Origin of the sequence: Actinomadura sp. NPDC047616, assembly GCF_040642915.1 — a bacterium.
GTDB classification, from domain to species: domain Bacteria; phylum Actinomycetota; class Actinomycetes; order Streptosporangiales; family Streptosporangiaceae; genus Spirillospora; species Spirillospora miaoliensis.
Genome location: NZ_JBEYTB010000002.1, coordinates 613279 through 669734 on the forward strand (window position 1 = coordinate 613279; position 56456 = coordinate 669734).

Annotated in this window: 54 protein-coding genes and 1 riboswitch (1 of these 55 running past the window's edge); of the genes, 19 read left to right on the plus strand and 35 right to left on the minus strand. The window is 73.3% G+C overall.

From position 1 onward, the window contains the following. Positions 1 to 14 precede the first annotated feature (14 nt). Positions 15 to 905: a hypothetical protein gene (locus tag ABZ801_RS07050; protein ID WP_360693902.1), complete on the plus strand. Its 891-nt coding sequence runs from the start codon at positions 15 to 17 to the stop codon at positions 903 to 905. 45 nt (positions 906 to 950) lie between these two features. Here ABZ801_RS07050 and ABZ801_RS07055 read toward each other — a convergent pair whose 3' ends face one another. The 6 genes from ABZ801_RS07055 to ABZ801_RS07080 all read right to left on the minus strand — a co-directional run bounded on the left by ABZ801_RS07055 (position 951) and on the right by ABZ801_RS07080 (position 5229). Next, positions 951 to 1661, minus strand: coding sequence for an endonuclease/exonuclease/phosphatase family protein (locus ABZ801_RS07055; protein WP_360693905.1), 711 nt, complete (start codon positions 1659 to 1661; stop codon positions 951 to 953). Then, positions 1658 to 2611 (minus strand): ROK family glucokinase, encoded by a 954-nt coding sequence (locus ABZ801_RS07060; protein ID WP_344955311.1) that lies wholly within the window; start codon positions 2609 to 2611, stop codon positions 1658 to 1660. Before ABZ801_RS07060 ends, ABZ801_RS07055 begins: the two co-directional genes overlap by 4 nt. Positions 2612 to 2661: 50 nt before the next feature. Further along, on the minus strand, positions 2662 to 3129 hold the full coding sequence (locus tag ABZ801_RS07065; protein WP_360693909.1) for a hypothetical protein: 468 nt from the start codon (positions 3127 to 3129) through the stop codon (positions 2662 to 2664). A gap of 72 nt (positions 3130 to 3201) precedes the next feature. Then, on the minus strand, positions 3202 to 3636 hold the full coding sequence (locus tag ABZ801_RS07070; RefSeq protein WP_344955307.1) for an SRPBCC family protein: 435 nt from the start codon (positions 3634 to 3636) through the stop codon (positions 3202 to 3204). A 63-nt stretch (positions 3637 to 3699) separates the two neighbouring features. After that, a complete protein-coding gene (locus ABZ801_RS07075; RefSeq protein WP_360693913.1) occupies positions 3700 to 4467 on the minus strand; it encodes a metallophosphoesterase in 768 nt (255 codons plus the stop codon). A gap of 57 nt (positions 4468 to 4524) precedes the next feature. Next, complete coding sequence (locus tag ABZ801_RS07080) at positions 4525 to 5229, minus strand: copper homeostasis protein CutC (RefSeq protein ID WP_360693916.1); 705 nt, start codon at positions 5227 to 5229, stop codon at positions 4525 to 4527. 325 nt (positions 5230 to 5554) lie between these two features. Between ABZ801_RS07080 and ABZ801_RS07085 the strand changes: the two genes are divergently transcribed. Further along, the gene (locus ABZ801_RS07085) at positions 5555 to 7348 is read left to right on the plus strand and encodes a long-chain fatty acid--CoA ligase (protein WP_344955301.1); all 1794 of its coding nucleotides are present in this window, start codon (positions 5555 to 5557) and stop codon (positions 7346 to 7348) included. Positions 7349 to 7357: 9 nt separating this feature from the next. Here the strand turns inward: ABZ801_RS07085 and ABZ801_RS07090 are convergent, their stop codons facing one another. The 8 genes from ABZ801_RS07090 to ABZ801_RS07125 form a co-directional block, all read right to left on the minus strand. Next, positions 7358 to 7972 carry a GNAT family N-acetyltransferase gene (locus ABZ801_RS07090; RefSeq protein WP_360693919.1) on the minus strand — a complete coding sequence of 205 codons (615 nt, stop codon included), beginning with the start codon at positions 7970 to 7972 and terminating at the stop codon, positions 7358 to 7360. A gap of 53 nt (positions 7973 to 8025) precedes the next feature. Further along, positions 8026 to 8679, minus strand: a complete 654-nt coding sequence (locus tag ABZ801_RS07095; protein WP_344955297.1) for an SDR family oxidoreductase — start codon at positions 8677 to 8679, stop codon at positions 8026 to 8028. 150 nt (positions 8680 to 8829) lie between these two features. Then, entirely contained in the window at positions 8830 to 10155 is a 1326-nt protein-coding gene (locus ABZ801_RS07100; RefSeq protein WP_360693923.1) for a DUF1996 domain-containing protein, read from the minus strand. 32 nt (positions 10156 to 10187) lie between these two features. Next, positions 10188 to 10838 carry a DUF4142 domain-containing protein gene (locus ABZ801_RS07105; protein ID WP_344955293.1) on the minus strand — a complete coding sequence of 217 codons (651 nt, stop codon included), beginning with the start codon at positions 10836 to 10838 and terminating at the stop codon, positions 10188 to 10190. A 237-nt stretch (positions 10839 to 11075) separates the two neighbouring features. Beyond that, on the minus strand, positions 11076 to 12569 hold the full coding sequence (locus tag ABZ801_RS07110; protein WP_360693926.1) for a ferredoxin: 1494 nt from the start codon (positions 12567 to 12569) through the stop codon (positions 11076 to 11078). Then, positions 12566 to 13357 (minus strand): hypothetical protein, encoded by a 792-nt coding sequence (locus ABZ801_RS07115; protein WP_344955289.1) that lies wholly within the window; start codon positions 13355 to 13357, stop codon positions 12566 to 12568. The genes ABZ801_RS07110 and ABZ801_RS07115 overlap by 4 nt, the downstream gene beginning before the upstream one ends. Continuing rightward, complete coding sequence (locus tag ABZ801_RS07120; RefSeq protein ID WP_360693929.1) at positions 13341 to 15380, minus strand: hypothetical protein; 2040 nt, start codon at positions 15378 to 15380, stop codon at positions 13341 to 13343. The genes ABZ801_RS07115 and ABZ801_RS07120 overlap by 17 nt, the downstream gene beginning before the upstream one ends. Before the next feature lie 219 nt (positions 15381 to 15599). Further along, a complete protein-coding gene (locus ABZ801_RS07125; RefSeq protein WP_344955285.1) occupies positions 15600 to 16232 on the minus strand; it encodes a TetR family transcriptional regulator in 633 nt (210 codons plus the stop codon). A 76-nt stretch (positions 16233 to 16308) separates the two neighbouring features. Here ABZ801_RS07125 and ABZ801_RS07130 point away from each other — a divergent pair, with 76 nt between their 5' ends. Continuing rightward, positions 16309 to 17511 (plus strand): MFS transporter, encoded by a 1203-nt coding sequence (locus tag ABZ801_RS07130; protein WP_360693932.1) that lies wholly within the window; start codon positions 16309 to 16311, stop codon positions 17509 to 17511. 574 nt (positions 17512 to 18085) lie between these two features. On the opposite strand, the gene ABZ801_RS07135 is transcribed toward ABZ801_RS07130, so the two are convergent. The 5 genes from ABZ801_RS07135 to ABZ801_RS07155 all read right to left on the minus strand — a co-directional run bounded on the left by ABZ801_RS07135 (position 18086) and on the right by ABZ801_RS07155 (position 23682). Beyond that, a complete protein-coding gene (locus ABZ801_RS07135; RefSeq protein ID WP_360693935.1) occupies positions 18086 to 19219 on the minus strand; it encodes a glycosyltransferase family 4 protein in 1134 nt (377 codons plus the stop codon). Positions 19220 to 19300: 81 nt separating this feature from the next. Further along, the gene (locus ABZ801_RS07140) at positions 19301 to 20959 is read right to left on the minus strand and encodes a ubiquinol-cytochrome c reductase cytochrome b subunit (RefSeq protein WP_360693938.1); all 1659 of its coding nucleotides are present in this window, start codon (positions 20957 to 20959) and stop codon (positions 19301 to 19303) included. Next, complete coding sequence (locus tag ABZ801_RS07145) at positions 20956 to 22068, minus strand: Rieske 2Fe-2S domain-containing protein (RefSeq protein ID WP_344955278.1); 1113 nt, start codon at positions 22066 to 22068, stop codon at positions 20956 to 20958. Before ABZ801_RS07145 ends, ABZ801_RS07140 begins: the two co-directional genes overlap by 4 nt. Beyond that, positions 22065 to 22976: a c-type cytochrome gene (locus ABZ801_RS07150; protein ID WP_344955276.1), complete on the minus strand. Its 912-nt coding sequence runs from the start codon at positions 22974 to 22976 to the stop codon at positions 22065 to 22067. The genes ABZ801_RS07145 and ABZ801_RS07150 overlap by 4 nt, the downstream gene beginning before the upstream one ends. Before the next feature lie 46 nt (positions 22977 to 23022). Beyond that, positions 23023 to 23682: a heme-copper oxidase subunit III gene (locus ABZ801_RS07155; RefSeq protein ID WP_344955274.1), complete on the minus strand. Its 660-nt coding sequence runs from the start codon at positions 23680 to 23682 to the stop codon at positions 23023 to 23025. A gap of 207 nt (positions 23683 to 23889) precedes the next feature. Between ABZ801_RS07155 and ABZ801_RS07160 the strand changes: the two genes are divergently transcribed. Together ABZ801_RS07160 and trpD are read left to right on the plus strand one after the other, a co-directional pair. Next, positions 23890 to 24312 (plus strand): hypothetical protein, encoded by a 423-nt coding sequence (locus tag ABZ801_RS07160; protein ID WP_344955272.1) that lies wholly within the window; start codon positions 23890 to 23892, stop codon positions 24310 to 24312. An 86-nt stretch (positions 24313 to 24398) separates the two neighbouring features. Next, positions 24399 to 25448: an anthranilate phosphoribosyltransferase gene (gene trpD / locus ABZ801_RS07165; RefSeq protein ID WP_360693943.1), complete on the plus strand. Its 1050-nt coding sequence runs from the start codon at positions 24399 to 24401 to the stop codon at positions 25446 to 25448. 89 nt (positions 25449 to 25537) lie between these two features. Here the strand turns inward: trpD and ABZ801_RS07170 are convergent, their stop codons facing one another. From ABZ801_RS07170 to ABZ801_RS07180, 3 genes are all read right to left on the minus strand, one after another. Next, positions 25538 to 25825, minus strand: coding sequence for an Lrp/AsnC ligand binding domain-containing protein (locus ABZ801_RS07170; RefSeq protein ID WP_344955269.1), 288 nt, complete (start codon positions 25823 to 25825; stop codon positions 25538 to 25540). Between the two features lie 41 nt (positions 25826 to 25866). Then, positions 25867 to 26613, minus strand: a complete 747-nt coding sequence (locus ABZ801_RS07175) for a rhomboid family intramembrane serine protease (protein WP_344955267.1) — start codon at positions 26611 to 26613, stop codon at positions 25867 to 25869. 72 nt (positions 26614 to 26685) lie between these two features. Then, a complete protein-coding gene (locus ABZ801_RS07180) occupies positions 26686 to 28476 on the minus strand; it encodes a DEDD exonuclease domain-containing protein (RefSeq protein WP_360693947.1) in 1791 nt (596 codons plus the stop codon). Between the two features lie 191 nt (positions 28477 to 28667). On the opposite strand from ABZ801_RS07180, the gene ABZ801_RS07185 reads away from it, so the two are divergent. The 4 genes from ABZ801_RS07185 (at position 28668) to ABZ801_RS07200 (ending at position 34840) form a co-directional block, all read left to right on the plus strand. Further along, a complete protein-coding gene (locus ABZ801_RS07185) occupies positions 28668 to 30062 on the plus strand; it encodes an NYN domain-containing protein (RefSeq protein WP_360693950.1) in 1395 nt (464 codons plus the stop codon). Between the two features lie 271 nt (positions 30063 to 30333). Then, positions 30334 to 31245 (plus strand): NlpC/P60 family protein, encoded by a 912-nt coding sequence (locus ABZ801_RS07190; RefSeq protein WP_344955261.1) that lies wholly within the window; start codon positions 30334 to 30336, stop codon positions 31243 to 31245. 406 nt (positions 31246 to 31651) lie between these two features. Next, positions 31652 to 31865, plus strand: a riboswitch (cyclic di-AMP (ydaO/yuaA leader). Positions 31866 to 32064: 199 nt separating this feature from the next. Then, a complete protein-coding gene (locus ABZ801_RS07195; RefSeq protein ID WP_360693953.1) occupies positions 32065 to 33333 on the plus strand; it encodes a hypothetical protein in 1269 nt (422 codons plus the stop codon). A gap of 100 nt (positions 33334 to 33433) precedes the next feature. Continuing rightward, a complete protein-coding gene (locus tag ABZ801_RS07200) occupies positions 33434 to 34840 on the plus strand; it encodes a M48 family metallopeptidase (RefSeq protein WP_360693956.1) in 1407 nt (468 codons plus the stop codon). Here the strand turns inward: ABZ801_RS07200 and ABZ801_RS07205 are convergent. The 4 genes from ABZ801_RS07205 to coxB form a co-directional block, all read right to left on the minus strand. Then, on the minus strand, positions 34827 to 36194 hold the full coding sequence (locus ABZ801_RS07205) for an Ig-like domain-containing protein (RefSeq protein WP_360693959.1): 1368 nt from the start codon (positions 36192 to 36194) through the stop codon (positions 34827 to 34829). The genes ABZ801_RS07200 and ABZ801_RS07205 overlap by 14 nt on opposite strands. 207 nt (positions 36195 to 36401) lie before the next feature. After that, entirely contained in the window at positions 36402 to 36812 is a 411-nt protein-coding gene (locus tag ABZ801_RS07210) for a cytochrome c oxidase subunit 4 (protein WP_344955255.1), read from the minus strand. Positions 36813 to 36818: 6 nt separating this feature from the next. Continuing rightward, complete coding sequence (ctaD, locus tag ABZ801_RS07215; RefSeq protein WP_360693962.1) at positions 36819 to 38483, minus strand: cytochrome c oxidase subunit I; 1665 nt, start codon at positions 38481 to 38483, stop codon at positions 36819 to 36821. Beyond that, a complete protein-coding gene (gene coxB, locus ABZ801_RS07220; RefSeq protein WP_344955251.1) occupies positions 38480 to 39265 on the minus strand; it encodes a cytochrome c oxidase subunit II in 786 nt (261 codons plus the stop codon). The genes ctaD and coxB overlap by 4 nt, the downstream gene beginning before the upstream one ends. A 207-nt stretch (positions 39266 to 39472) precedes the next feature. Here coxB and ABZ801_RS07225 point away from each other — a divergent pair, with 207 nt between their 5' ends. Both ABZ801_RS07225 and ABZ801_RS07230 read left to right on the plus strand, forming a co-directional pair. Beyond that, entirely contained in the window at positions 39473 to 40639 is a 1167-nt protein-coding gene (locus ABZ801_RS07225) for a cysteine desulfurase family protein (protein ID WP_360694170.1), read from the plus strand. Further along, positions 40636 to 41028, plus strand: a complete 393-nt coding sequence (locus tag ABZ801_RS07230) for a sulfurtransferase TusA family protein (protein WP_360693966.1) — start codon at positions 40636 to 40638, stop codon at positions 41026 to 41028. The genes ABZ801_RS07225 and ABZ801_RS07230 overlap by 4 nt, the downstream gene beginning before the upstream one ends. Before the next feature lie 110 nt (positions 41029 to 41138). Here ABZ801_RS07230 and ABZ801_RS07235 read toward each other — a convergent pair whose 3' ends face one another. Further along, complete coding sequence (locus ABZ801_RS07235; protein ID WP_360693969.1) at positions 41139 to 42125, minus strand: carbohydrate kinase family protein; 987 nt, start codon at positions 42123 to 42125, stop codon at positions 41139 to 41141. Positions 42126 to 42363: 238 nt separating this feature from the next. Further along, on the minus strand, positions 42364 to 42726 hold the full coding sequence (locus ABZ801_RS07240) for an iron-sulfur cluster assembly accessory protein (RefSeq protein WP_344955246.1): 363 nt from the start codon (positions 42724 to 42726) through the stop codon (positions 42364 to 42366). 273 nt (positions 42727 to 42999) lie between these two features. On the opposite strand from ABZ801_RS07240, the gene nadA reads away from it, so the two are divergent. After that, positions 43000 to 44154 (plus strand): quinolinate synthase NadA, encoded by a 1155-nt coding sequence (nadA, locus tag ABZ801_RS07245; RefSeq protein WP_360693972.1) that lies wholly within the window; start codon positions 43000 to 43002, stop codon positions 44152 to 44154. 57 nt (positions 44155 to 44211) lie between these two features. Here nadA and ABZ801_RS07250 read toward each other — a convergent pair whose 3' ends face one another. The 5 genes from ABZ801_RS07250 to ABZ801_RS07270 form a co-directional block, all read right to left on the minus strand. Beyond that, complete coding sequence (locus ABZ801_RS07250; protein WP_360693975.1) at positions 44212 to 44982, minus strand: maleylpyruvate isomerase family mycothiol-dependent enzyme; 771 nt, start codon at positions 44980 to 44982, stop codon at positions 44212 to 44214. 69 nt (positions 44983 to 45051) lie between these two features. Continuing rightward, complete coding sequence (locus ABZ801_RS07255; RefSeq protein WP_360693978.1) at positions 45052 to 45621, minus strand: hypothetical protein; 570 nt, start codon at positions 45619 to 45621, stop codon at positions 45052 to 45054. 2 nt (positions 45622 to 45623) lie between these two features. After that, positions 45624 to 46541: a zinc metalloprotease HtpX gene (gene htpX / locus ABZ801_RS07260; protein ID WP_360693981.1), complete on the minus strand. Its 918-nt coding sequence runs from the start codon at positions 46539 to 46541 to the stop codon at positions 45624 to 45626. Between the two features lie 174 nt (positions 46542 to 46715). After that, positions 46716 to 46994 (minus strand): hypothetical protein, encoded by a 279-nt coding sequence (locus ABZ801_RS07265; protein WP_360693984.1) that lies wholly within the window; start codon positions 46992 to 46994, stop codon positions 46716 to 46718. After that, positions 46991 to 47815 (minus strand): PspA/IM30 family protein, encoded by an 825-nt coding sequence (locus ABZ801_RS07270; RefSeq protein ID WP_344955234.1) that lies wholly within the window; start codon positions 47813 to 47815, stop codon positions 46991 to 46993. Before ABZ801_RS07270 ends, ABZ801_RS07265 begins: the two co-directional genes overlap by 4 nt. Before the next feature lie 133 nt (positions 47816 to 47948). Here ABZ801_RS07270 and ABZ801_RS07275 point away from each other — a divergent pair, with 133 nt between their 5' ends. Together ABZ801_RS07275 and ABZ801_RS07280 are read left to right on the plus strand one after the other, a co-directional pair. Further along, positions 47949 to 48521, plus strand: a complete 573-nt coding sequence (locus ABZ801_RS07275) for a DUF3043 domain-containing protein (RefSeq protein ID WP_344955232.1) — start codon at positions 47949 to 47951, stop codon at positions 48519 to 48521. 112 nt (positions 48522 to 48633) lie between these two features. Continuing rightward, a complete protein-coding gene (locus ABZ801_RS07280) occupies positions 48634 to 49635 on the plus strand; it encodes an aldo/keto reductase family protein (protein ID WP_360693988.1) in 1002 nt (333 codons plus the stop codon). A gap of 51 nt (positions 49636 to 49686) precedes the next feature. Here the strand turns inward: ABZ801_RS07280 and ABZ801_RS07285 are convergent, their stop codons facing one another. Continuing rightward, positions 49687 to 49887: a hypothetical protein gene (locus ABZ801_RS07285; protein ID WP_344955228.1), complete on the minus strand. Its 201-nt coding sequence runs from the start codon at positions 49885 to 49887 to the stop codon at positions 49687 to 49689. Positions 49888 to 49928: 41 nt separating this feature from the next. After that, positions 49929 to 50780, minus strand: coding sequence for a thioredoxin domain-containing protein (locus tag ABZ801_RS07290; RefSeq protein ID WP_360693991.1), 852 nt, complete (start codon positions 50778 to 50780; stop codon positions 49929 to 49931). 88 nt (positions 50781 to 50868) lie between these two features. Here ABZ801_RS07290 and ABZ801_RS07295 point away from each other — a divergent pair, with 88 nt between their 5' ends. From ABZ801_RS07295 to sucB, 5 genes are all read left to right on the plus strand, one after another. Next, positions 50869 to 51813 carry a bifunctional adenosylcobinamide kinase/adenosylcobinamide-phosphate guanylyltransferase gene (locus tag ABZ801_RS07295; RefSeq protein WP_360693994.1) on the plus strand — a complete coding sequence of 315 codons (945 nt, stop codon included), beginning with the start codon at positions 50869 to 50871 and terminating at the stop codon, positions 51811 to 51813. After that, complete coding sequence (locus tag ABZ801_RS07300; RefSeq protein ID WP_360693997.1) at positions 51810 to 52565, plus strand: adenosylcobinamide-GDP ribazoletransferase; 756 nt, start codon at positions 51810 to 51812, stop codon at positions 52563 to 52565. Before ABZ801_RS07295 ends, ABZ801_RS07300 begins: the two co-directional genes overlap by 4 nt. Before the next feature lie 232 nt (positions 52566 to 52797). Next, the gene (locus ABZ801_RS07305) at positions 52798 to 54288 is read left to right on the plus strand and encodes a leucyl aminopeptidase (protein ID WP_360694000.1); all 1491 of its coding nucleotides are present in this window, start codon (positions 52798 to 52800) and stop codon (positions 54286 to 54288) included. A gap of 197 nt (positions 54289 to 54485) precedes the next feature. Further along, positions 54486 to 55877, plus strand: coding sequence for a dihydrolipoyl dehydrogenase (gene lpdA / locus ABZ801_RS07310; protein ID WP_344958568.1), 1392 nt, complete (start codon positions 54486 to 54488; stop codon positions 55875 to 55877). A gap of 41 nt (positions 55878 to 55918) precedes the next feature. Next, on the plus strand, positions 55919 to 56456 hold the beginning of the coding sequence (gene sucB / locus ABZ801_RS07315) for a 2-oxoglutarate dehydrogenase, E2 component, dihydrolipoamide succinyltransferase (RefSeq protein WP_360694003.1). The gene runs 956 nt beyond the window's last position; 538 of the gene's 1494 nt are visible here — the first part of the coding sequence; the start codon lies at positions 55919 to 55921; its stop codon lies beyond the right edge, outside the window.

Here is a 56456-nt window from a genome sequence, read left to right on the forward strand (position 1 = left end):
AAGGAGCCTGCCCCGTGAATCGCCGTGGCAATGGACTGTCAGCGGACGCCTACGCTCCGCTGGTCGATCTGGCCCCGCATCTGGCCGACGCGATGCTGACGGCGCTGCGGGAGGCCGGCGTGGCGGCGTACGCGGCCTCGTCGGCCCCGCCCGTCGAGCCCGCGGCCGAGCCCGCCGACCTGGACGGCCGGCTCGACCGCGACGTGCTCGACCGGCTGTACGTGGACGTCGACATGAAGCCGACCGCCGAGACCGTGCTGCAGGCGCACCTGACCCGGCTGCGGGACGCGGGCGCCCGCGGCGACGGCGGCGACGGCCGTGAACCCGACGACCCGTCCCCCGGCGCGGCCCCGGGCGCCGCGGGCAAGGGCGGGGCGGGCGGCGGCACGCCGACCGCCACCGGCGACGCCCGCCCGGGCACGACCGCCGAACGCGACGAGGACGCCATCTGGGCCGAGATCGTCGCGGGCTTCGACACCGGTCCCGAGGACGGCACGACCCCCTGGCCCGAGCAGGAGGACATCCGCGACGAGCGCGCCGGCCCGCCCGCCGAGCCGGGCGAGGGCGACGACCGCACCGGACGGCTGCCGCGCGCCCGTGTGATCAAGGCCGCGGACGTGACCGAACCGGCGGCCGGCGGTTCCGCCGCCCCCAGCCCCGACGACGAGGGGCACTTCGTCCCGCCGCCCCCGCCGCCGCTGCCCAACCCCGACCCGCTCACCAAGGGCGCCTGGGCGGCGCTGGTCGGCGGCCCGCTCTACCTGCTGGTCACGGTGGTGATGGACTGGCAGGTGCCCGGCTGGGCGGCGTTCCTGGCGGTGGCGGCGTTCATCGGCGGGTTCGTGACCCTGGTGCTGCGCATGGGCGACGAGCCCCGCGACCCCGACGACGGCGCCGTTGTCTGAACGTCCCCCGCGGCCGCCGTCGCGGCGGTGGTCGCGGCGGCGGGTTCAGACGAGGCGTAGTTCGGCCAGGACGGGGCGGTGGTCGGTGGCCGCGGCGTAGTCGGCGGTGACCGCCGGGTCGTCCGGGACGCCGCACGACACGACCTCGACGCCCGGGTCGGTGAACACGCCGTCGATGCGCCTGCGGGGCGAGCGCGCCGAGAAGGTGAGCTCCTCCCCCTTGGGCGCGGCGGCGTAGGCGTCCTGGAACGCGCCGGTGAGCAGGCTCCAGGACGCGCCGCCGGGCTCCTCGTTGATGTCGCCGGCCAGCACCACGGGCGCGTCGTAGCGTCGCCGGGCACGTTCCAGCAGCGTCAGCACCTCGGCCGTGTGCGCGCGGCGCGGCTCGTCCGCCAGGTCCAGATGCGTGCTGGCGGCGATGAGCCGCCCGCCGGACCCGACCTCCAGCACCGCGACCGCCAGCCCGCGCCGGTGCAGGCCCGGCACGGGCGACAGCAGGTGGTGCTCCCCGCGCACGACCCGTGCGCGGGGCCCGGCCAGCACCGCCAGGCCGGCGGGACGCCGCCCCGCCGCGACGCTCAGCCCGCAGCCGCGGGCCAGGCGCCGCCGCTTGCCGCGCCACCCCCAGAACCGCGGCACCTCCTGCAGGCACGCCGCGTCCGGCTCCAGGGCGCGCACGACCCGCGTCACGGCGGCGGGGTCGTCGCGCAGCGAGCGGATGTTGTAGCTGAGGATCCGGACCGTTCCGACGCTCACAGGGGGTCGGTACGGGCGAGGTCGGCGGCGCCGACGATGCCCGCCGCCGACCCCAGCTCGGCGATGCGGATGTCGGGCAGCGGGCGGTGGCCGCGCCCGGTCAGCGCGTTCTGGAACGCCTCCCGGGTCGGGTCGAGCAGCAGGTCGCCCGCGTCCGACAGGCCGCCGCCGATGATGAACGCGCCCGGGTCGAGGATGGCGGACAGGTCGGCCAGGCCCTGACCCGCCCACCTGGCGACGGTGCGGAAGCACTCCAGCGCCGCCTTGTCGCCCTCCCGCGCCGCCTGGGTGATCTCCGGGCCGCTGATGCCCTCCGGGCTGCCCTCGCCGAGCTCCAGCAGCCGCCCGGCCATCGCCGGGGCGACCCGGGCCAGCTCGCGGGCCTCGTGCACCAGCGCGTTGCCGCTGGCGTACTGCTCCCAGCAGCCGCGGTTGCCGCAGCCGCAGCGGCGCCCGTCCGGCACCACCCGGAAGTGCCCGACCTCGGCGCCGATCCCGAAGCGGCCCCGGTACAGCTCGCCGTTGAAGATGATGCCGCCGCCGATGCCGGTGCCCAGCGTGATCAGGACGATGAAGTCGTGCCCGCGCCCGGCGCCGTACCGGGCCTCGCCCCAGGCGGTGGCGTTGCCGTCGTTCTCCACCACCACCGGCAGCCCGACCAGGTTCTCGACCTTGTCCTTGATGGGCTCGTCGCGCCAGGCCAGGTTGGGCGCGAACAGCACGGTCGAGCGGGTCTCGTCGACGAAGCCCGCCGTGCCGAGGCCCACCGCCCGGACGTCCTCGAACTTGCCCTTCAGCAGGTCGACGACCTCGGCGATGACGTCGGCGATCTCCTTGGGGTCGGTGGAGGGGGTGGGTCGCCGCACCTTCTCCAGGATCCGCCCCCCGTCGTCGACCACCCCGGCGGCGACCTTCGTCCCGCCCACATCCACGCCGATGGTCAGGGCCATCTACCCTTCCTCCTCCTCGCGGCGCCCCGGACGGGGAGCCCGTCCGCGCCCTAGCCGATGTCGATGGGGTCCGCGGCGGCGCCGCGCCCCGACCCGCGGGCGTCCGGGCCCGTCCGCCCGCCGCGGGTGCGTTCGAACGCCGCCAGCACGTCCAGCGCCGCGGCCATCAGGGAGCGGCCCGCCTCCCGCACGTGCTCGGCCACGTCCGGGCCGGATTCGCGGGCCAGCGCGATGGCGCGGCAGACCGGGCAATCCTGGCACTCCGGAGCGCCGGTGGCGATCCGCGGGGGCCGGTGCGGCGCGTGCCGCTCCTCCTCCCGCGCCTCGGCGGTGACGCGGGCCCACACGTCCCCGCCGTCACCGCTGTCGTCGCCGTGGTCGCTGTGATCGGGGCGGACGTCGCGGCGGTCGTCGCGGGGCGCGCCGCCGAACACGTCACCGAACCCGCCGACCCGCCTGCGCAGCGCGTCGAAGAGCCGCACCGCCTCGTCGAGGACGTCGCCTGGCTGCTCGTTCATGACTGACATTTTCCACGGTCGCCGGACGAGAACGCATCGCCGTCCCGTCCGGGACGGCGATGCGCCTCCGGGTCAGCCCTCCACGTGCCGCTTGAGGCCCTTGAGCGCCGAGTCGATGATCCGCTTCTCGGCCTTGCGCCGCACCATGCCGATCATCGGTACCCGCACGTCGACGGCCAGCTCGTAGGTGACCTCGGTGCCGCCGTCCTCCTCGGTGAGCAGGTACGAGCCGTGCAGCCCGGTGACCACACCGCCCTGCTCCACCAGCTCCCAGCGCACCCGCTCGTCGCCCTCCCACCGGTAGGACAGGCCGACGGTGTCGCTGAACGGGCCGCCGTCGAAGGTCAGCCGGGCCAGGCTCGCCCGCCCGTCCGGCCCGGTCTCCTGCACCGTGAACTCGCGGATGCCGCTCGCCCAGCGCGGATAGGACTCCAGATCGGCGATCACCGCCATGACCTCGGCCCGGTCGGCCTTGATCGTGATGGAAGAACTCGTCCGGTCCGCCATCGCTGTCTTCCTCCGCCTCGTCAGCCGCGGGGCCCCCGCCCGCGGGTCCACCGAAAGTATCCGTCACACCGACAGCGCGTAGGGCACCCCGCTGGCCCGGAAGTGACCGACGTTGACGCACTCGGTGCGGCCCACGCGGATGCGCCGCGCGAGCGGCTGGTGAACGTGCCCGAACAGAACGTAGCGCGGCTGGGTGTCCCTGATCAGCTGGAGGACCGCCTCGCTGCCGCGTTCGAACCGGCGGGCCACGGTGTCGTACAGCAGCTCCGGCACCGCCGGGGGGATGTGGCAGCACAGCACGTCCACCTGCCCCACCGCGGCGACCTTGGCGGCGTAGGCGTCGTCGTCCAGCTCGTAGGGGGTGCGGTACTCGGTGCGCAGCCCGCCCCCGACGAACCCGAACCGCAGCCCGCCGATCTCCACGGTCTCCCCGTCCAGCACCCGGTGCCCGTCGCGCGCGTACTCGGCCCACATGTGCGGCAGGTCGACGTTGCCGTAGGTGAGGTAGGCGGGCGTCGGCATGGCCGCGAACAGCTCGGCGTACTGCCTGCGGACGGCGCGTTCGATGTGCGGCCAGGCGCCGCCGTCCAGGGAGTCCCACATCGTCCGGGAGAACGCCCGCGCCTCCTCGAAGCGCTTCTGCGTGCGCAGCGCGATGAGGTGGTCGGCGTTGCGCCGGCCGAACAGCTCCGCGAAGATGCCCTGCGCGTGGTCGGAGTAGTCGACGAACAGGATCAGATCGCCGAGGCAGATGAGCGCGTCCGCGCCGTCCCCCGCGCGTCTGAGGGCGTCCGCGCGGCCGTGGACGTCGCTCACCACGTGGATCCGCATGAGCCGACTTTAGAGGCGCCGCCGTCCGCGCGCGAGACGGGATCATGCTCTCCCGGATCACGCGTCCCGGGGGCGCGCCGCGGACACCAGGGCGCGCCACTCGGCGACCAGGCCGGGGTCGACGGGACGGTCCCAGGACCCGTCGGGCCGCACCGCGGTGCCCACGTGGAAGGCGGTGACGCCCGCGGCGGCCAGCGGGGCGACGTGCCGGCGGCGCAGCCCGCCGCCCGCCATGATCAGGGACGCGGCGTCCGGGCCCTCGGCGGCCCGCCGCACCAGCACGTCCAGCCCGGCGTTCACGCCGCGGGGCGAGCCCGCGGTCAGCACCGTGTCCGGCCCGCCGTGCGCCTCCCGCAGCGTCCGCCAGGCCGCGGCCGGGTCGGCGGCATGGTCGATCGCGCGGTGGAACGTCCAGGGCAGCGGGCCCGCGGCCGCCGCCAGCTTGCCGGTCGATCCCAGGTCGAGGTGGCCGAACGGGTCGAGGAACCCCAGCACGAAGCCGTCGGCGCCGCAGTCGCGCAGCCGCCGCGCGGTCTCCACCAGCCGCGACAGCTCGCGTCCGGTGGTGCCGAACCCGGCGTTGGCGCGCAGCATCACCCGCATCGGCAGGGTCGTGGCGCGCCGCGCCTCGGCCACGACGTGAGGATCGGGGGTCAGGCCGTCGGCGGCCATGTCGGCGACCATCTCGACGCGGTCGGCGCCGCCCTCCTGCGCGGCGCGCGCGTCGGCCGCGGTCAGTGCGATCACTTCGAGCAGCGCCATCGCCCCGCCCCCGTCCCGGCTTGCGTGCGGTCGCGTCTCACCTGGTCAGCGTAGGCGAGCGAAGATGCGCGCGAACGGCGTCCGGCGCGGCCTTTGCCGGTCTGTTAACCACGGCCCCGCCGGGCCCGGCGCCGCGCTTACGGCACCTCGAACGAAGGGTGACGTGCGCCTCGACGGGCGTTTTCCTACTCGCGGGTATCCTTTGGGTCGGTCAAGCCTGTACCGTCGTGCCCGCCGACCCGCAGAATTCCGACCCGCGAACACCTTCGATCCGAGCGGATCGATCCGCACCAACGCACCCGCACAGTTCGACCGAGGAGTGGCCGTGCGCGAGTTCAGCGTCCCCGCGATGGTGGAGGTCCCCGGCTCCACCAACCTGACCGACGCACCGTTCTCCCGGGCCGCCGAGCGGCCCGGCCAGATCATGCTCCGGCGCAGGGACGGCGCGTCCTGGCGCGCGGTCACCGCCCGGGAGTTCGCCGACGAGGTGACCCGGCTCGCCAAGGGCCTGGTCGCGGCGGGCGTGGAGCCCGGCGACCGGGTGGCGCTGATGTCGCGCACCCGCTACGAGTGGACGCTGATCGACTACGCCGTCTGGGCGGCGGGCGCGGTGACCGTGCCGATCTACGAGACGTCCTCCGCCGAACAGGTCGAGTGGATCGTCGGCGACTCGGGCGCCGTCTGCGTGTTCGCCGAGACCGACGCCCACCGCGCGACGATCGAGGAGGTCCGGGACCGGCTCCCGGGCCTCTCGCACGTCTGGGTGATCGACGACGGCGGCGTCGACGCCGTGGCCGCGCTGGGCGAGGACGTCGACGACGCGGTGGTCGAGGAGCGCCGCCGGTCCCGCACGTCCGACGACGTGGCCACCCTCGTCTACACCTCCGGCACCACCGGCCGTCCCAAGGGCTGCGAGCTGACCCACGGCAACCTGGTGCTGACCGCGCGCAACGCCGTGCAGGGCGCGATCTCCGAGATCACCGTGGCCGGCAGCTCGACGCTGCTGTTCCTGCCGCTGGCGCACGTGTTCGCCCGGCTGATCCAGGTCGCCACCATCGAGGGCGGGATCGTCCTCGGGCACAGCGACATCGCGGGCCTGCTGCCCGACCTGGCCTCGTTCCAGCCGACGTTCCTGCTGGCCGTGCCGCGCGTGTTCGAGAAGGTCTACAACGGGGCCGAGCAGAAGGCCATCGCCGAGGGCAAGGGGAAGATCTTCAAGGCGGCCGCCGACACCGCCATCGCCTACAGCCGGGCGCTGCAGGACGGCGGCGCGCCCGGGCTGGGCCTGCGGCTGCGGCACAAGGTGTTCGACGTGCTGGTGTACGGGAAGCTGCGGGCGGCCGTCGGGGGCAGGGTGCAGTACGCCGTGTCCGGCGGCGCCGCCCTCGGCGAACGGCTCGGCCACTTCTTCCGCGGGGTGGGCATCACCATCCTGGAGGGCTACGGCCTGACCGAGACCACCGCGCCCGCGACGGTCAACCGGCCCACCGCGTTGCGCGTCGGCACGGTCGGGCAGCCGATCCCCGGCGTCACGGTCCGCATCGCCGACGACGGCGAGGTGCTGGTCAAGGGCGTCAACATCCTGCACGGCTACTGGAACAACGAGGCCGCCACCAAGGAGGCCCTGGACGACGGCTGGTTCCACACCGGCGACCTGGGCGCGCTCGACGACGACGGCTTCCTGCGCATCACCGGCCGCAAGAAGGAGATCCTGGTGACCGCGGCGGGCAAGAACGTCGCGCCCGCCCCGCTGGAGGACCGGCTGCGCGCGCATCCGCTGGTCAGCCAGTGCCTGGTGGTCGGCGACGGCCGCAAGTTCATCAGCGCGCTGATCACGCTGGACGAGGAGGCGCTCGGCCCCTGGAAGGAGCGGCACGGCAAGCCCGCGGGCATGACGCTGGACGAGCTGCGCCGCGACCCCGACGTGATCGCCGAGATCGACGCGGCGGTCGCCGAGGCCAACAAGGCCGTCTCGCACGCCGAGGCGATCAAGAAGTACCGCATCCTCGGCGTCGACTTCACCGAGGAGGCCGGGCACATGACGCCCAGCCTCAAGGTCCGCCGCCACGCCGTGATGAAGGACTTCGCCCAGGAGATCGACGCCCTCTACGGCGGCTGATCCGGTCGCTCAGCCGGTGCCGCGGCCGAGATAGGTCAGCGGCCCCGGGTCGGCGATCGGGATCTCGTGGAATCCCAGCCGGTCGTAGAAGGCGCGGGCCGCGGTGTTGGCCGTGACCATTCCCAGGTGGACGGCCGGGACGTTCCGGCGTCGCAGCGCGTCCAGGAAGGCGCGCATCAGGGCGCGGCCGTGTCCCTGCCGCTGGTGCTCGGGCAGCAGGTCGATGTGCAGGTGGGCCGGATAGGCCTCCAGTCCGGGCACCAGCATGCGCTCGGGGTCGTGCATCAGCTCGATCATGGCGTCGCTGGGCGTCACCGGCGGGCCGCTGGGGGCGGGGTAACGCTCCACCAGCGTCGGCAGCCACGAGGCCCGGTACTCCTTGACGAACGCGGCGGTGTCGGCCGTGCCGACGATGTAGCCGACCGCGCGTTCGCCGTCGTCCAGCACGAAGGCCAGTTCCGGTTCGAGGTGCACGTACGGGCCGGCGAAGAGGCTCGGCATCAGTTCGAGGTCGGGGTAGATGTGCCGCGAATCCCCTCCCTCGTGGGCGGTGCGCACGCAGACGTCGTAGACGGCGTCGCGGTCGCCGGGGCGGTAGGGCCGGGTGACGGGTGTAGGGCTCACGGCCCCATCATGGAGCGCGTGGGAGCGCTCCCACAAGTCTCCTCCACCCGCTGTCACAAGGCGGCGACGGCTTCGGCGACGGGGACGTCGCCGCCCACCAGCTCCAGGGTGCGGTGGTTGACGGACGGGGCGTCCAGCAGCGCCACGATCACGGCGGCGACGTCGTCGCGGGTGACGTCGCCGCGGCCGACGGGCGGCTCCGCCAGGGTGACGCGGCCGGTGCCGGGGTCGTCGGTGAGCCGTCCCGGACGCAGAATCACCCAGTCCAGGTCGCGGGCGCGCAGGTCGTCCTCGGCCTCCCCCTTGGCCCTGACGTAGGCGGCCCAGACCTCGTCGGTGCCCGGACGCGGCGGCTGCCCCGCCCCCATCGAGGAGATCTGGACGAACCGGCGGATCCCCATGCGCTCGGCGGCGTCGGCCATCAGGACCGAGGCGGCCCGGTCGACGGTGTCCTTGCGGGCGGCGCCGCTGCCCGGCCCGGCCCCGGCGGCGAACACGACCGCGTCGGCGCCGTCGGCGCGGCGGGCGACCTCCGCCGCGCCCGCGTGCTCCAGGTCGCACACGACGGGTTCGGCGCCCGCGGCCTGCACGTCGCCGGCGTGGTCGGGGTTGCGGATCAGGGACCGCACCCGGTCCCCCCGCGCGGCCAGCAGCCGCGCCAGCCGCAGTGCGATCTTCCCGTGGCCTCCCGCGATCACAACGTCCATGTCGCCGATCCTAGGCGGGCACGCCCAACGCGCCCTCGGCGCCCCGGACCCGGCCGCGCCTCGCCGCGCCCGTACGGCGCGGGCACGGCCGGTGAGGGTGCGCCGGAAGACCTGTCCCCACCGGCCGTGCGTCCGGGGGCGGACGCCGGCTTAGGAGCAGTTGCGTCCGCTGTTGATGCAGTTGACGACGGTCCGCATCAGGTTGTCGGGCATGACGTTGGCGAAGTCGGCGTGGTCGGTCACCGGATCGTGGGCCTGCTCGGGGAACGAGTCCACGGCGAACGCCTCCGCCCGGTTGGGCAGGTCGTACCGCAGCGTCATGCGCAGCTGCGGAATGGCCCGGGTGCCGGGCGGGCAGGCGCCGGCCTGGTCGGGGAACACCACGTGCGTGCGGTGGTTGGCGCTGTCGGTGTTCTGGCCGTCCCAGCAGCTGGGGAACTCCAGGATGCGGGTCACCTGGCTGTCGCCGGGGCACAGGGGGTACTTGTCGGTGAACGCGCGGTTCTCCTGGCCGGAGCAGGTCCACAGGGCGCGGGCGTTGGCGGTGCCGTTGGTGCCCGCCTTGGCGTCGCCGGTGATGATCCGCAGGAAGCGCGGCATGGCGACGACCCTGCTGCGCGCGTTGCCGCGGAACTCCATCCGCGCCTGCGCCGGCCGGACGATCCTGCCCAGGTTGCCATCGGCGGTGCTCTGCGCCGCGGTCGGCGAGTCGTCCTGCTGGGCGCGGTCGCGCATCACGGGCCAGAAGTAGGTGGACTTGTCTCCCCGGGCACAGGTGGTGCCCGCCGCGGCCAGGCTCTCGTCGGTCGACTGCCCGTCGGTCGACAGGTTGCCCACGTAGTCGTGGGTGTGCTGGGCGCCGTTCTGCACGCCGGGCGCCACGATGAAGTTGTCGGGGTTGTGGTGGTTGTTCTGGTTGGTTCCACAGCGCGACACGAACGTCCCACGCGAGCCGTTGCGTCCGGCAGGCGGCTGGGCGCGTCGCGGCGCCTGCGCGATGGGGACGAAGTCGTCGGCGTTCGGACCGGGGACGACGCCCTGCTGCTGCCCCTGCCCCTGGTTCTGGCCCTGCCCCTGGTTCTGGCCCTGCCCCTGGTTCTGGCCTTGACCTTGGTTCTGGCCTTGGCCTTGGTCCTGGCCGCCCTGCTGCTGGCCCTGGCCGCCTTGGTTCTGACCTTGGCCGTCCTGGCCTTGGCCGGCCTGGCCCTGCCCGCCTTGCTCCTGGCCGTCCTGGCCGCCCGGAGCCTGGCCGCCCGGAGCCTGCTGTCCCGGGGCCTGCTGTCCCGGGGCCTGCTGCCCGGGGGGCTGGCCGCCGCCGGTTCCGTCGTCGCCGTTCCCCTGGCCGTCTCCGGGGTCGCCGGGCGCGGCCGCGGCGAGCGGTTCGGCGGGCGCCGCCCAGGCCGCGGGCTGGGCGACCGAGGCCGCCACCAGCAGGGCGGCCGGGACGACCACGGCGATGCCTTTCTTCTTGCGCATTAGAGATCTCCCTTGGAAGCGGGGTCGGGGACCTACTTGGAAACGAGGGACTCCTGTGTGGCCAGACCCGTGCTCTCCAGCAAGGTCATATGGGTGTTGACATAGCGCAGCGCGCGTTCGGCGAAGGCGCGGACCTCGGTGTTGCGGCTTTCTGAGCGAACCTGCGCGATCACCGGGAAGACCTTTCCGTGCGCGGCGCGCAGCCGCAGCACGAACGTCCGGTCGAAGTCGGCGCCGGTCGCCCCGGACATCTCCCGCAGCCAGCCCTGCTGGTCGGAGTTGGGCTGGCTGGGCAGCATCACGCCGAGGCGCCTGGCGGTGGTGCGGGTGTCGGCGTCCAGCTGCGCGTGCTGCTCGGCGATCATCTGGCCGACCTCCTTGACCCGGGCGCTGCCCGACCGCTCCTGGGCCATCTGGCCCGCGGGCATCTCCCACAGCCCGGCCAGGCGGACCTTGGTCAGCAGGTCACGGTCGAGAGGGCCCAGCGGGCCCCACCGGGTCTCGGTCGTGGTCCCGGTGAGCGAGCCGCCGGACGCCCCGTTGGCCACCGACCGGCCCGGGGGGCTGAGCACGACGAACAGCGCCGCCCCCACCGCGACGACCGCGACCGCGACCAGAAGCATCTGGCTGCGCCCGAAACGCCGCAGCACGCGCATCTCCGCCGCTCCATAAGACTTTCCCACGCGATATCATTCCCCTTTCCGTGATCGCGTCGGCCGACCCGACGGGGGTCGCCGGTGAATACGCGGCGGAACGGTTCCCCGGTTCATTCGGATCACCTTTTTCCGCGTTTTCTCCGCGCGGCTTTTCGCGGGCAGCGTCGAACGCGCACGCCGGTGCCCGGCGCGCGTTTTCCGGAGGCGTTTTTCACCGCGGCGGCGGCGCGGCGGCCCGGCGCCGGCCGTGCCGCCCGCCGCCGGTCATGTCGTGGTGACCCGCAGGGCCAGGGCGGGGCACATCGCGATGGCGCGCTGCACGTCGCGCTCCATCCAGGACGGGATCTCGGTGCCCAGCACCTGCGGGAACCCGTAGCGGTCGAGCTGGATCAGCTCCGGCAGCAGGTACGCGCACAGGCCGTGCCCGTCGCAGCGCCCCCAGTCGATGGCGACCTTGCCCTCGGAGCCCTTGGGCACGGGCAGCGGCAGCACGCCGAACGTCTTCATGCCGCAGTCGCCGCCGCGCATGTGCAGGTCGATGTCGGCGCCGAAGGCGTCCAGCGCCGACACGACGAACTTGGCGGTGCCGTCGGGGTGCGAGCAGGCGCCCCGGCCGCGTCCGATCCCGGCGGCGCGCCGCACGTCGTCGGGGATGGCGGCCCCGCCCTTCAGCGCGTTCAGCGTGCGCACGATCTCCGGCAGGCCCAGGCGGCACGGGCCGCACTGCCCCGCCGAGTCGCGCGCCAGGTACGACACGATGCGGGTGACCTCGCCGAGCGGGCACGTCCCCTGGGTGAGGGGCACGATGATGCCCGCGCCGACCGTCCCGCCGACCTTGCGCATCCCCTTGCGGGACAGCACCGCCATGCTCACCTTCCGCGGGTCCAGCCACAGGCCGTGGTAGCCGCCGACGAGCACGGCCGGGCCGGGCGGGACGTCGCAGTGGTCCAGGACGGTCCGCAGCGGGGTGCCGAGCGGCGCCTCGACGACCTTGGTGCCGCCGATGGTCAGCAGCGTCGTGCCGGGCTCGTCGTCGGTGCCCGCCGACGCGTACAGGTCGGGGCCCAGCGAGGTCAGCACGGCCAGCTGGGCGAACGTCTCGGTGTTGGACAGCAGGGTGGGGCAGCCGTCCACGCCGCGTTCGGCGGCGCGGACCTTGCGGGTCGGCGGCACCGGCAGCTCGCCGTTGATGGCGTTGATGACCGCGCCGGCCTGCCCGGAGATGAACCGTTCGGCCAGCAGCACCACCCGGGCGGGCATGCGCCGCTCGGTGATGGCGGCCCGGATCGAACGGGCGGCCTCCTCGCTCTCCACGGCCACCACGATGCGGCGGGTGCCGAGCGCGGTGGCGGCGATCTCGGCGCCGTCCAGCACCAGGTGCGGGGCCCGGGTGAGCAGCACCTTGTCCTTGAAGCTGGCGGGCTCGCCCTCGGCGCCGTTGACCACGACCACCGCGTCCTCGCTGTCGCGGCGGTCGTCGCGCTCCTCGCCGGGCAGCAGGTCGGTCTGGTCGGCCGAGGGGTACCGGATCCGCGCCGCCACCGCCATGATCTTGCGGGCGAACGGGAAGCCCGCGCCGCCGCGGCCGCGCAGGTCGACCTGCTCGCACATCTTGACCACGTCCTCCAGCACCGGCGTGTGCAGCTTGCCGTGCACGGCCAGGTGCCGGTTGAGGTCCAGGCGCTCGAAGCGGTCGAAGCCGAGCGTCAGCCGGGGTCCGCCGATGTTGCCGACGGTGATCGCGGAGGTGGACGTCATCGCACCACCTCACCGCCGCGGGCGCCCCCCTGCGGCGCGGACAGCGGATCGGCCAGCGGATCGGCCGGCAGGTCGGCCAGGCCGGGCGCCTGGACGACGGTGCGCGGCGCCACGGTGGCCGGGTCGGTCATGCCCTGGCCGACGTAGCGGATCTCGCGCGGCTTGCCCGCCGTGAACAGCCGCGTGACCAGGGCCAGGAAGACCGCGCCCGCGCACAGGATGTAGCTGAGGTTCACCCAGTTCGCCGCGGCGCGTCCTGCGGTGAGCCCGTGCACCAGGGCCAGCGGCCAGGCGACGTAGGCGATCGCGTGCATGGACCGCCACAGCCACGGCGCGCCGCCGCGGAAGGCGAACCGGACGCGCAGCAGCCCGGTCAGCCCGAGGAAGATCATCATCTCGAAGGCGAGGGTGCCGAGCCCGACCGGGCCGAAGCTGGGGACGACGATCTGCGCCGGGGCGGCCAGCCCGCCCAGCACCTTGACGATGACGTGCGCGACCACGCACGTCACCGACAGCAGGGACGCGGCCCGGTGCGCGCCCTGGACCAGCACGCGGTGGCGGATGTGCAGGATGAACCGGTCGGTGGCCAGCAGGCCGCTGACCACGGCGGCGGTCAGCGTCAGCAGCGTGAACACGCCCACGTAGTAGTTCAGGAACGCCTGCACCTGGCCGGCCGCGGCGGCGCCCGGCGGGGTGGCCGCTCCCACCAGCACCAGCACCGAGGCGAGCGCGATGGCCCACAGCGCCCAGGACGGCAGGACGGGCTCGTCGCTACTGCGGATCTTCACTGGTCGAACTCCTATCCGGTGTTGCGGGAGGCGCGGGGTTTTCCTTTCCGGCTCCGGTCCCGGCACCGTTGCCGCCGTTGCCGTTGCCGTTGCCCTTTCCGTTGCCGTTGCCGCGTCCGGGCGCGTCGTCGCCGCCCTGGCCCGGAGGCGCGGTGTCGTCGGCGGGGGCCACCGGCCCGAGGTTGGCCAGCAACCCGCCGGGAAGCACCTGCATCAGCCCGCGCTGGGCGAACCCCAGCAGCGGGTTGGCCTGCTCGCGGAACGTCCACCCGCCGATCCGCGCGCCCTCCAGCGGCACCCCTTCGGCGCCGCGGCGCAAACCGAACTGGACCTCGGCGCGCGGGGCGGGCGCGCCGCCACAGGGCCGCGCCGTGCCGGTGCGTCCGAGCAGGTCGCCGCGCCGTACCACGCTGCCGTCCCGCAGCGCGGCGACCCCCCGCATCCGGTAGTAGGCGCTGGCCAGGCCGCTGTCGTGCAGCACCATGACCAGCGCGTTGCCCGCCCCGTCGCGGCAGAAGCGGTAGAACCGGCCGTCGCCCGCGGCCAGCACGCGCCCGTCCCCGCCGGAGAACGCCAGCGTGCCGAGCGGCCGGCCCGGCTGCGCCCCGCCCTCGGCGGCCGTGCCCATCGACCAGATCTCGCCGACCTTCCAGGGCAGCATGAGCCGGTCGCCGACGCGGGACCCGTTGGTCGCGGTGGCGGCCTGCTGGGCGGTGACGGAGCTGAAGCGGGCCAGCACCCTGGCCTCGTCCGCCGACATCACCCCGGCGGGCACCCGGCCGAGCTGGGCGGCGAACGCGCTGGAGCCCGACAGCGCGGTCTGCCAGCGTCCCAGCGACCAGCGCGCCACGAAGAACGCCACCTCGGGCATCGCCGAGCGGCCGTCCGGCACCGGGATCGCGGTGGTGCCGAACGCCCAGGTGCGGTCGGCGCTCATCCGGACGGTCGCGACGACGGGCTGCGCGGCCGGCTCCGCTCCGTACGCCTGCCGGGCCGCCGGGCCGCGCTGCAGCAGCGTGACGCGGCGGATCTGCGCGGTCAGCGTCTCCACGTCGGGCGCGGTCGGCGTGGACGCGCCGGGGCTCTGCGCGGGACGCGCCGGGGACTCGCCGCGCCGCGGCGTGGCCGACCGGTCGCGCGCCGGGGGCAGCGCGCCCGCGGACCCGGCCTGCTGCGGCGTGCCGATGGGGCCGCCCTCCAGGACGGCGCGTTCCACGACCGCGAGCAACGCCAGGCCGACGACGATGGACAGCGTCAGCGCGCCCGCGCTCAGCCGGTCGGTCTGGCCGAGCTTGATCCGCGGACGCGGCGCCGCCGCCGGGGCGCCGTCATCCCGCCGCCTCGGCCGGTCCGGTGTCCGCCCGTCCTCCTTGCCGCGCCGCTCCCTACCGCCGCGCCGCCTGCGCCCGTCCGCCCGCTCACGCCCCGCACGGGCGGGCGAGCGCCCCTCGGACCCGAGCCCGCGGGGGCCGGCCCGGAGACCGCGCGGGTCGTAGGCCAGGTCGGGGGACGTGGAGGTGAGATCCGGGGACGCCCCTTCTCCCACGGCCGGGTTCTCGGGCGCGGGGAAGCGGCCGCCGGCCGGGAACCGCGCGCTGGGATGCTGCTCGGGAGAGCGCCGTTCGCTGAGGGGACGCACGAGTGCGCTCCGGTCGCGTCCGGGCGGCTCGTACCGCCGCGTGGAGCGTCGCCGGGGAAGCTCGGGCGGCTCGGGCTGCGGCTCGGCGAAGACCGATCCGGGCGGTCCCCCGGGAAGAGGCTCGTCCGGGGGGCGTTCGCCGAACAGCCATTCCTCGGCCACCCCGGCCGCGCGGGAACGCTGCCGCTTCTGTGGCCGCTGCCGCCGGTTACGGGACCGCCGGCGTGCGCCCGGCCGGTCCTCCCAGAAGCGCGCGTACGTCTCCGCCTGTGCGTACGCGTCCTCCTGCGAATTCGCAGAGGTCTCCTGCGGAGACACGTGTGTCGTCTGCGGCGACGCATAGGTGAAGCCCTGAGACGCATGCCTGCCGTCGCGTTGCGCCATGCCCCTCTCCTGTGGAAGGAGGCGGAGCGCTCGGCGAACGTGGGCATCGGCCCCTTACCGCGCCAGGCCCGCTCATACCCGGCGCCGGTTCCCTGAGACAGTGCGGCCGCCACGCCGGGAGCCCGCTCTGCTCCCGTGGCGTCCGGGGGCGTTCCCCTCATCGGGGTCGGCCCGCACCCACGGAGCATACGCCCCATGGGCCACCCGGATGTGCGCTGGTTACAAAAAATCCGTGTTCGCCAGTGCCATACGTACGAAGGCGGTCAGATGTTCACGCATCTCGGCGGCCGCTTCCGGACCGTCCAGGGGAGTGCGGAACAGCTCGGCGAGCTGCGGAAACGCCACGGGCGTCAGCGCCAGGCCGGTCAGCACGAGCAGCAGCCGCCCGATCTCGGGCGACGGCTCGCGGCCCAGGTTCGCGGCCAGCGAGGCGACCTTGTCCTGGCAGTGCGCGACCCGCCGCCGCTGCTCGGGCAGGCTCTCGGTGCGGCCGTACAGGCCCTCCCACAGCAGCAGCCGCGCCAGGTCGGGGTGGTCGCGGTAGTAGTCGAACATCCGCCCCACCCACCCGGCCGGGTCGTCGCCCGGCAGCGCGGTGACCTCGATCAGCTCGTCCAGCGCGGTCTCGATCACGGCGTCGAACAGCTTCTCCTTGTTGCCGAAGTAGCCGTAGATCCGCTCCTTGTTGACGCCGGCCCGGCGCGCGATGCGGTCCACCCGGGCCCCGGCGATGCCGTGTTCGGCGAACTCCTCGCGGGCGGCGGCGAGCAGCGCCAGCCGGGTCGACTCGGCGCGCGGGGAGGCGGCCCTGCCGGGCCCGGACGAGGTGGACGGGACGTCATCACTGGGCATGGGCCACATGATAGCCATCACCGCCACCAACCGGTTGGTTGACTTCCAACCGGTTGGTTGGATACTGTCGCCGACCATGGAGCGCACCACGTCCCCGCCGATGACATCCGCCGCCTCCGCCGACCAGGCCCCCTCCTACGCGCCGACCGTCCGCACGGCGGCGGTGCTGGGCCTCACGGCGCTGCTGGCCACCTCGCAGCTGTACGCGATGATCCCGCTGCTCGGCCCCGCCGCCGCGGACTGGCACACCGGCGCGGCGTCGCTGACCTGGCTGGTCAGCGCGTTCGGGCTCGGGTACGCGGCCGGTTTCCTGCTGTTCGGCCCGCTATCGGACCGGTTCGGGCGCCGCCGCGTCATCGTCGCCGGCATCGCCGCCACGGCCGTCACCACGGGGCTGGTGGCGGCGGCCCCCGGCCCGCACGCCGCGCTGGCCCTGCGCGTGCTGCAGGGCGTGACGACCGGCGCGTTCCCGCCCGTGGCCATGGCCTACATCGCCGAACGCGTCGCTCCCCGCCACCGGCTCACCACCGTGACCCTGCTGACCACCGGCTTCCTGTCGGCCGCGGTGGTCGGGCAGCTCGTCGCGCAGGGGCTGGCCGCGGCGCTGGACTGGCGCGCGTTCTTCGTCGTCGGCGCCGCCGCGTTCGTCCTGCTCGCCCTCGTCCTGCTGCGGGTGCTGCTGCCGGACGAGCCCCGTACCGACGGCTCCCCACTGGACGCCTACCGCGCCATGCCGCCGTTGCTGGTCAGGCGCGACCTGCTGCCGCTCTACCTGGCCACGACCACGGTGCTGGCCGCGTTCGTCGCGATCTACACCGGGCTGCAGCTGACCGGCACGACCGGGCTGCTCGGGCTGCGGGCGAGCGCGCTGCCGGTGATCCTGGCCGTGCCGCTCCTCTCGTCGCGGCTGGCGCGCGTGCCCGCCCGCGCGCGGCTGGCGCTGGCCCTGGCCACGGCGGCGGCGGGCGTGGCCCTGGTCGGCCTGCTGCACCCCGGCACGCTCGGCCTGGCGCTGCTGCTCATGCTGGTCACCGCGGGAATCGCGGTCGCCATCCCCACCCTGATCGACACGATCGGGTCCCGGGCCGGCGCCGCCCGCGCGCCCGCCGTCTCGTTGTACTCGGCGCTGCTGTTCGCCGGGGCCAGCCTGGGCCCGCAGATCGCCGGAACGCTGGCCGCGCACGGCCTGGCCGCGCTCGGCTTCGCCCTGGCCGCCCTGCTCGCGGCGGGCGCGGTGCTGCCGCTGGCCGGCCCGCGCGCCGCCCGTTCCGGCCGGTGACCAAGGCCTTAGCGCCGTCTGATTTGTCCCTTAAGTCGGCCCTAACGGAGTTCGCGGCGCCGCCCGCCCGCCCTAACGTCGAGCACGTCATCGGTCGCCGGCGCAACCGGAGGAGGTGCCCCGATGAACGATCACCGCAGCGGGGCGGCCCACCCCTTCTCCCGTCCTGCCGCGGCCGCATGCCGGGGTCGCGCCCCGGTCTCCCGTCCGCGCACTCCCGATCCCGCCGGACCGGTCCGTCCGCACCGGGCGCCCGCCTCCAGGTTCTCCCCCACCCAGGGCGCCGAGGACGGCACCGCCGGGATCATCCGCCCTCCTCGACAGGGGCCGCGTGGACCTGGTCAACGGGAGCCGGGGCGTCCCCACCCGCGCACCGCCGGCGCTTCGCCGCGGTCACCTGACCGGCCGGTTCCGTGACGGACGCCCCGCCGACGGCGCGGTGGTGGGGAACCCCGCGGAACCGGCCCCCTGCCCCCCGGCCGAGCACCGTCCCCCGGGCGAGCACGGCCCCCGGCACCGCCGCGTCATGACTCGTGGGGCCGCCCGCCGGCGCGCGGCGGGCGGCCCCACGTGACTACGGGCTGAGCAGCGCGTCGAGACGGGCGGCCTGCACTTCCCAACGCCACTCGCTCTCCACCCAGGCGCGTCCCCGCTGCCCCATCTCACGGGCCTTCCCCGGGTCGCGGAGAAGGCCGGCCACGGCGGCGGCCACGGCGGGCACCGAACGCCCCTGCACCACCACTCCCGTCTCGCCGTCCAGCACGGCGTCGGGCGCGCCACCGGAATCCCCCGCGACAACGGGCAACCCCGTGGCGGACGCCTCCAGGTAGACGATGCCGAGCCCCTCGACGTCCAGCCCTCTACGGCGTGTACGGCACGGCATGGCGAACACGTCGCCCGCGTCGTAGTGGGCGGGCAGTTCCTCCCACGGCACGCTGCCGGTGAACACCACCGCGTCGGCCACGCCCAGCGAAGCGGCCATGCGCTCAAGCTGGGGACGGTACGGCCCCCCACCGACGAGCAGCAACGCCGCGTCCGGCACCTCCCGCTTCACGCGGGACCAGGCGTGGATGAGCGCGTCCTGCCCCTTACGCGGCACCAACCGCGACACGCACACCACCACGGGACGGCCCGTCAGCCCGTACCGTTCCCGGACCTGCTCGCCCCCCGCACCGGGGAAGAAGACCTTCTCGTCCACCCCCGGCGCGAGACGGGACATGCGCGCCGCGGCAGAAGGCGACAACGCCCTCGCCATACGCGACCGGGTGTACTCCCCCAGGTACGTCAGCACGTCCACGGTGTCGCCGATACGGCGCAACACCCGACGCGCCACCGGCAGCGACGCCCATCCGGCCTCGTGCCCATGGGTGACGCCGACGAACCGCTCCACCCCGTACCGGCGCAACGGCGCGGCGAGCAGTCCCAGCGGGGCGGCGGCCCCGAACAGCACCGAGTCGCACCCCTCCGACCGGGCGATGTCACCCGCGCGGCGCAGCACGGTCGGCTCGGGCAGCATCAGCGACGTGGGATGCCGCACCACCGGGAACGGCTGCGCGGCGTCGAACGCCGCCGCTCCCTTCCAGGCGGGCGCGTACACCACGATGGAACCGGCCGGGCGCCGCATCGCCAGGTTGTGCACGAACGCCTGGATGCCGCCCGGCCGCGGCGGGAAGTCGTTGGTGACGACGAGGGTACGCGTGGGGTTCATGGACCTGTCAGTCAGTCGGATGACGCGAGGGCCCGTCACCGTGCGCGGTGACGGGCCCTCGTCGTGGTGATACAGCGGATGCTAGCGGCTGAGCTCCTTCTTCTCGGCGCCGCCGTGCTCCCCGCTCTCGACCTCGTGGTGCTCGCCGTGGTGGCCCTTGTCCTCGACGGGGATGTCGTCGAAGGTCCAGGCCCGCTGGAGCCGCGAGCGCAGGAAGCCCATCGGGCCCTTGGTCCCCGGCGCGGGGACGCCGCCGGCGTCCACCGCGGGAGCCTCGGGCTTGGCGTTCTCCTTGCTGAGGATGACGGTCTTGTCGTCCTCGCCGACCGGCACGTGCCGCTCGCTGAACTTGCCCTCGGGCGACATCACGATGATGCCGCTCTCCACGCCGTGGTCCATCACCGCCGCGTCCTTGCGCTGCAGGCCCAGGCAGATCCGCTTGGTGACGATGTACGCCACGACCGGCCCGACGAAGACGGCGAACCGGAAGAACCACGTGGTCGCGAACAGCGAGACGTGGAACCGCTCGGCGAGCACGTCGTTGGCGCCCGCCAGCCACAGCAGCCCGTAGAAGGTGACGGCCGCCATGCCCACGCCGGTGCGGACCGGGGCGTTGCGCGGACGCTCGTTGACGTGGTGGCTGCGGTTGTCGCCGGTCACCCACCGTTCGATGAACGGCCACGCCGCCGCGCCGCCGAAGACGATGCCCAGCGGCACCAGCGCGGGGATCAGCACGTTCAGGCTGAGCGTGTGGCCCCAGGCGGTGATCTCCCAGTTGGGCATGATGCGCAGCGAGCCCTCGAGCACGCCCATGTAGAAGTCGGGCTGCGAACCCGCCGAGATGGCGCCCGGGTCGTACGGCCCGAACAGCCAGATCGGGTTGATCTGGGTGAACGTCGACAGCAGCGCCAGCACCCCGAAGGTGAACAGGAAGTAGGCGCCCGTCTTGGCCATGAACACCGGGTAGAACGGGTAGCCGTAGACCTGCTTCTCGGTCTGGTTGCGGGTCGGCATCGCGGTGTGCTTCTGATGCCACATGATCATCATGTGGGCCGTCACCAGCGCCAGGATGATGCCCGGGATCAGCAGCACGTGCAGGGTGAACAGACGCGGGATCAGGTCGCCGTTGTCGCCCTCGGGGAACTCCCCGCCGAACAGGAACATGTACCCGTAGGTACCGACGAGCGGGATCGCCTCGAGCACACCCTGGGTGATGCGCAGGCCGGTGCCCGACAGCAGGTCGTCCGGCAGCGAGTAGCCGAACAGGCCCTCGATCATGCCCAGCGTGAACATGCCGATGCCGATCAGCCAGTTCAGCTCGCGCGGCTTGCGGTAGGCGCCGGTGAAGAACACCCGCAGCATGTGCGCCATGATCGACGCCATGAACAGGATGGCGGCCCAGTGGTGCAGCTGCCGCATGAGCAGGCCGCCGCGCACGTCGAAGCTGATGTGCAGCGCCGAGGCGTACGCCTCGGACATCTTCACGCCGTTGAGCTTGGTGTACGAGCCGTCGTAGATCACCTCGTGCATGCTCGGCTTGAACCACAGCGTGAGGAACGTGCCGGTCAGCAGGAGGATGATGAACGAGTAGAGGGCGATCTCGCCCAGCATGAACGACCAGTGGTCGGGGAACACCTTGCGCGCGTTGCGCTTGAAGAAGGTGGTGGACCCCAGGCGGTCGTCGAGGAAGTTCAGCGACCCCTCGACCGCCTTCGGCGCGGCCGGTGCGGTCTGGCTCATCCGCGCTCCCAGAAGCTCGGCCCGATGGGCTCGGGGAAGTCGCCGGTGGCCACCAGGTAACCGTCCTCCTCGGCCAGCGGCAGCTGCGGCAGCGGCCGCGCCGCCGGACCGAAGATGACCTTGGCCCCCTCCGTGGCGTCGAAGGTCGACTGGTGGCACGGACACAGGATGTGGTGGGTGGTCTGCTCGTACAGCGCCGCCGGGCAGCCCACGTGCGTGCAGATCTTCGAGTACGCCACGATCCCGTTGACGTGCCAGTTCTCGCGTCCCTTGACGGGCTTGAACTGGTCCGCCGGGATGTTGATGAGGATCGTGACCGCCTTGGCGACCTCGTTCAGCGGGTGCTCGGTGTGCTCCTCGATGCCCTCCGGCAGCACGGTGATCATGCCGCCGGGGGTGGCGAAGTCACTGACCTTCAGCGGCTTGTTGGTGCCGTCCACCACCAGGCGCACGCCCTTCTTGCCCTGCGCCTGGGCCTTGCGGACGGCCTCGCCCCACCAGGTGTGGCGCAGCCGCTTCTCCGGCAGCGGGCCGAGGTCGCGCAGAAGCACCAGCGGCGCCAGGCCCAGCGGCGCGGCCGCCAGCAGCAGCGTGCGGCGCAGCAGCGGGCGCTTGGTGATGCCGCTCTCCTGGGCGCCGTCCAGGAACGTCTTGCTGAACGCCTCCCGGGTGGCGTCGTCGGCGCGCAGCTCGTGCCGCTCCTGCACGATCGGCTTGCTGGTCATCAGGCGCCGCACCCAGATGGTGACGCCGATGGCCATGGCGAGGAACGCCAGCGTCATCGTGCCGCCGAGCCACAGGTTGGACTCGCGGGCCCGGTCGATGCCGTGCATGCCGCCGTGGCGGCCGCTCCATCCGATGTAGTAGGCGATGAACGCCACGCTGGCGGCGAAGGCGAGCAGGAAGAACGCGGCCACCACGCGCTCGGCGCGCTTGGCCGACTGCTCGTCGAGCTCCTCGCCCGCGCCCTCGGGGGCGGAGATGTCGCCCTCGGGCAGCAGCCGCCGCTCGGCGGCGGGGGACGGCGTGCCGACCACGCGTCCGGGCGCGCCGCCCTCCTCCCGCGGCCGCTGCGCGCCGCCGGTGCCTTGGTCCTTGTTCTCGCTCATGACTTCTTCAGCTTCTTCGGCTTCTTCGCGGTGATCCACATCGCCGCCAGGACGAGCAGGCCGAGCCCGATCAGCCAGCCCGCCAGGCCCTCGGAGACCGGGCCGACGCGGCCCAGGCCGTTACCGCCCGGGTTGGGCTCCTCACGCGTCTGCACCAGGTAGGCGATGATGTCCCGCTTGTTCTCGGGCGTCAGCGTGGTGTCGTTGAACACCGGCATGGCCTGCGGGCCGGTCAGCATGGCCTCGTAGATCTGCGTCGGCGTCACGTCGCTCTTGTCCAGCGGCGGGGCGTACTTGCCGCCGGTCAGCGCGCCGCCCGACCCCACGAAGTTGTGGCACTGGGCGCAGTTGGTCCGGAACAGCTTGCCGCCGAGCGCGGCGTCGCCCTTGGCCGGGTCGACCTGCTCGGCGCCGGGGACGGCCGGGCCGCCGCCCAGCGAGGCGATGTAGTTGCGCAGGTCGGCCAGGTTCTTCTCGGCCTGGGCCTTCTGCTTCTCGGCGGCCTCGCGCTTCTCCGGCTCGTGGTAGTCGGTCTTGACGTCGACGTTGAACTCGGGGATCGGCCGTTTGCGCGGCATCTGCGCGCCCGGGTTCATCGCCGGCATGCGGCCCGTGCTGACCTGGAAGTCGACCGAGGCCGCGCCGACACCGAGCAGGCTCGGCGCGATCGGCTTGCCGTTGGCGTCCTTGGTGCCCTCGCCGTTCTGGCCGTGGCAGCTGGCGCAGTTCTTGTTGTACAGCTGCCGGCCGTTCTGCAGATCCTCGGCTGCCTGGGCGTTACCGGCCGCCTCGGCGCGGTCGTTCTGCGGCGTGAAGCCGGCATAGAGGACGCCGATCGCCGCCAGGGCCGCCAGGACGACGGCGTAGCCCGCCCATGGGCGCCGTCGCCATGCGGTGAACCTTTTCACGGAAATCCCCGTTCGGGTCATGATCGTCGGTACGAGGGTTGGAACGTCAGATGTCGAGCAGATAGATCGCGCCGAACAGGCCGATCCACACCACGTCGACGAAGTGCCAGTAGTACGACACCACGATCGCGCTCGTCGCCTGCTCGTGGGTCCAGCGCTTCGCGGCGTAGGTGCGGCCCAGCACGAACAGGAACGCGATCAGCCCACCGGTCACGTGCAGGCCGTGGAAGCCCGTGGTCAGGTAGAAGACCGACCCGTACGCCGAGGAGGACAGGGTCAGGCCGTCCTTGGTGACCAGGTTGTAGTACTCGTAGCACTGGCCGGCCACGAAGTACGCGCCCATCAGGAACGACAGCACGTACCACTCGCGCAGACCCCAGCCGCGCACGTTCAGCAGGCTACCGGAGCGGCCGACCTTGCCGGCCTCGGCCTTGAACACGCCCATCTGGCAGGTCACTGACGAAAGCACCAGAATCGTGGTGTTGACCGCCGACAGCGGCAGGTCGAGTGGGGCGCCGGGCCACGCGCCGTGCCCCTCCTGGCCGATCGTCACGGAGCGGATCGTGAAGAACATCGCGAACAGAGCCGCGAAGAACATCAGCTCGGACGACAGCCAGACGATCGTCCCCACGCTGACGAGGTTGGGACGGTTCGCCCGAGCGTGAGGTGTTGTCTCTATCGCGGTTGCTGTTGCCACGGGCAGCATTATTACGTCACCTGTCCGCCGACCCGTGCATGACCCCCCATCAGCGGCTCGTGGAGGTGTTCACACGGCGACTCCACGGCACCGCCGCCCCCATGACGCACAACCCGTCCCACGAGGCCGGCGCCGGGGGCCTGCTGGGGGAACGGGCGGACGCGGCAGGTCGGCCGCCTCGCTCCCGCGCGGGCGGAACGGGTAGCCTTCTCTGCCATGAGCACCGCGCCGGAGAGCCCCGTGAAGGTTCTCATCTACAGCGACGACGCCGGCACCCGCGCCCAGATCAAGATGGCGATCGGCCGCCGTCCCGCCGCCGACCTGCCGAAGGTGGAGTACGTCGAGATCGCCACCCAGCCCGCCGTGGTGGAACGGCTGGACCGCGGCGACATCGACGTCCTGGTGGTCGACGCCGAGGCGCAGCCCGCCGGGGGCCTCGGGGTCTGCCGGCAGGCCAAGGACGAGGTCTACGACTGTCCGCCGGTGCTCGCCGTCATCGCCCGGCGCGACGACGGCTGGCTGGCGACCTGGTCGCGGGCCGACGCCGTGGTGAGCCTGCCGCTGGACCCGATGGCGGTGGCCCGCGCGGTGGCCGACCTGGTGCGCATGCGCACCGCCGACCGCCTCCCGGCCGTCTAGCCGGCGAGCCGTACCCGACCGCTTCACCCGCTCCGCCCGGCCGCCGGCCGGTCGAGCCGGGCCGACCCGCCCCTCGGGGGAACACCATGGATCCGCGCACCACCTGGCCGGCGCTGCTGGGCGCCCTGCTCGACGGAGAGTCGCTGTCCAGCGAGGAGACCGCCTGGGCCATGAACACGATCATGGCCGGGGAGGCGACCGACGTGCAGATCGCCGGGTTCGCGGTGGCCATGCGCGCCAAGGGCGAGACGGTGGCGGAGGTGGCCGGGCTGGCCGACGGCATGCTGGCCAACGCCACCGCGATCGCGGTGCCCGGCCGCATCGCCGACCTGGTCGGCACCGGCGGCGACCGGGCCCACACCGTCAACATCTCCACGATGGCGGCGGTGGTTGCGGCCGCGGCGGGCGTGCGGGTGGTCAAGCACGGCAACCGGGCGGCGTCGTCGTCGTGCGGCGCGGCCGACCTGCTGGAGGCGCTCGGCGTGGCCATCGACCTGCCGCCCGCGCGCAACGCCCGGGTGGCCGAGGAGCTGGGCATCACGTTCTGCTTCGCGCCGCTGTACCACCCGGCGTTCAAGTACGTGTCCAAGCCGCGCCGCGAGCTGGGCACCCCCACGGTGTTCAACTTCCTGGGGCCGCTGACCAACCCGGCCCGCCCCACCTGCCAGGCGGTGGGGGTGTTCCACCCGCGCATGGCGGGCGTCATCGCGGGCGTGTTCGCCGAACGGGGCTGCTCGTCGCTGGTGTTCCGCGGCGACGACGGGCTCGACGAGCTGACCACCACCGGCACGTCCACGGTGTGGGTGGTGCGCGACGGCGCGGTCACCGAGACCACCTTCGACCCGGCCGAGCTGGGCATCCCCCGGGCCAAGCCGGAGGACCTGCGCGGCGCCGACGCCGCCTACAACGCGGGCGTGGCCCGCGCGGTGTTCGCCGGTGAGCGCGGCCCGGTCCGCGACATGGTGCTGCTGAACGCGGCGGCGCTGATGGTGGCCTACGACGGCGTCCCGGCCGCGAGCGGGCTCACCGCGGCGCTGGGCGAGGCGCAGGCCCGTGCCGCCGAGGCCGTCGACTCCGGCGCCGCCGCCATCCTCCTCGACCGCTGGGCCGCCACCTCCCAGTCCCTCAAGAACTGAGCCTGCCTACAGGGAGGGGGGACGCCCCCCTTCACCCCCGCGACTGACCGGCATCCCTCCACTCCGCTGTGCTCCGTTTCGGGTGCCGGTCAGTCGGCGTCGGGGAGGCCGAGGGAGAAGGCCGCCTCCAGGTCGTGCTGGGAGTAGGTGCGGAAGGCGATGTGGGTCTCGGTGTCCAGAATGCCGGGGACCTTGTTGAGACGGCCCGGGATGACGTCGTTCAGCTCCTCGTGGCGGCGCACCCGCACCATGGCGATCAGGTCGTACTCGCCGGTCACCGAGTAGACCTCGCTGACGTTCTCCAGCGCGGCGACCGCCTCGGCCACCTCGTGGATGCGCGCCACGTCGGTCTTGACGAACACGATGGCGGTGACCACCGCAACCTCCCCAGCCTCTGGTACGACTCCGTCGCCCGACTCTACCCGCGGCTGAGCGCGGCGATCTTGCGGGCCGGGCCCGCGCGCCGGGCCAGCAGCGCGAACAGCATGCCCGCCACGAAGCCGTAGATGTGCGCGACGTAGGCGACGTTGCTCTCGTCGTCGCCCGTCGACAGCCACTGGATGATGAACCAGTAGCCCAGCACGGTCCACACCGGCAGGCGGATCACCACGGGCATGAGCAGGCTGACGATGCGGCCGCGGGGGTTGAGCACCAGGTAGGCGCCCAGCACCCCGGCGATGGCGCCGGACGCGCCGATGAGCGGCGTGCCGGTGTCGGCGGAGGTGTAGGCGTACCCGTACACCGCGACCAGGCCGAACGCCAGGTAGCTGAGCAGGTAGCGCCAGCGGCCGAGGCGGTCCTCCACGCCCTGCCCGACGACGAACAGGGCGACCAGGTTGCCGATCAGGTGCAGCGCCCCCGAGTGCAGGAACATCGAGGTGAACGCCGACAGCCACGGGGTCTTGTCGTAGGTCACCGGCCCGCAGCGGCGGACGATCGACTCCGGCGGCGGCAGCTGCCGTCCGGTGGTCAGCTCCTCGGGCACGGCACCGTGCTCCAGCACGAACTCCGCCGCGCGGCACTCGCGCGCCCGGCCCTCCCCGTACCAGGTGGCGAAGTTCGCCATGGGGGTGAGCAGGTACACCACGACGTTCACCGCCACCAGCGTGTAGGTGACCCAGGGCACCCTCCGGGTCGGCTGGCTGTCGTACAGCGGCAGGGCCATGCGCGGGGGGATCCCTTCCGGAGGACGGTGGAGCGCCGGGTCAGTCCGTCACCCTAGCGGGCCGCGGCGCCGTCAGCGCAGGGGGCGCCGGGACCCGTGGTCCTCGGGGTCGGGCGTCACGTAGGCGGCCTCGATCCAGCGGCGCAGGCCCTCGGCGCCGTGCACGGGACAGCTCCACTCCCCCCGCACCTCGGCCAGGCGGGCGCCGGGCGAGTCGAGCCAGCGCAGCACGCACTCCATCTCCTCGGCGCCGGCGGCGCCCGCCGGGCCCGGCCCGGGGAACACGGTCTCGGCGGTGGCGACGAGGGCGTCGACGTACGGGCGCGGGTGGGCGTGCGGGGGGATCGTCCCGGCCGCGGCGAGCCTGCCGTGGCGCACCACGGCCAGCTCCCAGCCGCCGTCGAACGCGGGACGCGCGCCCACCAGCTGGGAGCAGCGGGCGAGCGCGGCCAGGCGCTGGCTGCGCGCCGCGGCGCGGACGAACGCGGCGAGCCGGTCGCGTTGGACGGCGGCCTCCTCGTAGCGCAGCTCGGCGGCGAGGCGGTCGATGCGCACCTGCGCCGCGGCGACGACGGGACGCACGTCGCCCGCCATGACCGACCGGGCGGTGGCGGCGTGGCCGGCGTAGGCGTCGGCGCTCTGGCGGCCCTCGCACGGGGCGCCGCAGCGGCCGAGGTCGGCGAGCACGCAGGTGCGGGCCCGTCCGGCGGCGATGAGCCGGGGGGTGAGCCGCTGGGTGCACTGGCGCAGCGGGACGGCCTCGTGCAGCGCGGCGCGGGCCTCCTCGGCCTGCCGCCGCGAGGCCATCGGCCCCAGGTAGGCGGCGCCGTCGTCGCGGCATTCGCGCACGATCGACAGCCGCGGGAACGGCTCGACGGTCAGCTTCAGCCACAGCGACCGTTCGGGGAACTTGGAGCGGCGGTTGTAGCGGGGCTTGTGCTCGGCGATGAGCCGCAGCTCGCGGACCTCGGCCTCCAGGCCGGTGGCGCACACGATGGTGCGGACGCGTTCGGCCAGGCCGACCATCTCGCGCACGCGCAGCCGGGTCTCCGATCCGGTGAAGTAGCTGCGCACGCGCGAGCGCAGGTCGCCGCTCTTGCCGACGTACAGGACCTCGCCGCGGGCGTCCTCGAACAGGTAGACGCCGGGGGCGCTGGGCACGTCGGCGGCCAGGTGGCGTTTGCGGCGCTGCTCGGGGGTGGGCGCCTTGGCGAACCCGCGCAGCTCCTCCAGCGAGTGCACGCCGAACGAGCCGAGCCGTTCGATGAGCCCGTGCAGCACGTCGACGGTGGCGCGGGCGTCGGCGAGCGCGCGGTGGCAGGGCGCGGTGCCGGTGCGGAAGAACCGCGCCAGGGTGTCGAGCTTGCAGTTGGGCACCTCGTCGCGGGTCAGCACGCGGCGGGCCAGGTCGACGGTGTCGACGACGGGGAACGCGGGCCAGGCGTAGCCGTGGGCGGCGCAGGCGGCCTTGAGGAAGGAGATGTCGAACCCGGCGTTGTGCGCCACCAGCACGGCGCCTCGGGCGAACTCCAGGAACGCCGGGAGCACCGCCTCGATGCGGGGGGCGGCGGTCACCATGGCCTGGGTGATGCCGGTGAGCGCGGTGATGAACGGCGGGATGGGGCCGCCCGGGTCGACGAGCGTGCCGAACTCCCCCAGCGGTTCGCCGCCGCGGACCTTGACCGCGCCGATCTCGGTGATGGCCGAGTCGGCGGGCGAGCCGCCGGTGGTCTCCAGGTCGACCACGACGAAGGTGACCTCGGCGAGGGGCGTGCCGAGGTCGTCGAGGGTGCCCTGGACGCCGTGGAGTGGGGCGGGTCCGCCGCGGGAGGCGTGACCGCGATGGCCGGGCACAGCAGTCATGCTGGCGACCGTAGAGGACGCCACCGACAGTGCTGGGGCCGCTAGTGTGGACGTCGCCGGAACGCACCGTGTGGCCGCTGTGCCCTCGGGGGGCGGGCGCGAACCGGCCGAACCCTTGCCGGGGGGACGACCCCCCAGAACCCCCCGGGGTGGCAAGGGGGTCGGGGGATCACGCGTTCGCGCCGGTTAAGGTGCATGACGCCCGGGAACAGACAGCGCACCGGGGGTCATTTCGGCCTGGGAGGAGCAGGACCATCGACAGCGGCCCGGATCCGGACGAGCGGCTCGCCCGTCCCCTCCCCGAGGCGGTCCGGCAGCACGTCGTCGAGGCCGCCGCGGAACTGATCGGCGCCCTCCCGCCCGACGAGGTGCCCGTCCCGCTGCGCCCGTTCGCCCGTTTCGAGCGGCGCAAGCGCGCCAAGTTCGCCGCGCAGCACATCGCGGCGCTGCTGGAGAAGGACGAGGCGTTCCGGCGCCGCGTCGCCGAGCCGCTGCGTGCCGGGCAGGCCGAGCTGGCCGAGGCGCTGGAGGCGGGGCAGGTGCCGCCCGCCGCCGATCCGGTGCGGGTGGCGGCGCTGGCGTACCTGCTGCGGCCGGACGGCTGGACGCGGCAGGTGGAGGCGGCGCGCGAGGACCTGGAGCGGTCGGCCACCGCCTCGGAGGAGGCCGCCGCCGAGCGCCGCGTCGCGGCGCTGCGCGAGGAGCTGGCGGCCGTGCGCGCGACGCGTTCGGCCGAGGCGGACAAGCTGCGGGCCGAGCTGCGCGAGGCCAAGGCCGAGATCGCCGATCTGCGGCGCAAGCTGCACGAGGCGCGTGCGAAGGCGCGCACGGTGCGCGAGCACGCCGAGGCGACGGTGGCCGCGGCCGAGCGGCGGCTGGCGGCGGCGCTGGAGTCGGCGGCGGCCGACTCCAAGGAGCTGCGGCGGCTGCGCGCCCGGCTGGGGCAGGCCGAGGCGAACGCCGAGGCGGCCCGCCGCGCCGCGCGGGAGGGCCGCAACATCGACGACGTGCGGCTGCGCATGCTGCTGGACGCGCTGGTGGACGCCGCGCAGGGGGTGCGGCGGGAGCTGGCGCTGCCGTCCACGATCGGCCGCCCGGCCGACGCGGTCGGCGGGGTGGCGCCGGACCCGCAGGCGCTGCGGGCGCTGCCCGGCCGGTCGCTGTCGGACGACGACCCGCAGCTGCTGGACCGGCTGCTGACGCTGCCGCAGGTGCATCTGGTCGTGGACGGCTACAACGTCACCAAGACCGGCTACGGGGAGCTGCCGCTGTCGGACCAGCGGATCCGGCTGCTGTCGGGGCTGGGCGGCCTGGCGGCGCAGACCCGCGCCGAGGTGACGTGCGTGTTCGACGGCGCCGACCTGGACGCCCCGGTGGCGATCAACCCGCCGCGCGGGGTGCGGGTGCTGTTCAGCCGTCCCGGGCAGACCGCCGACGAGCTGATCGGCGAGCTGGTGCGGGCCGAGCCGTCGGGCCGGGCGATCGTGGTGGTGTCGTCCGACCGGGAGGTGGCCGACGCGGCCCGCCGCGCGGGGGCCCGTCCCGCTCCGTCGACCCTGCTGCTGCGCCGTCTGGGCCGCTCCTGAGCGCTCGGCGATCATTCCGTGACACAGCGTGGCCATGTGCCAAACAAGCAGTGCAAGTAGTGACGAATCGGTTGTGACTGGTGTGACCCCTCGCTAGTGTCGTCCGCTGATGTCATGGACGAGAGGGGCATAACCGACCGTGACCAGTCATTTGACCGGGGCTCCCGCGGCGGACTCGCGAGGCCCACGGAGTCTCTTCGGGGGGCACCTCGCCCCCCGGCGCCTGGTGGCGACCGCCTGCCTCACCCTGGCGGCGTCCCTGACGGTGCCCATGGCGGCGGCGAATGCCGAGCCGACGCCGAGCGCGGCCGACGCCCGCAAGAAGCTGACCAAGCTCAACGAGCAGGTCGAGCAGCTGGTCGAGAAGTACAACCAGGTCGGCGAGGACCTGAAGATCGCCAAGCGCAAGCTGCAGGCGACCAAGAGGGCCGGCGCGGACGAGCAGAAGACCTTCAACGAGCTGCGCCGCAAGATCGCCGAGATGGCGGCCACCGCGTACAAGAACGGTGACACCGGCGACGTCGTCGGGTTCGCCGGCGCGGAGGACCCGCAGAAGATCCTCGACCAGTCCGCGGTGATCTCGCACCTGTCGCGCAACCGCAGTTCGGAGCTGGACCAGTTCCTGGCCTCCACGCAGCGGCTGCGCCGGGAGCAGGCGCAGGCCCAGGCGGCCTACGACGAGGTCGCCAAGAAGGCCAAGGAGCTGCGGGAGAAGAAGGCCGAGGTCGACAAGTCGATCGCGGCGCAGAAGAAGCTGCTGCGCAGGCTCGGCGAGCGCGACGACAAGCCCGGCGCGGGCGGCGGGGCCACCTACAACGGCCCGGCCAGCGGGTCGGCGCGCACGGCGATCAACTTCGCCTACGCGCAGCTCGGCAAGCCGTACGTGTACGGCGCCGAGGGGCCGAACGGCTACGACTGCTCGGGGCTGACGATGCGCGCCTGGGGCGCGGCCGGGGTGAACCTGCCGCGCGTCACCAACAGCCAGTACGCCGCGACCCGCCGCGTGTCGTTCGACGCGCTGCAGCCCGGCGACCTGGTGTTCTTCAACAGCCTCGGGCACGTGGGGCTGTACATCGGCGGCGGCAAGATGATCCACGCGCCGCGCACCGGCAAGAACGTGGAGATCGTCTCGATCACCTCGGGCTACTACCGGACGAACTTCTACGGCGCCGGACGGGTCTGACGGCCCGCGCTCCCCTCGCCCCCGCCCCGTTTTCGCGACTACGGTCCAGGTCAGATGCGCTCTGACCTGGACCGTAGATCTTTTTGTCGGGTATTTGCCTATCCGTCGCTCTTTGGTACTTTGTGATCGCTTGCGACGCCCGCCAGGCGCCGTACCAGCGGCGACGTCTCCCAGGCGTCGCCCCCGCGGCACCCGCCAGGTGCCGCGCCCCGCAGCGGCACACCGTGCCGCGTCATCCCCGCGGCATCCGCCAGATGCCGTTCCCCGCTCGCCGGTCCCAGGCCGCACGTGCGCACGCCTCGGTGTGCATGGCGCCGTGAGCGCGTCACGGAGGCCCACCGGGCCCGGCCGGACGGATCCCGCACCCGGGACCGTCCTTCAGCAAGTCCAGCCGAACAAGTTCATCGCCGCTTGGCCGCCGAGTCCGCCCCGAACACGCGGGGTGGAGCCGGGGACCCACCGAGCCGGCCGTCTCGGGCCCGTCCGTACGGGCCGTCGCCGGCTCCGGGGTGAATCGGCGCCCATGTCCCGCACCCGGAATAGTCGAGGACATGTGCGCCGTAGGTCGACTTCCACGACCGAACCCGTCAGCTAACCCGGTAGGCGTCTGGAAGGAGTGAGCGCCACCTGAGAACTCTTTCTGAGAACACGGACCGCCACCCCGGTATTCCGGCGGTCTCCATCTTCCGGGGTCCATGACGGACCGAACCACAGTCTCTGCCGCGGCGTGGCCGCCCCTGACGGGCGGCCACGCCGTTCTGTCTTCCCGTCCCTGTCACGCCGCATGAGCGGCACCGCTCCCCGCATAGGATCGCGCGCATGATGGACGACGACGGTCGCCCCGAGACGGACGGGACACCGGCCCGCCGGGTCTCGCGCCGCGCGGCCGTCATCGCGACCGCGGTCGCCCTCGCGGGATGCCTGCTGACGGGCCTCGGCCTGACCGCCGCCGGATCCGACTCGCCCGCCCGCACCACGGCCTCCGCGACGCCCACCACCGCGCCCGACGCGCGCGCGGTCGCGGCCGTCCTGGCCAACCGGACGCGCGCCGTACGCGAACGCGACCGCACCGCCTTCATGGCCACGGTCGCCACCGCCCCGGCCCCGTACCGCGACGCCCAGGGCCGCCTGTTCGACAACCTGCTCCGGCTTCCGCTGGCGTCGTGGAGCGAGACGCTCGACCGGGTCGAACCCGGCACCGCCGTGGCCCGCGTGCGGCTGAGCTACCGTCTGCGCGGCTTCGACGACGCATCCGTCGTCCGCATCCGCTACCTGACGTTCGCGCCGCGTGCGGGCTTCTGGACGGTCGTGGGCGACGGCTCCGCGCGCGGCCTGGCCGACGAGGGCGAGGTCTTCGACGGCGGCCCGCTCACCGTGGTCCGGGGCCGCCACACCCTCGTGGTGGGCGACGGGCCGCGCCTGGAAGAGATCGCCCGCCGCCTGGACGCGGCCGTGCCCGTCGTCGCCGGCGTGACCGGCGACGGCCGGCGCAGGCGCACCGTCGCGCTGGTGCCCGCCGACGCCCGGCTGGCCGCCGCGCTGGCCGGGCCGTCGCAGAACCTCGACCAGATCGCCGCCGTCGCCACCGTGGCGCCCACCGCCGAGGGACCCGGCGCCGACCGCGTGGTCGTCTCTCCCACCGCGTTCGCCCGCCTCAACGAGCTGGGCCGCGACGTCGTGCTGACGCACGAGCTGACCCACGTGGCCACCGGCGGGGCACGCGACGGCCGCACCCCGCTGTGGCTGATCGAGGGCCTGGCCGACTACGTGGGCTACCTGCGGGCCGACGTCGGCGTCCGGTCGGCGGCCCGCGAGCTGCGCGCCGAGGTCGCCGCCGGGCGGCTGCCCGCCCGGCTCCCCGGCCGCGCCGACTTCGACGGCTCCTCGCCGCGGCTGTCGCAGGCGTACCAGGGGGCGTGGCTGGCGTGCCGGATGATCGCCGAGCGGTACGGTGAGGCCACGCTGGTCCGGCTCTACCGGGCCGCGGGCCGCATGCCGGAGGACACCGCGCTGCGCGGGACACTGGGCGTCGGCCCGGACCGTTTCACCGCGCTGTGGCGCGATTATCTGCGCGAGGAGCTGGGCTGACGAGACGTGCGGCAGGGCCGGGTGACGAGACCGGGCCGACGGCACCGGGCCGGCGACGAGACGAGCCGGACGGCGGGACGGCGTGTGCGGAGGCGAGGCAGTGAGCGGCGAGCGCGGCGAGAACACGGCGGACGCTCCGGTGAGCGCCGCCCGGGCGAGCGACCCACCGCCCCGGCCGGCCCGGCCGGAGCAGGCCCCCCGGGGGCGTGCCAGGCCGCGGGTGGCGGCGGCGGTCGCGTCGGTGGTGCTGTTCGCGGCCGTGGGCGTCGTGCTGGCGGTCACCACGCCGTGGAACCCGCTGCCCGGACGCGTCCCCGGCGGGCACGTCGCCCCCGACCCGGCCCTCGACTTCACCCCCGCCCAGATCGAACGGTCGCGGGCGTTCGACGCGGCCCTGGCCCCGCCCGCGTACGCGGGGCTGCTCATCGGCCTGGCCCTCGTGCTCGTCCTGGGGCTGACGCCACTGGGGGCGCGGTTCGTGGGCTGGGCGACGGCCCGGGTGCGGTGGTGGCCGCTGCGCGTGGCCGTGGCGGCGCTGCTGCTCACCGCGGTCGTGCGGGTGGCGGGGCTGCCGTTCGACGCGTGGAGCGAGTCGGTGCTGCGCCGCTACGGGCTGTCCACCCAGTCGTGGGCGTCGTGGCTGACCGACCAGCTCAAGTCCTTGGGCATCACCTGGGTGATCTGGACGGTGGCGCTGGCGCTGCTGTACGTGCTGGTGCGGCGCTTCCCCCGCTGGTGGTGGGCCGGGGCCGCGGCGGGCGGGTTCCTCCTGGTCGTCGCCGCGTCGTTCGCCTACCCGGTGGCGGTCGAGCCGCTGTTCAACCGGTTCCACTCGCTGCCCGCCGGCCCCCTGCGAAGCGAACTGCTGGCGATGGCCGAGCGCGACGGAGTCCCGGTGACGGACGTGCTGGTCGCCGACGCGTCACGGCGCACCACCGCCCTCAACGCCTACGTCTCCGGGTTCGGGTCCACGCGGCGCATCGTCGTCTACGACACCCTGCTGAAGAACACCCCGCCCGAGCGGGTCGAGTCGATCGTGGCGCACGAGCTGGGGCACGCCAAGAACGACGACGTGCTCCACGGCACGCTCATCGGCGCGCTGGCCGTCTCCGGGGGGATCTGCCTGCTCTACGTGCTGCTGACCTCGCCCCGGCTGCAAAGACGCGCGGGCGTCGACGGCGGCGGCGTGGGGGACGCCCGTTCGGCCGCGCTCGTGCTGGCCCTGGTGACGGTGGCCACCCAGGTGGGCGCCCCCGTGCAGAACCTCATCAGCAGGCACATCGAGGCCCGCGCCGACGCGCACTCCCTCGACCTGACCCGCGCCCCGGTCACGTTCGTGTCGATGCAGCACGAACTGTCGGTGCGCAACATCTCCGACCTGCGTCCGGACCCGGTGGAGTACGTGCTGTGGCGGACGCACCCCGCCGGCCCGCAGCGCATCGCCATGGCCCGCGACTGGGCGCGCATGCACGGCGTGCCCGAGCCGCCCCCGCTCAATCGCCGCTAGCTCCCCCGTGGCCGTTGTGCGTGCCCTGGGACGAGCGCGGACCGGCCTGGCTGGGCGCCTGCACGGCGCTCCGCGCGGAGGTGCTGCCGTTCGGCCCCACCAGCAGCGACCGGTTCAACGCGCTGCCCTTCACCCAGTCGTCCCACTTCATCTGCCAGTACCCCCAGCCGTTGTTGGGCTCCAGCTCGCGTGAGCTGCCCGTCACCGTCAGCGGGTCGCCCCGGTAGACGAAGTCGTAGAACCAGCGCGCGTTCTCGGGGCTGGCGTTGACGCACCCGTGGCTGACGTTCTCCGACCCCTGCGAGCCCACGGACCAGGGGGCGCTGTGCACGTACTCGCCGCTGTTGGAGATGCGGACGGCGTAGTAGACGATCTGGCGGTAGTAGTCGGGGCATCCGGGTCCGCAGCCCACCGTGGCCGAGTCCATGATGACCGGGTTGCCCTTCTCCATGGTCAGATGCACGCCGTTGGTGGTGGTGTACTTCTCGATGCCGCCGCGCCCCATGCTGATGGGGATGGTGCGCACGAGACGGCCGTTGTGCGTCACCCACATCTGGTGGCTGTCCTCGTCGGCCCTGATGATGTGCTGGTCGCCGACGCGGAAGCGCACGTCGAAGTTCCTGGTGCCGTACAGCCCGGTGCCGGCGCGCACGCCGCTCAGGTGCGCACGGAACCTCACGTCGGTCTGGGTGGGCCAGTAGTTCCTGGTGCGGAACACCAGGCTCTGGTCGTCGAACCAGTGCCAGGCGCCCTCCACCGGTTTGGACGAGCTCAGCTCCAGCGCGCGTTCCACCGCGGCGCGGTCGGTCACCTCCTGCCCGAAGCGCAGCACGATGGGCATGCCGACGCCCACGGTCTCCCTGTCGTCGGGTCCGGCGAGGGCCGCCTCCAGGGTCCGCTCGGGCCTGGCGGTGCCGAAGACGCTGGTGACCGTGCGCGTCCTGCCGTCACGGCCGAGTGCGGTCGCGACGACGGTGTAGTCGGTGTCCGGGTCGAGCGTCCAGCGGGACCGCCAGCGGTCGCGCTGGAGGTTCAGCCCGCCCTCGACGCGGGCGCCCTTCGTCGTCACCGTGACGTTCTCGATGGTGCCGTTGCGGGCCCGCACGTCGATCGCCCTGTCGGGCCGCGCCAGCGCGGTGCCGTCCCTGGGGGTCACCTCCAGGCGCACCGCGTCGCGCGGGTCCGGTCTGCGTCCGCCGCTGTCGTCGCAGGCGGCCGCGCCGCCCGTGACCGCGAGCGCCGCGCCGAGCAGCAGCGCCGCCCGCCGCCGGCGCGGGCCCGCCGGGCCGCACCGCCGCCGGACGGTCGCGGCGGGCCGTCCGCCGCCCCTCGTGCCCCAGATCCCGACGCGCACCGTGACCCCCCGATCGCATGTCACCGTCGGCAAACATTCCTCACGAAACGTGCACGACGATCATTATGCGGAGGGCCGGGACCCATCCGGTAGACGGGTCCCGGCCCTCGACGGCTTTCTTTGCCGACCGCTGGGGCGATCAGCACGCCGCCCTTGCGGGGGACGGAACGGGAGTTGACGCCCGTCCCCCGGCGGGTGCGGCGGGGATCAGTGCGAGAAGTGGCCCCGGTAGTACTCGAACACCAGGCCGATCGTGCTGAGCAGCGTCGCGGCCACCCCGAGGATCACCAGCCACCAGCCGAACACGAAGCCCAGCGCGACCGCCGCGGCCGACAGCGCCAGGAACAGCGGCCACCAGCTGTGCGGGCTGAAGAAGCCCAGCTCGCCCGCGGCGTCGGCGATCTCGCCCTCCGGGTCGTCCTCGTACAGCGGACCGCCGTTGGCCTTCTCCAGCCGCCGGACCGTGAAGTGGATGTAGAACCCGATCAGGCCCGCCAGGCCGATGGACAGGGCCAGCGCCGTGGTGCCGGTCCAGTCCTTGGACCACAGCCAGTAGACGACGTCGGAGGCGAGGAAGAAGACCGCGCATCCGTAGAACATGAACGCCTGTACGCGCATCGCCGGTTATCCCTTCGTCCCGGTGAGCTCGCCCTTGGCGCCGACGTGCGGGTGGTGCAGGTCGAACGCGGGCCGCTCGGAACGGATCCGGGGAATCGAGTTGAAGTTGTGCCGCGGCGGCGGGCACGACGTCGCCCACTCCAGCGAGTTGCCGTAGCCCCACGGGTCGTCCACATCGACCCGCTTGCCCTTCTTCCAGGTGATGTACACGTTGTAGAAGAACGGCAGCATCGACAGGCCGAGCAGCAGCGAGAAGGCACTGGACACCATGTTCAGGCCGGTGAACTCCTCGGCGTAGTCGGAGTACCGGCGCGGCATGCCCTCGGCGCCCAGCCAGTGCTGCACCAGGAACGTGCCGTGGAAGCCGAAGAACAGCAGCCAGAAGTGCACCTTGCCGAGCCGGTCGTTCAGCATCTTGCCGGTCCACTTCGGCCACCAGAAGTAGAACCCGGCGAACATCGCGAACACCACGGTGCCGAACACCACGTAGTGGAAGTGCGCCACCACGAAGTAGGAGTCGCTGAGCTGGAAGTCCATCGGCGGCGAGGCCAGGATGACGCCGGTCAGCCCGCCGAACAGGAACGTCACCAGGAAGCCCAGCGACCACAGCATCGGCGACTCGAACGTGAGCTGCCCCCGCCAGATGGTGCCGACCCAGTTGAAGAACTTCACCCCGGTGGGCACCGCGATCAGGAACGTCATGAACGAGAAGAACGGCAGCAGCACCTGGCCGGTGACGTACATGTGGTGCGCCCACACCGTCACCGACAGGCCGGCGATGCCGATGGTCGCGAACACCAGGCCGATGTAGCCGAAGACGGGCTTGCGGCTGAACACCGGCAGGATCTCGGTCACGATGCCGAAGAACGGCAACGCGATGATGTAGACCTCCGGGTGCCCGAAGAACCAGAACAGGTGCTGCCACAGCAGCGCCCCGCCGTGCGAGGCGTCGAAGATGTGCGCGCCGAACTTGCGGTCGGCCTCCAGCGCCAGCAGCGCCGCGGCCAGGACCGGGAACGCCAGCAGCACCAGGATCGAGGTGAGCAGCACGTTCCAGGTGAAGATCGGCATGCGGAACATCGTCATGCCCGGGGCGCGCATGCACAGGATCGTGGTGATGAAGTTGACCGCGCCCATGATGGTGCCGAAGCCCGACATGGCCAGGCCCATCACCCACATGTCACCGCCGATGCCCGGCGAGCGCACCGCGTCCGACAGCGGCGCGTAGGCGAACCACCCGAAGCTGGCCGCGCCGCCCGGGGTGAGGAACCCGGCCAGCACGATGAGGCTGCCGAACAGGAACAGCCAGTACGCCAGCATGTTCATGCGCGGGAACGCCACGTCCGGCGAGCCGATCTGCAGCGGCATGATGACGTTGGCGAACCCGGCGAACAGCGGGGTGGCGAACATCAGCAGCATGACCGTGCCATGCATGGTGAACAGCTGGTTGAACTGCTCGTTGCTGACCACCTGCAGACCCGGCTTGAACAGCTCGGCCCGCATCACCAGGGCCATCACGCCGCCGATGAGGAACATGGCGAACGAGGTGATCAGGTACAGGTAGCCGATCACCTTGTGGTCGGTGCTGGACAGCCAGGACGCGATGATGCGTCCCTTGCTCGTGCGCGCCGCGGCGATCTGCGCGCGCGGTGCGTCGCTGACGGTGGTCACTGCTTGGCTCCCTGCGCCGCCTTGGCCTTGGCCTGGGCGATGAACTGGTCGTACTGCTGGGGCGTGACGACCCGCATCTGGAACAGCATGCGGCTGTGGTCGACGCCGCACAGCTCGGCGCACCGGCCCTCGTAGGTGCCGGTCTTGGTGGCGGTGAACTCGAACTCGTTGGTGTAGCCCGGCATGACGTCCTTCTTGTAGAGGAGCGCCGGGACCCAGAACGAGTGGATCACGTCGTTGGAGTGCAGCCGGATGCGCACACGCTCACCCGACGGGACGGTCAGCACCGGCTTGGCCCCGGACGGGGCGTCGGGGGCGACCGGCACGCCGACCACGGAGGCGACGGTCCGCTCGCGGCCGGAGGCGTCCTTCTCCTTGTAGTCGAACTGCCAGCTCCACTGGAAGCCGATGACGTCGACCGTGACCGCCGGCGGGGTCTTGTTGTCGATCTTCTCGACGTAGTCCTGGTCGCGGGCGGTGAAGTAGAACAGCACGCCGATGATGACGAACGGGACCGCCGTGTAGAGGATCTCGATCGGCAGGTTGTAGCGCACCTGCGGCGGCAGGTCGTCGGAGCGCTTGCGGTGGAACAGCACCGCCCAGATGATCAGGCCCCAGACGACGCCGCCGACGGCGAACGCCGCGATCCAGGAGCCCTGCCACAGCGTGAGCATGCGCTCGGCCTGCTCGCTGATCGGTTCGGGCATGCCCAGGCGCTTGGCCTCGCCACTGCATGCCGAGGCGGTCAACGCCAGCAGGCCCAGGGCCCCTGCGCTTTTCAACGCGCGGCGACCGCGCACAGGCGTACGCCGCTCCCTAGAGCGGGTCGGACTCACGGATTGCCTTCCCCACAGATGAAGCCCGGTCCTCCGGGCGGTCAGGTCAGTTGTCACACGTGCGATGGACAGATTAGCGCGAGGGTCGCACCAACCCCCGATCGGGTGCCCGGTTACGCTCCTGGAGTGGCCGAATCCGACGTGGGCACCGACGTGGGCACCTTCGAAACGGCCCCGCGCGACAGGGTCTATTTCGACGCCGCGTCCAGCGAGCCGCTGCACCCGGCGGCGCGCGAGGCGCTGCTGGGCGCGCTCGACTCGGGCTGGGCGGATCCGGCGCGCCTGTACGGCGCGGCGCGCTCCTCGCGGATGCTGCTCGACCGGGCGCGCGCGCAGGTCGCGTCCGTGCTCGGCGTGCGCCCGGACGAGGTGTCGTTCACCGCGTCCGGCACGCAGGCGGTGCACCTGGCGGTTCTCGGCACGCTGCGGGCGCGCCGCCGCACCGGCCGCCACCTGGTGGTGAGCGCGGTGGAGCACTCCAGCGTCCTGCACGCGGCCGAGTCGCACGAACGCGACGGCGGCGAGGTCACCGTCGTGGGCGTGGACCGGCACGGCCGCGTCGACCCGGACGAGTTCGCCGCGGCGCTGCGCCCGGACACCGCGCTGGCCTGCCTGCAGTCGGCCAACCACGAGGTCGGCACGGTGCAGCCGGTCGCCGAGGCGGCCGAGGCGTGCCGCGCCGCCGGGGTGCCGCTGTTCGTGGACGCGGCGCAGTCGCTCGGCCGCGTCGACGTGCCGGAGGGCTGGTCGCTGCTGGCCGCCGGCGCGCACAAGTGGGGCGGGCCGCCCGGCGTGGGCGTGCTGGTCGTCCGCAAGGGCACGCGGTGGCGTTCGCCGCTGCCGGAGGACGAGCGCGAGCGGCGGCGCGTGCCCGGGTTCGAGAACGTGCCGGGCGCGGTGGCGGCGGCGGCCGCGCTGGCGGCGCTGCGCGCCGAGATGACCGCCGAGGCGCCCCGTCTTTCCGCGCTGATCGGCCGTATCCGGGACCGGGTGCCGCGTACGATCGAAGACGTACAGGTGGTGGGCGACCCGGAGCGGCGGCTGCCGCATCTGGTGACGTTCTCCTGCCTGTACGTGCCGGGCGAGGCGCTGCTGACCGAACTGGACCGCCTGGGTTTCGCGGTCTCGTCGGGAAGCTCGTGCACGGCCGATACGCTGCGTCCCAGCCATGTCCTGGAGGCGATGGGAGTGATCACCCATGGCAACGTGCGGGTGTCGCTGCCCCGTGACGCGCGCGCGGCCGACGTCGACCGGTTCCTACATGTGCTGCCCGACGCGGTCGCCCGGCTGCGCCGGGCCGCCGGAGCAAGCGTGGAGTGACGCCCCATGACCCCGCACCCGCCCCCTTCGCCCTCTTCGCCCCCTTCGCCCGCGACCACGACAGTGAGGCGGACGCTCCCATGAGGTTCCTGGGCCGTTCCCGCCGCGCCGCCGAGCGCGCGCCGCAGCCCCCCGCCGCGCCGGCCGCCCCCGCCGGGCCCCCGCCCGCGCTGGTCATCGACGCGCTGGGCCGCAAGTGCCCCATCCCGATCATCATGCTGGCCGAGCGGATCCGCGAGGTCCCGGTCGGCGAGATCATCGCGGTGCTCGCCGACGACGTGGCCGCCCGCACCGATGTGCCCGCCTGGTGCCGCATGAAGTCGCAGGAGTTCGTCCGCGAGGAGACCCTCCAGCGCGGCTGGGCCTTCCACATCCGCCGCTCGTACTGATGAACCGCGCTTCGCGCGGCGGCGAGCGGGCTCTTTTTCGCGACGCCTTCCGTAGATGTGAAACAGCGGCCCTTCCGTGAGGGAGGGCCGCTGTTCGTCGGTGCGGCGTCTTACGGGTTCGGGCAGCTGAGGTGGGGGCGGACGTCGTCGGCGGCGGGGTCGCCGTAGGTCTGGGCGAGGCGGTCCAGGAAGGCGGAGGTCGACAGGGAGTACTCCTGCGGGCCCGCGGCCTCGAGGACGTAGGCGGCGATGACGTTGCCGACCTGGGCCGCGCGTTCCAGCGGCAGGCCCCAGGCGGTGGCCGTGAGGAATCCGGCGCGGAAGGCGTCGCCCACGCCGGTGGGGTCGACGACCTTGGCGACGGGGGTGGCGGGCACGTGCAGGCCCTCCTCGCCCTTGCGGTCGATGACCGCGCCCTTGGGGCCGAGGGTGGTCACCCGGATCGCGACCCGGTCCAGGAACTCCTGCTCCGACCAGCCGGTCTTCTCCTCGGCCAGGGCCTTCTCGTACTCGTTGCTGAACAGGTACGCGGCGCCGTCGATGAGCCTGCGCACGTCCGCGCCGTCCATGCGGGCCAGCTGCTGGGACGGGTCGGCGGCGAACGGGATGCCGCGGGCGCGGCACTCGTCGGTGTGCCGCAGCATCGCCTCGGGGTCGTTCGGGCTGATCACCACCAGGTCCAGGCCGCCGACCCGGTCGGCGACCGGCCGCAGCTCGATGGAGCGCGCCTCGCTCATCGCGCCGGCGTAGAAGGTGGCGATCTGGTTCTGGTCCTGGTCGGTGGTGCACAGGAAGCGGGCGGTGTGGTGCAGCTCGGATACGTGCACCGAGGCGGTGTCCACACCGTGCCGGTCGAGCCAGGACCGGTAGTCGGCGAAGTCGTCGCCGACCGAGCCCACCAGGATCGACTCCTTGCCCAGGCTGCCCATGCCGAAGCAGATGTTGGCGGCGATGCCGCCCCGCCTGATCTCCAGCTCGTCCACCAGGAACGACAGCGACACCCGATCGAGCTGATCGGGTAGCAGCTGGTCGGTGAAGCGCCCGGGGAAGGTCATCAGATGGTCGGTCGCGATGGAGCCTGTCACGGCGATGCGCACGGCGTCGCTCTCCTCGTGGTGTCGTCCGGCTGTGTGTCCGGCTGTCGTCAACCCCATGGGGGATCGCGGGACGGTCAAGACTACTGCCCATGGCATCACGAGATCGGCTCGCGCCACAGTCCCGGGACGCGGACGCCGCACGGCCGAAGACGCGAGGGCCCGGACGACGTGGCCGTCCGGGCCCTCGGGAGAGCGTGCGCGAACCGCGGCCGCGCTCCGTGCGGCCGGAGGGCGGCTCCTAGTTGAAGGAGTCGCCGCAGGCGCAGGAGCCCGACGCGTTCGGGTTGTCGATCGTGAAGCCCTGCTTCTCGATCGTGTCGACGAAGTCGATGGTGGCGCCGGTCAGGTACGGGGCGCTCATCCGGTCGACCCGCACCGCCAGGCCGTTGAAGTCCTGGACCAGGTCGCCGTCCATCTGCCGCTCGTCGAAGAACAGCTGGTAGATCAGGCCCGAGCAGCCGCCCGGCTGCACGGCGACACGCAGCGCCAGGTCGTCACGGCCCTCCTGCTCGAGCAGGCTCTTGGCCTTCTCGGCGGCGGAGTCGGTGAGGATGACGCCCTGCTGCGTGGTCTCCTGCGTGGTCTCGCCTGAAACCGTCATGTGTGTGGCTCCCGGGTGTCGCTTCGCCGCGCCCGCGGCGCTGTCTCGCATGTCCTCGAGACGGGTCGCGTCAGTCTTCCGCGCCTCGATGTTCCTAGGACAACGTACCTCGGCCCGTAGTCATTCCGCCTGACGCCGGTGTGACACATGTCCGGCCGGCGGTTCCGGCTGCGGTCTGCGTCACACCCCGCCCCGCCCGGTTCTCCTGCCCGATATCTGTGCGATTATTAGTCGTCAAAGCGACGATAAGCCCGTCGCAGGAGGGAGAGCGTCGTGACCACCCCCGTGCGTGATCTTCCGCTGCTGCTGCTGGGCCGGGGTGCGGACCCGGACAGCGAGCGCGGTGTCGACTGCCCCGGCGACCTGCCCCCCGCCTCCGATCCGGCCCTGGTGGAGCGGGCCCGGGCCGCCAAGGCGGCGCTCGGCGACCGGGTGTTCGTCCTGGGCCACCACTACCAGCGCGACGAGGTGATCCAGTTCGCGGACGTCACCGGCGACTCGTTCAAGCTGGCCCGGGAGGCGGCGGCCCGTCCGCAGGCGCCGTACGTGGTGTTCTGCGGCGTGCACTTCATGGCCGAGTCCGCCGACATCCTGACCGCCGACCACCAGCGGGTGGTGCTGCCGGACCTGGCCGCGGGCTGTTCGATGGCGGACATGGCCACGTTCGACCAGGTGGAGGAGTGCTGGGAGGTGCTGGAGGACGCCGGCGTGGCCGACGACGTCGTGCCGGTGACCTACATGAACTCCTCGGCCGACATCAAGGCGTTCGTGGGCCGCCACGGGGGCACGGTCTGCACCTCCTCCAACGCCAGGCGCGCGCTGGAATGGGCGTTCTCCAAGGGGTCGAAGGTGCTGTTCCTGCCCGACCAGCACCTGGGCCGCAACACCGCCGTGCTGGAGATGGGGCTGTCGCTGGACGACTGCGTCGTCTACAACCCGCACCGCCCGGACGGGGGGCTGACCCAGAAGCAGCTGCGCGACGCCAAGATGCTCCTGTGGCGCGGCCACTGCTCGGTGCACGGCCGGTTCAGCAAGGAGTCGGTGGACGAGGTGCGGGCCCGGGTTCCGGGCGTGAACGTGCTCGTGCACCCCGAGTGCCGGCACGAGGTCGTCCTCGGCGCCGACCTGATCGGGTCCACCGAGTACATCATCAAGACCATCGAGTCGGCCCCGTCCGGGTCGGCGTGGGCGGTCGGCACGGAGCTGAACCTGGTGCGGCGGCTGGCCGACGCGCACCCGGACAAGAACGTGATGTTCCTGGACCGCACGGTGTGCTTCTGCTCGACGATGAACCGCATCGACCTGCCGCACCTGGTGTGGGCGCTGGAGTCGCTGGCGCGGGACGAGGTCGTCAACCCCATCGAGGTCGACCCGGAGACCGCGCACTACGCCCGCGTCGCCCTCGACCAGATGCTGGCGCTGCCGTAACGCCGTTCGCGGGGGCGGGCCGGGCGGTCGCTGCGCTCCGGCCCGCGCCCGCCCTTCTCAGACCGCCGAGTTCTCCGTCCAGAGGGTCAGCAGGGCCTCGTCGCCGCGCGCCTTGATCCCGGGATCGTCGAGGCGGCGCCGGCCCCACAGGAACAGGTACAGGTCGCCGGCGGCGCCGGAGATCTCCGCGTCGGCCCGGACGTCGTCGCCGCGGTCCGTACGGGTCCAGGCGAACCGGTCGGGCAGCAGGCGCAGCAGCATGCGGGTGCCGGTGTCGGACGCGGTGAAGGCGATCACCGTGCCGTCGCCGCGCAAATTGTCGATCTTGGGGGAGAACGCGGCGGCGCTGCGCAGGTTCGCGGCGAACTCGGTGATGCCGTCGTCGGCGACGTCCGCCGGGACGCCCGTCCCGGCGCCGAGGGCCAGGTCGGCGTCGCAGCGGTGCACGGCGGTCTCGTGCAGCATCCGCCTGCCCCAGAAGCGCACGTGCTGGTCGGCGCCCCACGCCCACATCGCCTCGTCGGGGTCGGCGGCGCGCAGTGTGCGCAGCAGCGCGGCGGCGCCCTCCTCGAACCAGGGCCGCAGCTCGGCGGGGTCGTCGGGGATCACGACGCCGAGCTCGCGGGCGCCCACCCGCCGCCGGACCCGGCGTTCGACCATGCCGCCGGCCCAGCGGTGCACGCGCCCCAGGTGGCGGACGAGGTCGGCCAGCGACCAGCCGGGACAGGTCGGCACCGGGGTGTCGAGGTCGGCGTCCCGCACACGGGCGGCGAACGACTCCATCTCGTTCTGTGCGGCGTCGCAGTAGCGGATGTGGTCCCAGCGCACGGTGTCGCCCCTTCCGCCCCGGGGGTCGCGGTCACAAGCCGGAGGCGACCCGATGATAAGCCGGGCGGGTCACAGGCCCGGGGCGCCCCAGACCGGGAACCAGCGGCCCAGGTCCTCCTCGACGGGCAGGTCGGCGCCGACGGCCCCGCGCACCTGCAGCTCCAGGGCGTTGTCGCGCTTCTCGCCGGGCAGCGGGGCGAACGGGTAGAACGTGCCGCGCTTGTAGAGGTAGATCAGCGCCAGGCTCCGCCCGTCCGGGCTCCGGAACCCGGCCAGGGAGCACAGCAGGTGCGGCCCGAAGCCGTTGGCCTCCAGCGTGGAGTTGACCGCGTGCAGGTCGGTGACCAGCGCCGGCAGCTCGTCGGGGGCGTGCCGGGCCAGCATCCAGGTGTAGCCGTAGGTGTCGGTGCTCACCTCCACCCGGGGGCCCGCGTCGGCGTCGAGAAGCTCCCGCAGGTCGCTCTGCAGCCGCGCGAACGCCCCGCCCTCGGCGGCGCGGAAGCACACCGAGCCCAGCCCGGTGGGGGTGAACCCGGCCGCCGCCTCCAGCGTGACCGCCGCGTTCGGCAGCGCGAACAGCCGGTCCAGGTCGGGCTTGACCGGCTTGGACCGGCCGAGCAGGGCGTCCAGGAATCCCATCGTCACACTCCCCTGCCGAGCTGGTCGGAGATCCGCTGCAGCTGCGCCAGCCGCCGCTCCAGCGGCGGGTGGGTGGAGAACAGCGAGGAGATGCTGAACCCCTTGGCGAAGGCGGGGGCGAAGAAGAACGCGTTGAACGGCTCGGCCGCCCGCAGGTCGCGGCTGGGGATGCGGGCCAGCTCGCCCGACACCTTGGTCAGCGCGCTGGCCAGCGCGGACGGCCGGCCGGTCAGCAGCGCCGCCGCCCGGTCGGCCGACAGCTCCCGGTAGCGCGACAGCGCCCGGGTGAGCAGGAAGCTGATCGCGTACGCCACGGCGCTGACCAGCACCACCATCAGCAGGACCAGGCCGGTGTTCTGGTCGCCGTCGCGGCGGCCGAACCCGCCCCACAGCCCCCACTCCAGCCCGAAGCGGGTGATCAGCCCGGCGCACACGCCCAGGAACGAGGCGATGGTCATGACCGCCACGTCCCGGTGCGCGATGTGCGACATCTCGTGCGCCAGCACGCCCTCCAGCTCCACGGGGTCCAGGCGGCGCAGCAGGCCGGTGGTCACGCACACCACGGCCTTCCTCTGGTTGCGGCCGGTGGCGAAGGCGTTCGGCACGTCGGTGTCGGCGACGGCGACGCGCGGCTTGGGCGCGTCGGACATGGCGCAGATGCGGTCGATGACGCCGTGCAGCTCCGGCGCCTCCTGCGGGGAGACCACCCGGCCGTGCATGGCGAACATCGTCAGCCGGTCGGAGAAGAAGTACTGGGCCAGCAGGAACACGACCGCGACCACCAGCGCGACCAGTCCCCAGCTGGGCGCGATCGCGAAGAACGCCGTCACGAAGGCGACGTACACCAGGCCGAGCAGGAACATCGTCACGACCATGCGTGACGTCAACCCCCGGTCGGTCGCGTAGCGGGTGCGCGCCATACGGGCCCCCTCCCGTCGTCAGCTCCCGTCGTCACGGGTGTCCCGGGCTCGCCGGAACCCCATCGTGGGAAACGTTCGACGCGGCGCATTCGTGCCCTGATCAGGTGTGACGCCCGTCCCTCCCCGGGCCGGCGGCCCGTGGAGGACCGCGGGAGGGGCGGGCCCGGCGCTGGGTCAGCCGGGGATGAGGCCCTCGTCGCCGAGCATGGCGCGCACCTCGTCGATGGTCGCGTCGACCGGCGGCAGCACCAGCTCCGAGGGCTCCAGGCTGTCGGCGGGCAGCGCCGTGCCGACCTTGCGGACGTTGTCCAGCAGTGAGTGCAGGGCGGCGCGGAAGGTCTCCTCGTCACCCGAATCGATCGCCGCCTCCAGGCGGCTGTCGAGGTCGTTGAGCGCGGGCAGGTCGTCGTCGGCGACGTCGAGCTGTCCCTCGCCCATGATGCGGACGATCACTGCCCACCCCCGGGCTGCTGCGGGTACTGCGCCTGCTGGGGGGTCTGCTGCTGGGCCTGCTGGGGGGCGTCCTGCTGCTGCGCGGCGGGCGTGGTGCCCTGGTTCAGCTGCTTGGGCGCCGAACCCTGCCCCAGCTCGGCCTTCATCCGCTCCAGCTCCAGGTCCACGCCGCTGGTGGCGCCCATGCGGTCGAGCTCGGCCTGGATGTCGTCCTTGGGACCGGAGAAGTCCTCCAGCGCGCCGGAGGCCAGCAGCTCGTCGATCGCCCCCGCGCGGGCCTTCATGGTCTCGGTCTTCTCCTCGGCGCGCTGGATGGCCAGGCCGACGTCGCCCATCTCCTCGGAGATGCCGGAGAACGCCTCGTTGATCTTGGTCTGCGCCTCGGCCGCGGTGTAGGTCGCCTTGATCGTCTCCTTGCGGGTGCGGAAGGCGTCCACCTTGGCCTGCAGCCGCTGCGAGGCGAGCGTGAGCTTCTCCTCCTCGCCCTGCAGCTGCTCGTACTGCGCGCGCAGGTCGTTCAGCTGGGAGTCCAGCCCGGCCCGCCGCTCCAGCGCGGCCCTGGCCAGGTCCTCCCGGCCCACCTGCAGCGCCTTGCGGCCCTGCTCGGTGAGCTTGTTGTGCTGCTGTTCCAGCTGGTTGATCTGCAGCTCCAGCCGCTTGCGCGAGGTCGCGACGTCGGCAACACCCCGACGGACCTTCTGCAGCATCTCCAGCTGGCGCTGGTAGGAATAGTCCAGGGTCTCGCGAGGATCCTCCATACGGTCCAAAGCCTTGTTCGCCTTGGACTTGAAGATCATCGACATTCGCTTCATCACGCTCATCGCGCGGCGCCGGTCCCTTCGTGTGCTGTGCTCAGTCACAAACTGGGCTCAATAACCACTGCTGGGGTTCTTATCACCCTACGCGTTAACGCGCGAGGCAGTCACGATGTTCGCAGCCGGTAGGCTGATCCTCGTGTTCCGACGTCGTACCCAGGAAGCCCCCGAGGATCCTCCGCAGGTAGTAGTCAAGCCCGGCGGCAAGGGGCGTCCCACTCCCAAGCGCCGTGACGCCGAGAAGCGGCGCCGCCAACCGCTCACCGCCCCGGCCAACCGCAAGGAGGCCTACCGGCGGATGCGCGAGAAGCAGGCCGCCGAGCGCGCCAAGGCGCGCGAGGGCATGGCCAAGGGCGACGAGCGTTACCTGCTCAAGCGGGACAAGGGGCCGGTGCGGCGGCTCGCGCGCGACTACGTCGACTCGCGGCGCACCGTCGGCTCGTACCTGATGTACGGCATGCTGGCCATCGTCATGCTCAGCCTGGTGCCGGTGGTGTGGGCCAGGCTGCTGGTCCTGTTCGCGCCGCCGCTGCTGCTGGCGCTGGTGCTCATCGAGGGGCTCTGGCTCAGCATGCGGATCAAGAAGCTGGCCGCCGAGCGGTTCCCCGAGGAGGACCGCCGGGGCGTGGGGCTGTACGCGGCGATGCGCGCCATGCAGATCCGCCGCCTGCGCATGCCCGCCCCCCAGGTCAAGGTCGGCGACAAGGTCTGACCGGGACGAGACGGCGTTCACCGGGACCACGGCATTCACCGGGACCACGGCGTCCGCCGGGACCTCCGTCCGCCCGGCGCCGGGCGTGATCATCGGGTTTAGGGTCGGAGACATGGAGTTCCGACACCTGGGCCGCAGCGGTCTCAAGATCAGCGAAATCAGCTACGGCAACTGGCTCACCCACGGCTCCCAGGTCGAGGAGGACGCGGCGCGCGCGTGCGTGCACGCCGCCCTCGACGAGGGGATCACCACCTTCGACACCGCGGACGTGTACGCGGGCACGCGCGCCGAGGAGGTCCTCGGCCGGGCGCTGAAGGGGCGGCGCCGCGAGGGCCTGGAGATCTTCACCAAGGTCTACTGGCCGACCGGCCCCGGGCAGAACGACCGCGGGCTGTCGCGCAAGCACATCTTCGAGTCGATCCACGGGTCGCTGCGCCGCCTGCAGACCGACTACGTGGACCTGTACCAGGCGCACCGGTTCGACCACTCCACGCCGCTGGAGGAGACCCTGCGCGCGTTCGACGACCTGGTGCGGCAGGGCAAGGTGCTGTACGTCGGCGTCTCGGAGTGGCGGGCCGACGAGATCGCCCGCGCGCTGAAGATCGCCGACGAGATGGGGTTCGACCGCATCGTGTCCAACCAGCCGCAGTACTCGATGCTGTGGCGGGTCATCGAGGGTGAGATCGTGCCCCTGTGCGAGAAGGAGGGCGTCGGGCAGATCGTCTGGTCGCCGATCGCGCAGGGCGTGCTGACCGGCAAGTACCTGCCGGGGCAGCCGCCGCCGCAGGGCTCGCGCGCCACCGACGACAAGGGCGGCGCGAACTTCGTCAAGCGGTTCATGACCGACGACGTGCTGTCGCGCGTGCAGGAGCTCAAGCCGGTCGCCGCCGACCTGGGCCTGACCATGGCGCAGCTGGCGGTGGCCTGGGTGCTGCAGAACCCGAACGTGTCGTCGGCGATCGTGGGCGCCTCGCGTCCCGAGCAGGTCCGCGACAACGTGAAGGCCGCCGGGGTGAAGCTGGACACCGACGTGCTCAAGCGCATCGACGACGTGCTCGGCCCGGTGGTCGAGCGGGACCCGGCCAAGACGGTCAGCCCGCAGACCCGTCCCTGAACCGCGTGCCGTGGCGTCGCCCCCGGGGGCGGCGCCACGGCCCCGGTGCCGCTAGTCGGGTTCGTGCAGGCTCATCGGGCCGTAGACGACCGACTCGCCTTCCAGGAGCGTGACCTGGTCGACGCCCTCCTCGCGCAGGCCGCGCCAGGTCTCCCCCAGCCACGTCTCCGCGTCCGCCTGCGTGGTGAACGTCTCCTCCGAGCGGCCCACCTCGAGGCCGTCGGCCTTCTCCAGCCGCCAGCTCCACGCCATGTGCTCGACCTCCCTCCGCCGTGAGGAGACTAGCCGTTCGATCAGCTCGCGGCCTCGATCGCGCGCCGCAGGGAGTCGGGAGTCTGGATGTCGGTGTTGTCGAGGACACGGCCGTCCACCCGCACCGACGGAGTGCCCTGGATGCCGTGGGAGGAGGTGTAGGTGCGGCTGGCGGCCAGCACGTCCTCCGAACGCGACTGCCCGGTCACGCAGCGGCGGAACGCGTCGTCGGTCAGCCCCACCGACGCGCCGTGCGACAGCAGCTCGGAGATCTCGTAGCCCCTGCTGCTCTCCTTGGCCGGCTGGTGGTTGTAGAGGGCGTCCTGGTACGACAGCCAGCGCGAGCCGTCGCTGACGCAGCGCAGCGCGGAGGCGGCGCGCAGCGAGTTGCCGTACATGGGCTCGACGCCCTGCGAGAAGACGACCATCGGCCGGAAGACGATCTTGGCCTGCCCCGCGACCGCCAGCTGCTTGAGCATGGGGTCGTTGCTGCGGTCGAACTTGCCGCACGGAGGGCAGGCGAAGTCCTCGTAGATCTCCACGACGGGACGCTCCACACCCGGCCGGGCCATGGTCAGGCTGCCGTCCTCGCCGATCCTGGCCTCGGCGCCGCCCTCGATCTGCCCGACGCGCAACTCCTGCCGCCCGCCGTCGCCGCGGAGCGCGACGAACACCACGACGGCCACGACCAGCACGCCCACCAGTCCCCCGGCCACCAGGCCGATCACCAGGGCGGCGCCGCCGCGCCGCGGGGCGGGCGGAGGCGGGGCGCCGCCGCCGGGCGGCCAGGGCGCGCCTGGCGGGTGGGGGCCGCCGCCTCCATGGGGCGGCGGGGGGAACGCGCCGGGCGGTTGCCCGCCCGGAGGCCAAGGGGAGTTCGGGGGGTTGGCCACGGGTCTCCTCACCGTTCAGTGGTCTTGCCACCTGGAGCGTAGCCGGGGCGGGGAGAACGATGGCGGGCCCGTAGAGTTCTCCTCCACGATGGAGATCGATCTGCGTGGCGTCGCGGGACCGGACGGCTGGCCCGCGTCCGGATGCCGGTGCGCGTCCTGTAACCGTCTGCGCGCCGCCGGGGTGCGCTACGCGCCGACCCATGTGGTGGTGGACGGCGTGCCGCTGGATCAGTGCGCGCGGCGGGAGGTCCCCGGAGGCTGGGACGTGACGGGCCCGCGCGGTGGCCGCGTCCTGGTGGCGTCCGGGCCCGGCGCGCGTCCCGAGCCGGTCGACGGGGCGGTCTACGACGCCGCGCTTCTGGACCTGGTGGGCTGCCCGGATCACCTGGGCCGGCTGCGTCACACCGGGGCCGTCACCCCGGCGACGGATGTGCGCGCCGTACACGTCGACCACCGGATCTCCTCGCCGGACGAGTTGGAACGCCGCCTGAAGTACTGGCTGCGCCCCCAGGACGGCCCGTACCGCCTGCTGCTGCTGGGCGGGGCCAGGTCAGGCAAGTCGGCCGAGGCCGAGCTGCGCCTGGCCGCCCACCCCCGCGTGACATACGTCGCCACAGGCAGCACCGCTGCCGACGACCCCGAATGGAACGCCCGCATCGAGGCCCACAGGAAGCGCCGTCCCTCCTGGTGGCGGACGGAGGAGACCACCGACCTGGCGCGGGTGCTCGGCGCCGCCGAGGGCGCCGTACTGGTGGACGGCATCGGAACCTGGCTGGCCGCGGCGATCGACGAGGCCGGCGCCTGGGACGCCCCCGACGCCGTACAGCCCCGCCTGGACGAGCTGGTCGAGGCGTGGCGCGGCGCGTCCGCCCATGTGGTCGCCGTGTCCGACGAGGTCGGGCTGTCGCTGGTGCCGGCCACGTCCTCCGGGCGCGCGTTCCGCGACCTGCTGGGCCGTCTCAACCAGCGGCTCGCCGCCGAGTCGGAGGAGGCCGCGCTGGTCGTGGCGGGGCGCGTGCTGGAGCTCGGGTGAGCGCGGCACTGCGGCTGGCGGTCACGCTGCTGACCGTCGTCCCGCTGCCGGCCGGGCCGGTGGACCGGCGCACCGCCGGACGCGCCATGCTGGCCGCCCCGCTGACCGGGCTGATCGTCGGCGGCGGCGCGGCGGCGGTGCTGCTCGCGGGCGATCTGGCCGGGCTGGCCGCACCGCTGAGGGCGGCGCTGGCCGTGGCCGCGACGGCCGTGCTGACCCGGGCGCTGCACCTGGACGGGCTGGCCGACCTGGCCGACGGGCTGGGCAGCCGCCGTCCCGCCGACGCCGCCCTGGACGTCATGAAGCGGTCCGACATCGGGCCGTTCGGCGTGGTGACCCTGCTGCTGGTGCTGCTGGTGCAGGTCACGGCGCTGGCGACGGCACCGGACGCGGTCGCGGCCGTGCTGGTCGCCGCGGTCGCCGGGCGGCTCGCCCTGCCCTGGGCGTGCCGGACCGGGGTGCCGTGCGCGCGTCCCGGCGGGCTCGGCGCCCTGGTCGCCGGGACGGTCGGCACGCGCGCGGCGGCCGCCGTGACGGCCGTTGCGGTCGCGGCCGCGGGGGCCATGGGCGCCGGGCTGGACGGCGTGGCCGGCGGCGTGCGCGCCGTGGCGGCCGTGCTGGTCGGGCTCGCCACGGCGCTGCTCATGCTGCGGCACGCGGTACGCCGCCTCGGCGGGATCACCGGCGACGTGCTCGGCGCCCTCGTCGAGCTGGCGACCACCGCCGCCCTGGTCGCCATGGCCGCCCGCTGAGGCGCGGCGGGCGGTGAGCGCGCGGCGGGCGTACCCGCGGACGTCGGCGCCGGTGTCGTCGCAGGCGGCGCGCAGCGCGTCGGCCACGGCCGGGTCGGCGCCGCGCCGGCCCGGCGCCACTTCCGCCACCCCCGGCACACGGGCGGACGGGCGTGATGCGGGCAGGTCCCGGTAGGTAAGGCTTGATCCAAAAGGGCGAAACCGGTCACCGGGAGGACTACCATCGGACGACGTGACGACCACCATCAGCCTTGACAGTGCGGCCCCGGCCAGACTCGACGTCGACGCTCTCGTGATCGGCGTCCTCCCGGCCGGGCAGGACGGCGACGGCGTACGACCGGCGGCGGGCGCCGAGGGGGTCGACGAGGCCCTCGACGGGCGCTTGGCCGCCGCGCTGCGCGCGGTGGGCGCGACCGGCAAGGCCGAGGAGGTCACCCGGCTGCCCACCCTGGGCGCGCTGCCCGCCCCGCTGATCGTCGCGGTCGGCCTGGGCGAGTCGCCAGACGCCGAGGCGCTGCGCCGCGCCGCCGGCGCGGCCGTGCGCGCGCTGGCCGGCACCCGGCGGGCCGCCGTCGCGCTGCCCGCCGCCACCGCCGGCGAGGTGGAGGCGGTCGCGGTGGGCGCGCTGCTGGGCAACTACGCCTTCCACGACTTCCGCACCGGCGACCGCAAGGGCCCGGCCGAGCAGATCACCGTGGTCGCCTCCGCCGACGGCGCGCAGGACGCGGTCGACCGCGCCCGCACCCTGGGCGAGGCGGTCACGCTCGTGCGCGACCTGGTCAACACGCCGCCGTCCCACCTGAACCCCGACGACCTGGCCCGCACCGCCGAGCGGGTGGCGGGCGAGGCCGGCCTGGGCATCGAGATCCTGGACGAGAAGGCGCTGGCCGAGGGCGGCTACGGCGGCCTCGTCGGCGTCGGGCAGGGCTCGGTCAACCCGCCGCGCCTGGTGCGCCTCACCTACAGCCACCCCGACGCCGAGCGGACCCTCGCGCTGGTCGGCAAGGGCATCACGTTCGACTCCGGCGGGCTGTCGCTGAAGCCGTCCGAGGCCATGGACTGGATGAAGTCCGACATGGGCGGCGCGGGCGCCGTGCTGGGCGCGCTGTCGGCGATCGCCCGGCTCGGCGTGAAGGTCAACGTCGTCGGCTACCTGGCGCTGGCCGAGAACATGCCGAGCGGCACCGCCCAGCGCCCGTCCGACGTGCTGCGTGTGTACGGCGGCAAGACCGTCGAGGTGCTCAACACCGACGCCGAGGGCCGCCTGGTCATGGCCGACGCGCTGGTGCGCGCCGCCGAGGACGAGCCCGACCTGCTCGTCGACGTCGCCACCCTCACCGGCGCGCAGATCGTCGCGCTGGGCATGCGCACCGCAGGGGTGATGGCCAACGACGACGACCTGCGTGAGAAGGTGGTCGCGGCGGCCCGGGACGCGGGCGAGGCGTTCTGGGGCATGCCGCTCCCGGCGGAGCTGCGCAAGGGCCTTGACTCGGCCGTGGCCGACATCGCCAACGTCAGCGGCGAACGGTGGGGCGGCATGCTCGTGGCGGGCGTGTTCCTCAAGGAGTTCGTCCGCGACGGGCTGCGCTGGGCGCACCTGGACATCGCCGGTCCCGCCTTCAACAAGGGCGAGCCGTACGGCTACACCCCCAAGGGCGGCACCGGCGCGGCGACCCGCGCGCTGGTCCGCATCGCCGAGGACCTGGCCGCGGGGGCCCTCTAGCCGTCACGGGGGCGCCACCGCCGGCCGCGGCGACGCGGCCGGCGGCGCCCGCCGAGGGACCCCGCCCCGGGACGCCCCGCGCCCCGCCCGTACGGGCGGTCCGAGAACCGAATAGATTTCCTCATGGCGACGGGGCCGCGTGCGCTGAGCCCGGCCGCCGCACAGCAACAGCGCGCAGACCGGAAAGGGAGCGTCCAGTGGCCGACAACGGCCCCTTCGACATCGTGGTCCTCGGCGGCGGCAGCGGCGGTTACGCGTGCGCCCTGCGCGCCGCCGAACTCGGCATGAGCGTGGCGATGGTCGAACGCGACAAGCTCGGCGGCACGTGCCTCAACCGTGGGTGCATCCCCACCAAGGCGCTGCTGCACGCCGCCGAGGTCGCCGACCAGACCCGCGAGGCGGCCAAGTTCGGTGTCAAGGCCGCCTACGAGGGCATCGACATCGCGGGCGTGCACGCCTACAAGGACAAGATCGTGTCCGGCACCGTCAAGGGGCTGACCGGGCTGATCAGGTCCAAGGGCATCACCATGGTCGAGGGCGACGGCAGGCTGACCGGCCCGACCTCCGTGGCGGTCACCGGCGCGGACGGCGCCGTCACCACCCTGGAGGGGCGGCACGTCGTGCTGGCCACCGGCTCGGCCCCCAAGTCGCTGCCCGGCCTGGACATCGACGGCGAGCGGATCATCTCCAGCGACCACGCGCTGACCCTCGACCGGGTGCCCGCCTCGGTGGTCATCCTGGGCGGCGGCGTGATCGGCGTGGAGTTCGCCAGCGTGTGGCGCTCGTTCGGCGCCGAGGTCACCATCGTCGAGGCGCTGCCGCACCTGCTGCCGCTGGAGGAGGAGTCCTCGTCCAAGCGGCTGGAGCGGGCGTTCCGCAAGCGCGGCATCGGCTACGAGCTGGGCGTCCGCTTCGAGAAGGCGGAGACCACCGGGGAGGGCGTGCGCGTCACGCTCGAGGGCGGCAAGGTCCTGGAGGCCGAGCTGCTGCTCGTCGCCGTCGGCCGCGGCCCGGTGTCGGACGGCATCGGGCTCGACGAGGTCGGCGTGGCCACCGAGCGCGGCTTCGTCAAGGTGGACGAGTACTGCCGCACCAGCGTCCCCACGATCTCGGCGGTCGGCGACCTGGTGGCGACCCCGCAGCTCGCCCACGTCGGCTTCGCCGAGGGCATCCTGGTGGCCGAGCGGCTCGGCGGGCTGAACCCGCAGCCGATCGACTACGACGGGGTGCCGCGCATCACCTACTCCGATCCCGAGGTCGCCTCGGTCGGGCTGACCACCCGGGCGGCGCGGGAACGGGGGCACGAGGTCAGGGAGTTCACCTACGACCTGGCCGGCAACCCCAGGAGCAAGATCCTGGGCACCCAGGGGGAGGTGAAGGTGATCGCGGCCGTGGACGGTCCCGTGCTCGGGATCCACATGGTCGGCGCCCGCGTCGGAGAACTGATCACCGAAGGTCAGCTCATCTACAACTGGGAGGCCCTGCCGAGCGAGGTCGCCCAGCTCATCCACCCCCACCCGACCCAGTCCGAAGCGGTCGGCGAGGCACACCTCGCCCTCGCCGGCAAGCCATTGCACGTGCACGGCTGAACGCCCGCACGCGAGAGATTCCGAAGGAGTCGCTGAGAGTCATGCCGGTCTCCGTCACCATGCCCCAGCTCGGCGAGAGCGTCACCGAGGGCACCGTCACCCGCTGGCTGAAGAAGGAGGGTGAGCACGTCGAGACGGACGAGCCGCTTCTCGAAGTGTCGACCGACAAGGTCGACACCGAGATCCCTTCTCCCGCGTCGGGTGTGCTGACCAAGATCACCGTTGCCGAGGACGAGACCGTCGAGGTCGGCGCCGAGCTCGCCGTCATCGGCGACCAGGCCGAGGCCGCCGCCGCTCCGCCGGCGCCGGAGCAGCCCGCCGCGCAGGAGGCGCCCGCGCCGCCGCAGGAGGCCCCGCAGCAGCAGGCCCCGCAGCAGCCCGCGCCGCCCGCCGCGCCGCAGCAGCAGGCGCCGCCGCCGAGCGCGTGGCCGCCGCCGGCCGCCCCGGCGCAGCCCGCGCCCCCCGCCCAGCCCGCGCAGCCGCCGACGCCGCCGCAGCCGGCGCCCGCCGCGCACCAGCCCGCGCCCGGCCCGGCCCCGGCCGAGCCGTCGGCGGACGCCCCGTACGTGACGCCGCTGG

Coding starts and splice junctions, on each gene's coding strand:
- ABZ801_RS07280 (WP_360693988.1), top strand. CDS start 48,634: ATGGAGTTCCGACACCTGGGCCGCAGCGGTCTCAAGATCAGCGAAATC.
- ABZ801_RS07145 (WP_344955278.1), bottom strand. CDS start 22,068: ATGAGCGAGAACAAGGACCAAGGCACCGGCGGCGCGCAGCGGCCGCGG.
- ABZ801_RS07285 (WP_344955228.1), bottom strand. CDS start 49,887: ATGGCGTGGAGCTGGCGGCTGGAGAAGGCCGACGGCCTCGAGGTGGGC.
- ABZ801_RS07065 (WP_360693909.1), bottom strand. CDS start 3,129: ATGAACGAGCAGCCAGGCGACGTCCTCGACGAGGCGGTGCGGCTCTTC.
- ABZ801_RS07180 (WP_360693947.1), bottom strand. CDS start 28,476: ATGACTGCTGTGCCCGGCCATCGCGGTCACGCCTCCCGCGGCGGACCC.
- ABZ801_RS07140 (WP_360693938.1), bottom strand. CDS start 20,959: ATGAGCCAGACCGCACCGGCCGCGCCGAAGGCGGTCGAGGGGTCGCTG.
- htpX (WP_360693981.1), bottom strand. CDS start 46,541: ATGGCGCGCACCCGCTACGCGACCGACCGGGGGTTGACGTCACGCATG.
- ABZ801_RS07295 (WP_360693994.1), top strand. CDS start 50,869: ATGGAGATCGATCTGCGTGGCGTCGCGGGACCGGACGGCTGGCCCGCG.
- ABZ801_RS07095 (WP_344955297.1), bottom strand. CDS start 8,679: ATGGACGTTGTGATCGCGGGAGGCCACGGGAAGATCGCACTGCGGCTG.
- ABZ801_RS07195 (WP_360693953.1), top strand. CDS start 32,065: ATGATGGACGACGACGGTCGCCCCGAGACGGACGGGACACCGGCCCGC.
- ABZ801_RS07210 (WP_344955255.1), bottom strand. CDS start 36,812: ATGCGCGTACAGGCGTTCATGTTCTACGGATGCGCGGTCTTCTTCCTC.
- ABZ801_RS07125 (WP_344955285.1), bottom strand. CDS start 16,232: ATGCCCAGTGATGACGTCCCGTCCACCTCGTCCGGGCCCGGCAGGGCC.
- ABZ801_RS07070 (WP_344955307.1), bottom strand. CDS start 3,636: ATGGCGGACCGGACGAGTTCTTCCATCACGATCAAGGCCGACCGGGCC.
- ABZ801_RS07155 (WP_344955274.1), bottom strand. CDS start 23,682: ATGCTGCCCGTGGCAACAGCAACCGCGATAGAGACAACACCTCACGCT.
- ABZ801_RS07080 (WP_360693916.1), bottom strand. CDS start 5,229: ATGGCGCTGCTCGAAGTGATCGCACTGACCGCGGCCGACGCGCGCGCC.
- trpD (WP_360693943.1), top strand. CDS start 24,399: ATGGATCCGCGCACCACCTGGCCGGCGCTGCTGGGCGCCCTGCTCGAC.
- ABZ801_RS07100 (WP_360693923.1), bottom strand. CDS start 10,155: ATGCGCAAGAAGAAAGGCATCGCCGTGGTCGTCCCGGCCGCCCTGCTG.
- ABZ801_RS07135 (WP_360693935.1), bottom strand. CDS start 19,219: ATGAACCCCACGCGTACCCTCGTCGTCACCAACGACTTCCCGCCGCGG.
- ABZ801_RS07120 (WP_360693929.1), bottom strand. CDS start 15,380: ATGGCGCAACGCGACGGCAGGCATGCGTCTCAGGGCTTCACCTATGCG.
- ABZ801_RS07060 (WP_344955311.1), bottom strand. CDS start 2,611: ATGGCCCTGACCATCGGCGTGGATGTGGGCGGGACGAAGGTCGCCGCC.
- ABZ801_RS07075 (WP_360693913.1), bottom strand. CDS start 4,467: ATGCGGATCCACGTGGTGAGCGACGTCCACGGCCGCGCGGACGCCCTC.
- ABZ801_RS07270 (WP_344955234.1), bottom strand. CDS start 47,815: ATGAGCGTGATGAAGCGAATGTCGATGATCTTCAAGTCCAAGGCGAAC.
- ABZ801_RS07130 (WP_360693932.1), top strand. CDS start 16,309: ATGGAGCGCACCACGTCCCCGCCGATGACATCCGCCGCCTCCGCCGAC.
- ABZ801_RS07190 (WP_344955261.1), top strand. CDS start 30,334: ATGGCGGCGGCGAATGCCGAGCCGACGCCGAGCGCGGCCGACGCCCGC.
- ABZ801_RS07110 (WP_360693926.1), bottom strand. CDS start 12,569: ATGACGTCCACCTCCGCGATCACCGTCGGCAACATCGGCGGACCCCGG.
- ABZ801_RS07175 (WP_344955267.1), bottom strand. CDS start 26,613: ATGGCCCTGCCGCTGTACGACAGCCAGCCGACCCGGAGGGTGCCCTGG.
- ABZ801_RS07160 (WP_344955272.1), top strand. CDS start 23,890: ATGAGCACCGCGCCGGAGAGCCCCGTGAAGGTTCTCATCTACAGCGAC.
- ABZ801_RS07240 (WP_344955246.1), bottom strand. CDS start 42,726: ATGACGGTTTCAGGCGAGACCACGCAGGAGACCACGCAGCAGGGCGTC.
- ABZ801_RS07255 (WP_360693978.1), bottom strand. CDS start 45,621: ATGGGATTCCTGGACGCCCTGCTCGGCCGGTCCAAGCCGGTCAAGCCC.